General features: G+C 41.4%; 75 protein-coding genes and 5 pseudogenes (1 of these 80 cut by a window edge). 24 read left to right on the top strand and 56 right to left on the bottom strand.

What is annotated here, in order from left to right:
• Positions 1–48: 48 nt before the first annotated feature.
• Positions 49–2409, top strand: coding sequence for a Lon protease family protein (locus OOK74_RS12160; RefSeq protein WP_278183472.1), 2361 nt, complete (start codon positions 49–51; stop codon positions 2407–2409).
• A gap of 76 nt (positions 2410–2485) precedes the next feature.
• On the opposite strand, the gene OOK74_RS12165 is transcribed toward OOK74_RS12160, so the two are convergent.
• Positions 2486–2923 (bottom strand): DUF2850 domain-containing protein, encoded by a 438-nt coding sequence (locus OOK74_RS12165; RefSeq protein ID WP_277206983.1) that lies wholly within the window; start codon positions 2921–2923, stop codon positions 2486–2488.
• A gap of 327 nt (positions 2924–3250) precedes the next feature.
• Here OOK74_RS12165 and ppnP point away from each other — a divergent pair, with 327 nt between their 5' ends.
• From ppnP to OOK74_RS12180, 3 genes and pseudogenes are all read left to right on the top strand, one after another.
• Positions 3251–3538, top strand: a complete 288-nt coding sequence (gene ppnP / locus OOK74_RS12170; protein WP_274722975.1) for a pyrimidine/purine nucleoside phosphorylase — start codon at positions 3251–3253, stop codon at positions 3536–3538.
• Between the two features lie 210 nt (positions 3539–3748).
• Positions 3749–3907, top strand: a pseudogene (locus OOK74_RS12175) (sensor domain-containing diguanylate cyclase); the annotation flags it as partial.
• A 150-nt stretch (positions 3908–4057) separates the two neighbouring features.
• Positions 4058–4447: a hypothetical protein gene (locus tag OOK74_RS12180; RefSeq protein ID WP_278183473.1), complete on the top strand. Its 390-nt coding sequence runs from the start codon at positions 4058–4060 to the stop codon at positions 4445–4447.
• Here OOK74_RS12180 and OOK74_RS12185 read toward each other — a convergent pair.
• The gene (locus tag OOK74_RS12185) at positions 4409–5683 is read right to left on the bottom strand and encodes an ABC transporter substrate-binding protein (RefSeq protein WP_274722974.1); all 1275 of its coding nucleotides are present in this window, start codon (positions 5681–5683) and stop codon (positions 4409–4411) included. The genes OOK74_RS12180 and OOK74_RS12185 overlap by 39 nt on opposite strands.
• A 332-nt stretch (positions 5684–6015) precedes the next feature.
• Between OOK74_RS12185 and OOK74_RS12190 the strand changes: the two genes are divergently transcribed.
• Complete coding sequence (locus OOK74_RS12190) at positions 6016–8022, top strand: cellulase family glycosylhydrolase (RefSeq protein ID WP_278183474.1); 2007 nt, start codon at positions 6016–6018, stop codon at positions 8020–8022.
• A 101-nt stretch (positions 8023–8123) separates the two neighbouring features.
• Here the strand turns inward: OOK74_RS12190 and OOK74_RS12195 are convergent, their stop codons facing one another.
• Together OOK74_RS12195 and OOK74_RS12200 are read right to left on the bottom strand one after the other, a co-directional pair.
• Positions 8124–8327 carry a hypothetical protein gene (locus tag OOK74_RS12195; RefSeq protein ID WP_278183475.1) on the bottom strand — a complete coding sequence of 68 codons (204 nt, stop codon included), beginning with the start codon at positions 8325–8327 and terminating at the stop codon, positions 8124–8126.
• An 85-nt stretch (positions 8328–8412) separates the two neighbouring features.
• Positions 8413–8619 (bottom strand): annotated as a pseudogene (locus tag OOK74_RS12200) (IS3 family transposase); the annotation flags it as partial.
• A 375-nt stretch (positions 8620–8994) separates the two neighbouring features.
• On the opposite strand from OOK74_RS12200, the gene OOK74_RS12205 reads away from it, so the two are divergent.
• The gene (locus OOK74_RS12205; RefSeq protein WP_278183476.1) at positions 8995–9330 is read left to right on the top strand and encodes a helix-turn-helix domain-containing protein; all 336 of its coding nucleotides are present in this window, start codon (positions 8995–8997) and stop codon (positions 9328–9330) included.
• Between the two features lie 85 nt (positions 9331–9415).
• On the opposite strand, the gene OOK74_RS12210 is transcribed toward OOK74_RS12205, so the two are convergent.
• Positions 9416–10593 (bottom strand): IS3 family transposase gene (locus OOK74_RS12210; RefSeq protein ID WP_274723735.1). Its coding sequence is split into 2 segments (ribosomal slippage): positions 9416–10335 and positions 10335–10593, totalling 1179 coding nucleotides; the frame shifts between segments, so codons are not numbered across the junction.
• Positions 10594–10664: 71 nt separating this feature from the next.
• Between OOK74_RS12210 and OOK74_RS12215 the strand changes: the two are divergent.
• The 3 genes and pseudogenes from OOK74_RS12215 to OOK74_RS12225 form a co-directional block, all read left to right on the top strand.
• Positions 10665–11990: pseudogene (locus tag OOK74_RS12215) on the top strand (HipA domain-containing protein); the annotation flags it as partial.
• A gap of 337 nt (positions 11991–12327) precedes the next feature.
• Positions 12328–12891 (top strand): phospholipase D-like domain-containing protein, encoded by a 564-nt coding sequence (locus tag OOK74_RS12220; RefSeq protein ID WP_278183477.1) that lies wholly within the window; start codon positions 12328–12330, stop codon positions 12889–12891.
• Between the two features lie 67 nt (positions 12892–12958).
• Positions 12959–14136 (top strand): IS3 family transposase gene (locus OOK74_RS12225; protein WP_274723735.1). Its coding sequence is split into 2 segments (ribosomal slippage): positions 12959–13217 and positions 13217–14136, totalling 1179 coding nucleotides; the frame shifts between segments, so codons are not numbered across the junction.
• Here the strand turns inward: OOK74_RS12225 and OOK74_RS12230 are convergent.
• From OOK74_RS12230 to OOK74_RS12250, 4 genes are all read right to left on the bottom strand, one after another.
• Positions 14129–14632 (bottom strand): Arm DNA-binding domain-containing protein, encoded by a 504-nt coding sequence (locus OOK74_RS12230; protein WP_278183478.1) that lies wholly within the window; start codon positions 14630–14632, stop codon positions 14129–14131. The genes OOK74_RS12225 and OOK74_RS12230 overlap by 8 nt on opposite strands.
• Before the next feature lie 149 nt (positions 14633–14781).
• Positions 14782–15528 (bottom strand): IS3 family transposase, encoded by a 747-nt coding sequence (locus tag OOK74_RS12235; protein WP_278183479.1) that lies wholly within the window; start codon positions 15526–15528, stop codon positions 14782–14784.
• The gene (locus OOK74_RS12240) at positions 15525–15833 is read right to left on the bottom strand and encodes a transposase (RefSeq protein ID WP_274722970.1); all 309 of its coding nucleotides are present in this window, start codon (positions 15831–15833) and stop codon (positions 15525–15527) included. Before OOK74_RS12240 ends, OOK74_RS12235 begins: the two co-directional genes overlap by 4 nt.
• 197 nt (positions 15834–16030) lie before the next feature.
• Positions 16031–16396 (bottom strand): hypothetical protein, encoded by a 366-nt coding sequence (locus tag OOK74_RS12250; RefSeq protein ID WP_217520006.1) that lies wholly within the window; start codon positions 16394–16396, stop codon positions 16031–16033.
• Positions 16397–16675: 279 nt separating this feature from the next.
• On the opposite strand from OOK74_RS12250, the gene OOK74_RS12255 reads away from it, so the two are divergent.
• Together OOK74_RS12255 and OOK74_RS12260 are read left to right on the top strand one after the other, a co-directional pair.
• Positions 16676–16924: a type II toxin-antitoxin system Phd/YefM family antitoxin gene (locus tag OOK74_RS12255; protein WP_278183480.1), complete on the top strand. Its 249-nt coding sequence runs from the start codon at positions 16676–16678 to the stop codon at positions 16922–16924.
• A complete protein-coding gene (locus OOK74_RS12260) occupies positions 16914–17204 on the top strand; it encodes a type II toxin-antitoxin system RelE family toxin (RefSeq protein ID WP_274723680.1) in 291 nt (96 codons plus the stop codon). The genes OOK74_RS12255 and OOK74_RS12260 overlap by 11 nt, the downstream gene beginning before the upstream one ends.
• A gap of 183 nt (positions 17205–17387) precedes the next feature.
• Here the strand turns inward: OOK74_RS12260 and OOK74_RS12270 are convergent, their stop codons facing one another.
• Positions 17388–17540 (bottom strand): DUF645 family protein, encoded by a 153-nt coding sequence (locus OOK74_RS12270; protein WP_278183481.1) that lies wholly within the window; start codon positions 17538–17540, stop codon positions 17388–17390.
• Between the two features lie 335 nt (positions 17541–17875).
• Positions 17876–18223 carry a DUF3024 domain-containing protein gene (locus OOK74_RS12280; protein WP_000885699.1) on the bottom strand — a complete coding sequence of 116 codons (348 nt, stop codon included), beginning with the start codon at positions 18221–18223 and terminating at the stop codon, positions 17876–17878.
• A gap of 291 nt (positions 18224–18514) precedes the next feature.
• Between OOK74_RS12280 and OOK74_RS12285 the strand changes: the two genes are divergently transcribed.
• From OOK74_RS12285 to OOK74_RS12300, 4 genes are all read left to right on the top strand, one after another.
• Positions 18515–18787 carry a type II toxin-antitoxin system TacA family antitoxin gene (locus OOK74_RS12285; protein ID WP_274723737.1) on the top strand — a complete coding sequence of 91 codons (273 nt, stop codon included), beginning with the start codon at positions 18515–18517 and terminating at the stop codon, positions 18785–18787.
• The gene (locus OOK74_RS12290) at positions 18784–19281 is read left to right on the top strand and encodes a GNAT family N-acetyltransferase (RefSeq protein ID WP_278183482.1); all 498 of its coding nucleotides are present in this window, start codon (positions 18784–18786) and stop codon (positions 19279–19281) included. The genes OOK74_RS12285 and OOK74_RS12290 overlap by 4 nt, the downstream gene beginning before the upstream one ends.
• A 211-nt stretch (positions 19282–19492) precedes the next feature.
• Entirely contained in the window at positions 19493–19714 is a 222-nt protein-coding gene (locus OOK74_RS12295; protein WP_274723744.1) for a TA system antitoxin ParD family protein, read from the top strand.
• On the top strand, positions 19707–19997 hold the full coding sequence (locus OOK74_RS12300; protein WP_166015494.1) for a type II toxin-antitoxin system RelE/ParE family toxin: 291 nt from the start codon (positions 19707–19709) through the stop codon (positions 19995–19997). Before OOK74_RS12295 ends, OOK74_RS12300 begins: the two co-directional genes overlap by 8 nt.
• Before the next feature lie 142 nt (positions 19998–20139).
• On the opposite strand, the gene OOK74_RS12310 is transcribed toward OOK74_RS12300, so the two are convergent.
• Positions 20140–20553 carry a VOC family protein gene (locus OOK74_RS12310; RefSeq protein WP_278183483.1) on the bottom strand — a complete coding sequence of 138 codons (414 nt, stop codon included), beginning with the start codon at positions 20551–20553 and terminating at the stop codon, positions 20140–20142.
• Between the two features lie 265 nt (positions 20554–20818).
• On the opposite strand from OOK74_RS12310, the gene parS reads away from it, so the two are divergent.
• Both parS and OOK74_RS12325 read left to right on the top strand, forming a co-directional pair.
• The gene (parS, locus tag OOK74_RS12320; protein ID WP_278183484.1) at positions 20819–21271 is read left to right on the top strand and encodes a type II RES/Xre toxin-antitoxin system antitoxin; all 453 of its coding nucleotides are present in this window, start codon (positions 20819–20821) and stop codon (positions 21269–21271) included.
• Positions 21271–21741 carry an RES family NAD+ phosphorylase gene (locus OOK74_RS12325; RefSeq protein ID WP_278183485.1) on the top strand — a complete coding sequence of 157 codons (471 nt, stop codon included), beginning with the start codon at positions 21271–21273 and terminating at the stop codon, positions 21739–21741. The genes parS and OOK74_RS12325 overlap by 1 nt, the downstream gene beginning before the upstream one ends.
• Before the next feature lie 187 nt (positions 21742–21928).
• On the opposite strand, the pseudogene OOK74_RS15040 reads toward OOK74_RS12325, so the two are convergent.
• Positions 21929–22109 (bottom strand): annotated as a pseudogene (locus OOK74_RS15040) (DUF645 family protein).
• Between the two features lie 348 nt (positions 22110–22457).
• Between OOK74_RS15040 and OOK74_RS12335 the strand changes: the two are divergent.
• Together OOK74_RS12335 and OOK74_RS12340 are read left to right on the top strand one after the other, a co-directional pair.
• Positions 22458–22742 carry a type II toxin-antitoxin system TacA family antitoxin gene (locus OOK74_RS12335; RefSeq protein WP_278183486.1) on the top strand — a complete coding sequence of 95 codons (285 nt, stop codon included), beginning with the start codon at positions 22458–22460 and terminating at the stop codon, positions 22740–22742.
• Positions 22739–23017 (top strand): type II toxin-antitoxin system RelE/ParE family toxin, encoded by a 279-nt coding sequence (locus tag OOK74_RS12340; RefSeq protein WP_278183487.1) that lies wholly within the window; start codon positions 22739–22741, stop codon positions 23015–23017. Before OOK74_RS12335 ends, OOK74_RS12340 begins: the two co-directional genes overlap by 4 nt.
• Before the next feature lie 195 nt (positions 23018–23212).
• Here the strand turns inward: OOK74_RS12340 and OOK74_RS12350 are convergent, their stop codons facing one another.
• The 10 genes from OOK74_RS12350 to OOK74_RS12410 all read right to left on the bottom strand — a co-directional run bounded on the left by OOK74_RS12350 (position 23213) and on the right by OOK74_RS12410 (position 29115).
• The gene (locus tag OOK74_RS12350; RefSeq protein WP_278183579.1) at positions 23213–23350 is read right to left on the bottom strand and encodes a DUF645 family protein; all 138 of its coding nucleotides are present in this window, start codon (positions 23348–23350) and stop codon (positions 23213–23215) included.
• Positions 23351–23690: 340 nt separating this feature from the next.
• Entirely contained in the window at positions 23691–23936 is a 246-nt protein-coding gene (gene brnA, locus OOK74_RS12355; RefSeq protein WP_274722969.1) for a type II toxin-antitoxin system BrnA family antitoxin, read from the bottom strand.
• Complete coding sequence (locus OOK74_RS12360; protein ID WP_277208558.1) at positions 23923–24189, bottom strand: BrnT family toxin; 267 nt, start codon at positions 24187–24189, stop codon at positions 23923–23925. Before OOK74_RS12360 ends, brnA (OOK74_RS12355) begins: the two co-directional genes overlap by 14 nt.
• Before the next feature lie 564 nt (positions 24190–24753).
• A complete protein-coding gene (locus OOK74_RS12370) occupies positions 24754–25467 on the bottom strand; it encodes a hypothetical protein (RefSeq protein WP_278183488.1) in 714 nt (237 codons plus the stop codon).
• Between the two features lie 202 nt (positions 25468–25669).
• Entirely contained in the window at positions 25670–25858 is a 189-nt protein-coding gene (locus OOK74_RS12375; RefSeq protein WP_430741987.1) for a DUF645 family protein, read from the bottom strand.
• Positions 25859–26146: 288 nt separating this feature from the next.
• Positions 26147–26524, bottom strand: coding sequence for a DUF6979 family protein (locus tag OOK74_RS12380; protein WP_278183489.1), 378 nt, complete (start codon positions 26522–26524; stop codon positions 26147–26149).
• A 190-nt stretch (positions 26525–26714) separates the two neighbouring features.
• Complete coding sequence (locus OOK74_RS12390) at positions 26715–26867, bottom strand: DUF645 family protein (RefSeq protein WP_278183491.1); 153 nt, start codon at positions 26865–26867, stop codon at positions 26715–26717.
• A gap of 316 nt (positions 26868–27183) precedes the next feature.
• Positions 27184–27570, bottom strand: coding sequence for a VOC family protein (locus OOK74_RS12395; protein ID WP_278183493.1), 387 nt, complete (start codon positions 27568–27570; stop codon positions 27184–27186).
• 543 nt (positions 27571–28113) lie between these two features.
• On the bottom strand, positions 28114–28629 hold the full coding sequence (locus OOK74_RS12405) for a ClbS/DfsB family four-helix bundle protein (RefSeq protein ID WP_278183494.1): 516 nt from the start codon (positions 28627–28629) through the stop codon (positions 28114–28116).
• 105 nt (positions 28630–28734) lie between these two features.
• Positions 28735–29115, bottom strand: a complete 381-nt coding sequence (locus OOK74_RS12410) for a toxin-antitoxin system TumE family protein (RefSeq protein ID WP_278183495.1) — start codon at positions 29113–29115, stop codon at positions 28735–28737.
• Between the two features lie 133 nt (positions 29116–29248).
• Between OOK74_RS12410 and OOK74_RS12415 the strand changes: the two genes are divergently transcribed.
• A protein-coding gene (locus tag OOK74_RS12415) for an IS3 family transposase (protein ID WP_274723735.1) occupies positions 29249–30426 on the top strand; the annotation gives its coding sequence in 2 pieces (ribosomal slippage) (positions 29249–29507 and positions 29507–30426; 1179 coding nt in all).
• 53 nt (positions 30427–30479) lie between these two features.
• Here OOK74_RS12415 and OOK74_RS12420 read toward each other — a convergent pair.
• The 27 genes from OOK74_RS12420 to OOK74_RS12600 all read right to left on the bottom strand — a co-directional run bounded on the left by OOK74_RS12420 (position 30480) and on the right by OOK74_RS12600 (position 48487).
• The gene (locus OOK74_RS12420) at positions 30480–31403 is read right to left on the bottom strand and encodes a hypothetical protein (protein ID WP_278183496.1); all 924 of its coding nucleotides are present in this window, start codon (positions 31401–31403) and stop codon (positions 30480–30482) included.
• A gap of 146 nt (positions 31404–31549) precedes the next feature.
• A complete protein-coding gene (locus tag OOK74_RS12430) occupies positions 31550–32011 on the bottom strand; it encodes a GNAT family protein (RefSeq protein WP_278183497.1) in 462 nt (153 codons plus the stop codon).
• Between the two features lie 41 nt (positions 32012–32052).
• A protein-coding gene (locus OOK74_RS12435) for an IS3 family transposase (protein WP_274723735.1) occupies positions 32053–33230 on the bottom strand; the annotation gives its coding sequence in 2 pieces (ribosomal slippage) (positions 32053–32972 and positions 32972–33230; 1179 coding nt in all).
• A 42-nt stretch (positions 33231–33272) separates the two neighbouring features.
• Positions 33273–33599 carry a hypothetical protein gene (locus tag OOK74_RS12440; protein WP_278183498.1) on the bottom strand — a complete coding sequence of 109 codons (327 nt, stop codon included), beginning with the start codon at positions 33597–33599 and terminating at the stop codon, positions 33273–33275.
• Between the two features lie 1304 nt (positions 33600–34903).
• Entirely contained in the window at positions 34904–35506 is a 603-nt protein-coding gene (locus OOK74_RS12450; RefSeq protein WP_278183500.1) for a cold shock and DUF1294 domain-containing protein, read from the bottom strand.
• Between the two features lie 185 nt (positions 35507–35691).
• A complete protein-coding gene (locus tag OOK74_RS12460; RefSeq protein WP_278183501.1) occupies positions 35692–35874 on the bottom strand; it encodes a hypothetical protein in 183 nt (60 codons plus the stop codon).
• Between the two features lie 185 nt (positions 35875–36059).
• On the bottom strand, positions 36060–36329 hold the full coding sequence (locus tag OOK74_RS12470) for a hypothetical protein (protein WP_278183503.1): 270 nt from the start codon (positions 36327–36329) through the stop codon (positions 36060–36062).
• Between the two features lie 198 nt (positions 36330–36527).
• The gene (locus tag OOK74_RS12480) at positions 36528–36896 is read right to left on the bottom strand and encodes a hypothetical protein (protein WP_278183504.1); all 369 of its coding nucleotides are present in this window, start codon (positions 36894–36896) and stop codon (positions 36528–36530) included.
• A 1-nt stretch (position 36897) separates the two neighbouring features.
• Complete coding sequence (locus OOK74_RS12485; RefSeq protein WP_219602343.1) at positions 36898–37218, bottom strand: hypothetical protein; 321 nt, start codon at positions 37216–37218, stop codon at positions 36898–36900.
• Between the two features lie 307 nt (positions 37219–37525).
• Entirely contained in the window at positions 37526–37921 is a 396-nt protein-coding gene (locus tag OOK74_RS12495) for a DUF3465 domain-containing protein (RefSeq protein ID WP_278183505.1), read from the bottom strand.
• Between the two features lie 160 nt (positions 37922–38081).
• Positions 38082–38327 (bottom strand): type II toxin-antitoxin system BrnA family antitoxin, encoded by a 246-nt coding sequence (gene brnA / locus OOK74_RS12500; protein WP_274722969.1) that lies wholly within the window; start codon positions 38325–38327, stop codon positions 38082–38084.
• Positions 38314–38580 carry a BrnT family toxin gene (locus OOK74_RS12505; protein ID WP_274722968.1) on the bottom strand — a complete coding sequence of 89 codons (267 nt, stop codon included), beginning with the start codon at positions 38578–38580 and terminating at the stop codon, positions 38314–38316. The genes brnA (OOK74_RS12500) and OOK74_RS12505 overlap by 14 nt, the downstream gene beginning before the upstream one ends.
• 247 nt (positions 38581–38827) lie before the next feature.
• Positions 38828–39412, bottom strand: a complete 585-nt coding sequence (locus OOK74_RS12510; RefSeq protein WP_278183506.1) for a hypothetical protein — start codon at positions 39410–39412, stop codon at positions 38828–38830.
• Between the two features lie 281 nt (positions 39413–39693).
• Entirely contained in the window at positions 39694–39846 is a 153-nt protein-coding gene (locus OOK74_RS12520; RefSeq protein WP_278183584.1) for a DUF645 family protein, read from the bottom strand.
• A 326-nt stretch (positions 39847–40172) separates the two neighbouring features.
• Positions 40173–40568, bottom strand: a complete 396-nt coding sequence (locus OOK74_RS12530) for a DUF3465 domain-containing protein (RefSeq protein ID WP_278183507.1) — start codon at positions 40566–40568, stop codon at positions 40173–40175.
• A 172-nt stretch (positions 40569–40740) separates the two neighbouring features.
• A complete protein-coding gene (locus OOK74_RS12535) occupies positions 40741–41043 on the bottom strand; it encodes a type II toxin-antitoxin system RelE/ParE family toxin (RefSeq protein WP_278183508.1) in 303 nt (100 codons plus the stop codon).
• Positions 41031–41288 carry a type II toxin-antitoxin system Phd/YefM family antitoxin gene (locus OOK74_RS12540; RefSeq protein ID WP_278183509.1) on the bottom strand — a complete coding sequence of 86 codons (258 nt, stop codon included), beginning with the start codon at positions 41286–41288 and terminating at the stop codon, positions 41031–41033. Before OOK74_RS12540 ends, OOK74_RS12535 begins: the two co-directional genes overlap by 13 nt.
• Positions 41289–41535: 247 nt before the next feature.
• The gene (locus tag OOK74_RS12545; protein ID WP_278183586.1) at positions 41536–41730 is read right to left on the bottom strand and encodes a DUF645 family protein; all 195 of its coding nucleotides are present in this window, start codon (positions 41728–41730) and stop codon (positions 41536–41538) included.
• Positions 41731–42453: 723 nt separating this feature from the next.
• Positions 42454–42606, bottom strand: coding sequence for a DUF645 family protein (locus OOK74_RS12550; protein WP_278183587.1), 153 nt, complete (start codon positions 42604–42606; stop codon positions 42454–42456).
• Between the two features lie 374 nt (positions 42607–42980).
• The gene (locus OOK74_RS12560; RefSeq protein WP_278183588.1) at positions 42981–43133 is read right to left on the bottom strand and encodes a DUF645 family protein; all 153 of its coding nucleotides are present in this window, start codon (positions 43131–43133) and stop codon (positions 42981–42983) included.
• A 376-nt stretch (positions 43134–43509) separates the two neighbouring features.
• Positions 43510–43698 carry a DUF645 family protein gene (locus OOK74_RS12565; protein ID WP_278183511.1) on the bottom strand — a complete coding sequence of 63 codons (189 nt, stop codon included), beginning with the start codon at positions 43696–43698 and terminating at the stop codon, positions 43510–43512.
• A 674-nt stretch (positions 43699–44372) separates the two neighbouring features.
• Complete coding sequence (locus tag OOK74_RS12575) at positions 44373–44729, bottom strand: DUF6404 family protein (protein ID WP_274723709.1); 357 nt, start codon at positions 44727–44729, stop codon at positions 44373–44375.
• A 203-nt stretch (positions 44730–44932) separates the two neighbouring features.
• Positions 44933–45121, bottom strand: coding sequence for a DUF645 family protein (locus OOK74_RS12580; RefSeq protein WP_430741988.1), 189 nt, complete (start codon positions 45119–45121; stop codon positions 44933–44935).
• Positions 45054–45347 carry a hypothetical protein gene (locus tag OOK74_RS12585; RefSeq protein WP_278183622.1) on the bottom strand — a complete coding sequence of 98 codons (294 nt, stop codon included), beginning with the start codon at positions 45345–45347 and terminating at the stop codon, positions 45054–45056. Before OOK74_RS12585 ends, OOK74_RS12580 begins: the two co-directional genes overlap by 68 nt.
• Positions 45348–45403: 56 nt before the next feature.
• Complete coding sequence (locus OOK74_RS12590; protein ID WP_221887097.1) at positions 45404–46636, bottom strand: hypothetical protein; 1233 nt, start codon at positions 46634–46636, stop codon at positions 45404–45406.
• Positions 46637–46795: 159 nt separating this feature from the next.
• A complete protein-coding gene (locus tag OOK74_RS12595; RefSeq protein ID WP_278183512.1) occupies positions 46796–47704 on the bottom strand; it encodes a BstA C-terminal domain-containing protein in 909 nt (302 codons plus the stop codon).
• Between the two features lie 201 nt (positions 47705–47905).
• Positions 47906–48487 (bottom strand): hypothetical protein, encoded by a 582-nt coding sequence (locus OOK74_RS12600; RefSeq protein WP_278183513.1) that lies wholly within the window; start codon positions 48485–48487, stop codon positions 47906–47908.
• A 210-nt stretch (positions 48488–48697) separates the two neighbouring features.
• Here OOK74_RS12600 and OOK74_RS12610 point away from each other — a divergent pair, with 210 nt between their 5' ends.
• Positions 48698–48940: a type II toxin-antitoxin system ParD family antitoxin gene (locus tag OOK74_RS12610; protein WP_277206988.1), complete on the top strand. Its 243-nt coding sequence runs from the start codon at positions 48698–48700 to the stop codon at positions 48938–48940.
• Positions 48937–49236: a type II toxin-antitoxin system RelE/ParE family toxin gene (locus OOK74_RS12615; RefSeq protein ID WP_278183514.1), complete on the top strand. Its 300-nt coding sequence runs from the start codon at positions 48937–48939 to the stop codon at positions 49234–49236. The genes OOK74_RS12610 and OOK74_RS12615 overlap by 4 nt, the downstream gene beginning before the upstream one ends.
• 114 nt (positions 49237–49350) lie before the next feature.
• Here the strand turns inward: OOK74_RS12615 and OOK74_RS12625 are convergent, their stop codons facing one another.
• Together OOK74_RS12625 and OOK74_RS15120 are read right to left on the bottom strand one after the other, a co-directional pair.
• Positions 49351–49875: a DUF4476 domain-containing protein gene (locus tag OOK74_RS12625; protein ID WP_278183515.1), complete on the bottom strand. Its 525-nt coding sequence runs from the start codon at positions 49873–49875 to the stop codon at positions 49351–49353.
• Between the two features lie 264 nt (positions 49876–50139).
• Positions 50140–50320: pseudogene (locus OOK74_RS15120) on the bottom strand (DUF645 family protein).
• A gap of 384 nt (positions 50321–50704) precedes the next feature.
• On the opposite strand from OOK74_RS15120, the gene OOK74_RS12630 reads away from it, so the two are divergent.
• The gene (locus tag OOK74_RS12630; RefSeq protein ID WP_274723737.1) at positions 50705–50977 is read left to right on the top strand and encodes a type II toxin-antitoxin system TacA family antitoxin; all 273 of its coding nucleotides are present in this window, start codon (positions 50705–50707) and stop codon (positions 50975–50977) included.
• Positions 50974–51471 (top strand): GNAT family N-acetyltransferase, encoded by a 498-nt coding sequence (locus OOK74_RS12635; protein ID WP_278183482.1) that lies wholly within the window; start codon positions 50974–50976, stop codon positions 51469–51471. Before OOK74_RS12630 ends, OOK74_RS12635 begins: the two co-directional genes overlap by 4 nt.
• 93 nt (positions 51472–51564) lie before the next feature.
• Here OOK74_RS12635 and OOK74_RS12640 read toward each other — a convergent pair whose 3' ends face one another.
• The 4 genes from OOK74_RS12640 to OOK74_RS12665 all read right to left on the bottom strand — a co-directional run.
• Positions 51565–52173, bottom strand: coding sequence for a hypothetical protein (locus OOK74_RS12640; protein WP_278183516.1), 609 nt, complete (start codon positions 52171–52173; stop codon positions 51565–51567).
• Between the two features lie 172 nt (positions 52174–52345).
• Entirely contained in the window at positions 52346–52900 is a 555-nt protein-coding gene (locus tag OOK74_RS12650) for a hypothetical protein (protein ID WP_278183518.1), read from the bottom strand.
• A gap of 209 nt (positions 52901–53109) precedes the next feature.
• A complete protein-coding gene (locus OOK74_RS12655; RefSeq protein WP_278183519.1) occupies positions 53110–53298 on the bottom strand; it encodes a DUF645 family protein in 189 nt (62 codons plus the stop codon).
• Between the two features lie 281 nt (positions 53299–53579).
• Positions 53580–53863: the final stretch of an HNH endonuclease gene (locus OOK74_RS12665; RefSeq protein WP_278183520.1), read on the bottom strand. The gene runs 628 nt beyond the window's last position; the window shows 284 of its 912 coding nt (coding positions 629–912); its start codon lies off the right edge, out of view; the stop codon is at positions 53580–53582.

Consider the following 53863-nt stretch of genomic DNA (forward strand, 5'->3'; position numbering starts at 1 on the left):
ACTTAAGTGAGATATTCCCAACCCCACCTCGACAACAGGAGTGCATTGATGGCGATTCAGCATCTGAGTTTTGAGCAACTCTACCAAGTAGCAAAACTAGAAAATTTAGCCTGTAAGTCAACTAAGGAACTGGCTCCGATTGATCAAATCGTTGGGCAACAACGCGCACAAAAAGCCGTCGAATTTGCCATGTCGATTAAAGAAAAGGGCTATAACATCTACGCAATTGGTCACAATGGATTGGGTAAGCGCACCATGATTTTACGCTATCTCAGTCGCCATCAACATGATGCAAGTCAGCTGTATGATTGGTGTTATGTAGCCAATTTTGATGATATCCGCGTCCCCAATGTACTCAAACTGCCCTGCGGGATCGGCCTTAAATTTCGCCAAGATATTGAAAAATTGATGAGTAAATTGGTAACCGCGATTCCCTTAGCCTTTGATAACGAAATCTATTTTAGTCGTACCGAAAAGCTCAAAAACCAACTGACCCAAAAACAAGAAAGTGAACTGGCAAACATTACCCGTAGTGCCAAAGATCGTGGTGTCAGTTTAACTTTGACTGCGCAAGGAGAGTATCAATTTGTTGCTTTAAATGGTGAGGAGATGCACACCGAAGCGACATTTGATGCACTCTCCAAACGAGAGCAGGAGCATTTTTGTCATACCATCGATGAACTCGAGGTGAGCCTGCGTAATATGGTCCGTCAACTTACGGAATGGGAAGAGTCATACAGCGAAAAAATCAAAAAATTGAATGATGAAGTAACGCTGGATGTGATTACCCATTTTATCAAGCAGTTGAAATTGGACTATTCAAAACTCCCTGAAATCAAAGCCTATTTGACCGACTTACAGAAAGATATTGTAGAAAATGTCGATATTTTCTTAGATGAAACCAACGATCAAGGTGAAATCGCCAACGCCTCTTTGGATAAAAAACTTCCTCGCCGTTATAAAGTGAATCTATTAGTAAGCCGTAATGCCGATGAATTCCCAATAGTGGTTGAAGAGAGCCCTAGCTATCATTCACTGTTTGGTTATGTGGAAACCGCGACCTACAAAGGGACCGTCTTCACCGATTTTTCCTTGATTCGCCCGGGTAGTTTGCATAAAGCCAATGGTGGTGTGCTGTTAATGGATGCGGTAAAAGTGCTTGAACAGCCCTATGTTTGGGATGGTTTAAAGCGCGCTCTGCGCTCACGTCAGCTCAGCTTCACCTCATTAGAAAAAGAAGTCACTCTAACTGGAACGGTATCACTTGATCCTGAGCCGATCCCGCTCGATGTCAAAATTATTTTGTTTGGTGATTATCGGACCTATGAATTACTTACTCATTATGATCCTGAATTTAGCGAACTATTTCGGGTAACTGCCGATTTTGCTGATGAAATGCCACGTAATGCCGATTCAGAGCTGCACTATGCGCGTTTTATATCTAGCATAGTGCACGATGCCAATATGCTGCATTGCGATCGTAAAGCGATCGCCCGCATCATCGAACACAGCTCGCGCACTACCGGCGATCAAACGAAATTGTCGTTACATTCGGCACATATTGCCAATTTGCTACGCGAATCTAACTATGTCGCCAAGCAAGCCAACGCCAATCTAATCCGCCAAAGCCATGTTGAAGAAGCGTTACGCAACCAAGAATTGCGGGTCAATCGTCTGCAACAAACAATGATGGAGAGCTTCGTCAATGGAACTACGCTGATTCAAACCGAAGGCAGTGCAGTGGGCCAAGTCAACGCATTATCCGTGTTAGCCACTTGCGATCATGTGTTTGGCATGCCCAATCGGATCACCGCGACGACTTCCTATGGTGAAGGCGAAATTATTGATATTGAACGTAATGTGGATCTTGGCGGCAGCATCCATTCCAAGGGGGTAATGATTTTATCGGCTTATCTTAGTTCTGTCTTTGGTCGTACCGCACATATTCCGTTAACTACCACAATTACCTTTGAACAATCCTATGGCGGAGTTGATGGTGACAGTGCCAGTATGGCAGAGTTTTGTGCGATTGTTTCGGCATTCTCCAAACAACCGAATCGGCAAGATATCGCGATTACTGGCTCAATGAACCAATTTGGTGAATCACAACCGATTGGTGGGTTAAACGAGAAAATTGAAGGTTTCTTTGATGTCTGCGCGATTAAACGTCGCCATAATAGCCAAGGAGTGATTATTCCTCGCTCTAATATGCATAACTTAATGTTGCGTGCCGATATTGTTAAAGCGGTGGAAAAAGGTGAATTCCATATTTGGGCAATTGAACATGTGACAGAAGCGATCGAGATTTTTACAGGAAAACCCGCAGGTTTACCGACCGAAGATGGTAGCTATCCCGTCGATACGGTGTTTGGTCTTGCTCAAGCTAAACTGAATGCATTGCGTAAATAACCAATAAGTAAACTGACCAAGAGCGGTTATTGCACGTCAATTCTAGGCTCAGTGATTGATGGTTAAGTAAGACATATTATTCATTAAAATGGTCGTATAATGCCGCGCGCCTAACCTGCGCGGCATGAGTGCCCTGATCATTAACGGTATGCTCATAGCCAGCTCGGATAAAGCGTTGTAACGGGTTGACAGGCACGAGACGTTTGAGCTGTGGAGAATTGACGTTTCCGGTCAACTCATAAATGAAGGTGCCGCTACCAGTATCAATCGTGATCTTCACACCATCAAATTTAAACTGAGTACTGATCAAACGATCATTACGAAACACACCTTGCTCATTAAAACGCAAGACCTCGGTTTGATAGCTGGGAGCCCCGATCTCAATCCAAGTTCCAAACACATGTTTGGGATTAACGTAATCTTGGTAGCTCACATACAGCAAAGTAGCAAATATGCTGCCTAAGATGACCAGAGAAGACCAAAATACCGTTTTAACGACCCATTTTTTTGCCATAAATTCACTTGGTTGAATAATAAACATAATGAAAAATAAACTGTTATCGTTTAATGCAGAATAAACGATAACGACCTTCGCATTGATAATGTTGCCTCACCTCTCCCATCGCAAAAGCCATACGGTAAAAGCGTGATCTAAAGCGCAAAGATATCGGTTAGTTTGGAATTAAATGCGCTTAATTGATCAGTGAGTGATGCCATAAAAGCGATTTAATTATGACCAGAGCATGGTCAGGGGTTGAACAACTGATCAGCATAGGTTAAAAATCGGGTTCCACTAATGCAGTGGTATCACTTAACGCTCAACACTCAACAGGAAAATGGCATGATTAAGGAAAATGTATATTTTGATGGCCAAGTGAAGTCATTGGGATTTAAGCAGCAAGATGGTGAAAGTACGATTGGTGTTATGGCTCCAGGCCACTACACCTTTGGAACAGGTGCGCCAGAGCGTATGACGGTGGTAAAAGGTAGACTGATAGTTAAACGTGTCAATGACCCAGATTGGATCACCTTCAATAACGGTGAACGCTTTGAAGTAGCGGGAAATTCCTCTTTTGATCTACAAGTAGAGGTCGCAACTGCTTATTTGTGTGAATTTTTACCAGACTAACAGTACAAATATGATGAGTTGAATGGTGAGAAACCGCTAAACTCTTCATAACAAAACTGCAGAGTCGACATTCTCATGGCTATTTTAGCTAAGCATACTGATCAATATGTTCATAATGATCTTCGCCAAGATCTGACTCAACAGCAGCGACAACCTCCACCCAAACCGCTACTAGTACTCTACAGAAAGCATGTTAAGCCACATCTCTCAACCCTGATTGTTTATGAAGATAAACGGATTTTACTGCAACCAAGCATTGACTACGCATTATATGACCCGTCTTTCGTCAATCCTGATGGTATGTTTAAGCTTGCAGATCAGCGAATGTATGCCGCTAACCGGCGACAGCTCATGCCCAAACATGTTTGATTTGCATTTTAAAAACCACCCTTTCGCAAAATGCAAAAGATTTCGCATTCTGTCACTCGATTATGTGCTTAGTTGTAATTAAACTGCCTGCAATTTGCCCTATCACTCTATTTTTAGGCCAATTTAAAAGTTGGCACACAAAGTGCATATATGAGTCCGACCCTTGTAAACCCAGGGTCACCTAGCCAACTGACGTTGTTAGTGAACAGTTTTGTTCGCACTTATAAACGGCCAATCACGCCTTTTGTGGTTGGTCTTTTTTTTTGTCTGCCTTCGGTGGAAGCAACCAAAGAAATCCAAGATGAAATTGGAGCAATTCAAAACACAAACTGCTTTAGTTCGCCAATTTCGCCGTTTGTAATACACGAGCTGAGCATCTTCAGTCAACGATACGGACTCTACTTTCCACCAAACAATATCACAGCTAAAAAACGTGGTTTAGTGATGACAAAAAAAAAGGCCGTTCCCCCCGAACGGCCTTGGCAACTTGCCAATATTATTTTATTTAACGATGCGTTGTTTGGCTCGATCCCAACGTGAATCTAATCTCTCAAGCGCTTCATTGAAATTTTTCGCAGTGATCACATCTTGAATATAACCACCTGAATAAAAATCGATTTTTGAACGGTTGGTCACTTCAATAAAGGTTGATGAGTTAACTGGTGTTTGGATCACCTTTGGCTCATAGCTCATAAACTCATTAAGCTGTTCCAATGAAGGACTTTTACTTTTCAGGGTAGGAATAAAGCCCGCAATTTTTTCAAAATCAGAATTTTCAATCAAAAATTTCAAATACGCTTTGGCAGTTTCTTTATTGTTTGAAAACTTACTAACGGCATAACCCCAGTCATGATTCATCTGTGCCTTAAGAACACCCGTTTCATCTGATGGAATCGGCATAAAGCCAATATTGTCTGAAGCGGCGCCACGTTCAATCACTTGCGGAATAACCCAGTTGCCGAGGTAATACATCGCTGCATCACCTTTAGCAATCGCATTTTTTGAGTCTTCCCATGAGTTGGTCATCAAATCGCGCTCGGTTAACCCTTGGTCAATCAGTCTCTTCAATACCGTCAATGACTTGTTATATGCTGTATCTCCAGAAAATGGTTTATCTTGAGTGAGCATTTTTTCGTACACATCATTACTACCCTCGATCACCAATGGAAATTTATCCCACTGTTGGAGCGGCCATTGCGCACCAAAGTTAATGTAGAATGGGATTTGTCCATTGGTTTTAATCTTTTCAGCCGCAGCAAACAAACCCGACAAGGTTTTGATCGGCACTTCTACCCCAGCTTTTTTTAGCACCTCTTTATTATAAACCAGTCCCTCAACCGAGTTACCCATTGAGATACCGTATGCCTTGCCATTATTTTGCCAAGCATCGTAAAAATAGACATCGTCTTCCGCATATAACTCATTGAGCGGCTCATAAAAGTTGCCATATTGCTCGGAAGGAACCGATGGCAAAATTAACACTAGATCGCCATAGTCCCCAGTATTCATCCGTGGTCGTAAACCGCCTTGGTAATCAGCGAATCCAACCACTTTAACTTCCGTCACACTTGGGTAAAGCTGCTTAAATTCTTGCTCATAACGGCGATAGACACCCGCTTCAACCAAATCGGTTCGGTTGGTATAAAAGGTAATCGAACCTTTGACTAACTGTGGATTAATACCATTGGTGACTTCTGCACTAGCCACGCCTTGTACACCGAAGGCGACTGCACCAGCAAGTAATGTTTTGGTAATTGTAGGTACCAGTGATTTCATTCTCGTTCTCCATTCCCATCTCAGTACAAGATGTGTTGTTTATCTATCTGATGCAATATTAACGTTACGATTTTTGTTTACCAATGCGATTGTTTGGTTACGTGATAACCATCACCAACAGAATTCAGTTTTTTGGCAGGAAAATAAATAAAAACAATCAATAACATACATTTACAAATAAACAAACGCTAAGAAACAGGAAGAGAACAAGCTCACAATTTCTGGATTAAATTGAGCCACAACACAAAATCGAAACGTTACCATTAATATCTTGAACTGTTTTAGCGACAATGGCGACAGCATTAATGATTGTGCATTTTTAAGGACGAGAGATGAAAAACATCCACTATTCACTACCCTTACTCACATTACTCACTGCTTGTAATGGGGTCAGCCATACCGCGGATACCACAATCCCGCTGGATAACATGCAACATTTTGTGGTGCAACAGGGTAATACTTTGTTACTCGATGGCCAGCCATTTCGCTTCGCGGGAACCAATAACTACTATATGCATTATCGCTCCCACGAGATGATTGATGCGGTTTTAGACGATGCCAAAGCCATGGGCCTAAACTCGATTCGGGTGTGGGGCTTTATGGAAGGAATTAGCCATGAGCACACCATGCAGGCTGAACCTGGCGTATTTACCCCTCCAGCAGGAGTGCACAGTGCGTTAGAAAAATTAGATTATACCGTGGCTCAAGCCAAAGCTCGTGGCATCCGAGTAGTGATTGCTCTCACCAATAACTGGGGCGACTTTGGTGGTATGCAACAGTATGTGGATTGGTTTAATGGTAGCCGTCATGATGATTTTTATACACAACCTTCGATTAAACAGGCTTATAAAGAGTATGTAAAACATCTGGTTGAACATAAAAACCGCTACACTGGCGTGATGAACAAAGATGAACCTGCGATCATGACTTGGGAACTGGCTAATGAACCGCGCGCGCAATCCGATCCCAGTGGTGAACTCCTCTATAACTGGGCAAAGGAGATGAGCGATTATGTTAGAGACCTTGCTCCTCATCAGTTAATTGCGTTAGGCTCTGAAGGTTTCTTCAACCATAAAGGTGCTGATGATTGGACCTACAATGGCAATGAAGGTGTCGATTGGGATCGGATTATCACCTTACCGAATATCAACTATGGAACCTTCCACCTCTACCCCGAACATTGGGGAAAACACAATTCTGAACAATGGGGCACACAATGGATTATTGATCATGCCAACGCCGCAAAAAAAGCCAACAAACCGGCCGTACTAGAGGAATATGGCATTGGGCGCAATGAACCACAAAACCGAGACTTCATCTATCATAAATGGACCCAAACCGCTTATGAACAAGGTCTCGCTGGCAGCATGTTCTGGATCCTAACCAGCCTTGATTCTGATCAGCCTGACCGACTCTATCCCGATTATGATGGTTTCCGGATCCTCAATGACGGTGGCAGCACCGCAACGTTACTGACCAACCATTCAAAGCAGATGCGTGGCCTGCCCTACGAGCAAAAAAATAGTGTATACCTTACCTATCCAGTAGAGGGGATGAAAGTATCTGCAGCCACATTTACGGTTCGCAGTTACCCAATGCCAATCACTGGTAATAAAGTAGAACAAGTTCAATTGCGACTACCTGAGAGCGATCAGTTACTTGAAATGACCGATAATGATGGCGACGGATATTACGAAGTCGAACTCAAGGCAGACGACATTGGTTATGGCGATAAGACATTGATCACCATTGCGAGTTTTACTCAAGGAGAGCGACAAACTGATCGTGCCAAAATCGAAGTTGATCGCCCAATCATCGGTTACGAAGTTGGTACCCGCTATGATTTTAACGATGACACACTGCAAGGTTGGCAAAAAGAAGGCACCTGGCAAGCCAATTGGAAAAATCCCGCCCTACAGATCGCGACCGATTTGGGTAGCCCAATGTTACAGCTAAATCTCGAATGGTCCGGTAAGCATGACTGGGAAGAGCTAAAACTACGCAATTATGGCGTAGAAAGCTTTGGGCTGCATACTAAGATGCGTTACACCTTGTATGTTCCTGTCACCGCAGGAGATCAGGGTGGTGTGCGCCCTTACGCTGCACTCGGTGACGGTTGGGTAAAATTGGATGCGGATAAACATCGCTCTCCAGTTAACCAATTAGAGAAAGTACAGCTTAACGGCAAAACATTTTACAAACAGATAGTTGAAATTAATCTTGGCGATGTTTCAAAGAAACTCCCTGATATCTTCTTATGTATTGTCGGTGACAAACTTGCACTCGATGGTTCTGTATTTATTGATGATATTGAGTTTTTAAAACCTATCTACAATTAACCAATATAACTCAGAGGATGAGCTGTAGTGGTCAAGTAAAATTGGCCACTACACCTTATCCTTAAGTGACGTAAAGATAGATTTATAGCCTTCTATACCAATCATTTTTCCATTGTTCTCAAGTGGAAGGATTTGAACATACTTACAGCTAACTCAGGAGCACTTGTACCAAAGGCAACTACGGTCAAACCAATCACAAGACTCGGAATTCCAATTCTAGCCGCTAATCTGGCAGCTCCCTTAACTAATCCTTCAACCCCTACAATCAACAAAATCAGGCCAAACACTAAAAGAAGATAATCCATTTTCACCTCATAAATTTGGAGCTAAATTAAAAAGTGGTGTGCCCCACAAAAATGGTGTGCCCCACAAAAAGTAGACAGTACATAACTACATACTTTCGTACTCAACCGGGCTGACATACCCCAACGCTGAGTGTCTTCTTTTGCGATTGTAAAATACCTCGATGTATTCGAAGATGCCCATTCGGGCTTCTTCGACAGTTTGGTAGTCTTCTGCGTATATCAGTTCGACTTTCAGGCGACTGTAGAACGACTCCATCACCGCATTGTCCCAACAGTTGCCCTGTCGACTCATAATCGCTTGGTCCCCAGTTCAAGCCTGGGAGGGGCCACCAAATTCCATAAGGTTAGTAAGCGTAGTGCTTACTAACCTTTTTTTGTACCTGACGATTTTGGGTCAGGTAATGGGTCAGGTAAGCCCCGATCACGCACTCTTCTCTGTCTTCTCCCAATACTAATCCGAATACTACGCTGTTGCCAAATGTGTCCTTCTGGCTGATAAATATCTCTCATAGAGAACAAAGAGAGGTATTAAACTCGTAAACCAACCATAAGTAACTTAAATTACACTTATAGATAATTTCTTATACAGTCACGACAAAAGTGAGTTATAGTGAATTTATATATTAAGACGAACCCAATAGTGACAAAAGTACATTAAAAGGCACTTATGAAAAAAGGTAAGATGGTAAAGGCACAACCTATGCCAGATTTGAATACCGAGTTCAGTATGGAAACGCTGGGTAGCGCCATTCGCTCAAAGCGCACCGATAGAGGCTGGCGTATTGATGATCTCGCTTTAAAAGCCAACTTATCTCGTAGAACAGTAATGAAGGTAGAAAAAGGCGATACCAGTGTCACCTTTGCCAATGTACTCGTCCTCATGGATATCTTAGGGCTATCGTTACGCCTTATCGACTTAAACCTATTTGTTCGTCCACATAGCCCAATAACCTCCCAAGCTGAAAACAGCGTGAGAAGCAGTGAGGACGGTTGGTATGAGTAAGTTACAACAGTTAGACGTGTTTATCGGTACGAATACCAAAATTGGTCGTTTGATTCTTCCTGTCGGAACAGAAACAGTGTAGTGGTCAACTAAAATTGGCCACGGTTTTAGAGTTTTCCCAATACAATCGTTCTGACTCATTGGGTGTCAAGCCACCGTTATACTGATGCGGCCTGAGCTGGCTATAATATCCAATAATGTAGCGGATGATCTCTTGTTGAGCCTCTGCAAAGCTACGATAACCTACTGTTGGAACCCATTCCGTTTTCAAGCTTCTAAAGAAGCGCTCCATCGGCGCATTATCCCAGCAATTTCCTCGGCGAGATAAACTTTGTTTTATTTGAAAACGCCACAGTAATTGACGGTATTGACGACTCGTATAGTGACTGCCTTGATCACTGTGGAACATGACGCCTTTAGGCTTTCCACGAGACTCATAAGCCATCGAAAGCGCTTTGCCTGTTAATCGTGTATCAGGTGATACTGACATTGCCCAACCAATCACTTTTCGAGCAAAAAGGTCGATGACTACTGCTAAATACATCCAACGATTTCCCGTCCAAATATAGGTCACGTCACCCACCCAGACTTCATTTGGTGCCGTGACAGCAAACTGACGATCTAAGTGATTCGGGATTTCAATATGCTCTTGTGAGGCTTTACGGTAACGATGTTTTGGGACTTGGCAACTCACTAATCCCAGCGTTTTCATCAGCTTTGCTGCTCGGTAACGACTCAGACTCACGCCTTGGTTTGTTACAATATCAGCAATGGTTCTTGCTCCTGCAGAACCATTGCTTGCCGTATAAGCTTCGCTAATCAAACTACGAAGTTTTACGGTTTCCGCCTTTATTTCTGTTGGCCGTTTCAGCCAATAGTTATAACTGCTTCGATGAACATTGAAGACTTCGCATAATGTTTTTATGCTGTGGCTCTGCTTGAGTTTCTTGATCATCAAGAATTGTTCAGTGAGTCCGACATCAAGAGAGCCGTGGCTTTTTTTAATATTTCATTATGCTCTTCAAGACGAGCGAGCTTCTTTTTTAATTCACGAATTTCAATTTGCTCAGGCGTCATTGGTGACGCTTTGGGTGCTTTGCCTTGGCGCTCTTGTTTTAATTGGCGAACCCACTTATCCATCGTAGATTTACCTACATTCATGGCTTGAGCCGCTTCAGTCACTGAGTAGTTTTGATCAAGCACTAATTGTGCCGCTTCCAGTTTGAATTCGGCACTAAATAGCCGTCTTGTACGTTTTGTCATAATGTCACCTATTAACTTATGAGATGATAATATCACCTCTAATTAAGTGACCAAATTCACCGTACCACTACACAGAGTTCTCATTCATCTATGAAGATGAATGGAAACACACTGGTTTCCCAATTTCGCCACACATCCCTTTCGATGGTCAGGCTTCGCCACGTAGTATCGAGAACTATCTCAGAAATCTCCTTCCTGAAGGAGAAGCCTTTGAGGAGATGATACAAAACACCACTATCTCCAAAAGCAACACGTTCGGGCTGATTCGTAAGCTTGGTGCGGAAACATCTGGCGCATTGTCTTTTCGAGTTCCAGACTCAGAACCTGGGGAAACCAGCTTTAGACCTGTACCTGATGATGAACTAATAGAACGACTAGAGCGAAATCTAGCGCCATTAGTGTATTGGGACGGTAAGGTTCGCCTTTCGGTTGCTGGTGTTCAAAACAAGTTAAACTTACTTAAGTGCGGTGATGAATGGGGGTTTGGTGAAGGCAAATTAAGTTCGAACTACATTCTGAAGTTTGAAAGCGGTAAAGCACCATGTATTGCTGTTAATGAGTTCTTTTGTATGACATTAGCCAAGCTAGCAGGTTTGGACGTCGCTAATGTTGAGTTAACTCGCATTGGGAAGACTAGGACACTGCTCATAGAGCGGTTCGATCGTGCCTATATCGAGGCTCGTGATGTCGTTCAACGAAGACATGTGATTGATGGCTGTCAGGCAACTGACTTACCTCCAGGTTACAAATACGAGCGTCAGAATGGGGATGAAGGTGATGGCGTATATATGCGTGATGGCGTTTCTTTCCCACGCCTACTGTGCGTCAAAACCATAGACACGGTCATCACTAACCTAAAGCTCACCCAATGGATGCTCTTTAATCTAGCAACGCTAAACTACGATGCCCATGGTAAAAATATTAGCTTCTTCGTCATCCCTAAAGGCCTGGAACTGACCCCTTTTTATGATTTAGTAAACATAGAAGCAATCGCTCAAGAGGGAACAAAACGCAACTCACGAAGCGGTAAGTTGTCTGCTGATGAGGGGCGTGCCGCCAGTATCCCTCAATATTTTGCAATGTCGATTGGAGATTGGGAAAGTGAAGACTTTCAAAATCCGCCGAAAGGTAACTTCAAACGCCCTATCACCAGCTATGATCTCGCTGAATTCGGCGCTCTGCTGGGTTATTCAGGCACCAAAATGGCTTCCATAATGGTAGAAACCGTTGGTGCTATAAAAAACACCCTGAAGGAAGCGATTGAACTTACCGAAGCTCAAGGAATCGAGGATCGAGAACGTGAACACATAGAACTATGTGTCTCACTCATCCAAACAGAGTGTGAATACTTGCTATCGCAAGCCGACGGTGTGCCAGAAATGAGTGAGCTTCTTTAATGGCTAATGCAGGGGCTATAGTAAGCAGTTTACAAATTATTATTGAACATTTCCGAGTTGCATCTTTGCTAATTTAGCAAAGAATAAACTATCTGAAGTATGGCAAGTTTCGCTTAGATGATTGTTCAGTATTGCTGGAGTGTATCAATGAGGACAGCCCCTTGGTGTAGGTCTAATTTACAGCCAAGTGGTCACTTTGCACTCACGTCTATTTAACTCTGAATTACTGGGCCTCCAATCTGTAATGTGGGCAACATAACAACGACTTACGTTTGCTCACTCTTTACTGAGTGATGCATGTTTAATGCAGTGAGTCGTAGCTAAGGCAATGAGTAAGATGAAACTAGTAGCAAACAATTTGAACCGTGAGTATTTCAGGTCTCTACTTCCACCAACAGGAACAGAGATTGATGGTGTGGTAGCAGCTATCGCATACGGAGACGATAGAACCCAACTATTACAGCACTGTCTCAACAACAAGTATCGACTAGATATCTGGATGCGCTATGACCAAACAGTACCAGTTGCACCTAGTTTCCTTAGCAAGCTACTTGCGAATGCTAAGAACAATATATTCTGTAAATTGATTCCCGACTGTCTACACAGCAAGGTAATCTGGTGGAAAGGATACGGTGCTTATGTTGGCTCAGCTAACCTCACTGATCGAGCATGGAACGGCAACATAGAAGCTGGGGTATTCTTTAGTGAGAGCGACCTAAACGAGTCAGGTATGCTAGAGCAATTGGAAGAGTTTTTTGATGGTTTGGAACAATTGGACGTAGCCTTTGAGCTAACCCAAGAGATCATTGATGAACAGAAGTTGCTGCTCAAACAAAAGCGAGAAAAAGAGAAAGAAGAGAGAGCTAGAGCACCCAAACGTAAAGTACCACTCTGGGTGTAGTGGTACGGTGAATTTGGTCACTTAATTAGAGGTGATATTATCATCTCATAAGTTAATAGGTGACATTATGACAAAACGTACAAGACGGCTATTTAGTGCCGAATTCAAACTGGAAGCGGCACAATTAGTGCTTGATCAAAACTACTCAGTGACTGAAGCGGCTCAAGCCATGAATGTAGGTAAATCTACGATGGATAAGTGGGTTCGCCAATTAAAACAAGAGCGCCAAGGCAAAGCACCCAAAGCGTCACCAATGACGCCTGAGCAAATTGAAATTCGTGAATTAAAAAAGAAGCTCGCTCGTCTTGAAGAGCATAATGAAATATTAAAAAAAGCCACGGCTCTCTTGATGTCGGACTCACTGAACAATTCTTGATGATCAAGAAACTCAAGCAGAGCCACAGCATAAAAACATTATGCGAAGTCTTCAATGTTCATCGAAGCAGTTATAACTATTGGCTGAAACGGCCAACAGAAATAAAGGCGGAAACCGTAAAACTTCGTAGTTTGATTAGCGAAGCTTATACGGCAAGCAATGGTTCTGCAGGAGCAAGAACCATTGCTGATATTGTAACAAACCAAGGCGTGAGTCTGAGTCGTTACCGAGCAGCAAAGCTGATGAAAACGCTGGGATTAGTGAGTTGCCAAGTCCCAAAACATCGTTACCGTAAAGCCTCACAAGAGCATATTGAAATCCCGAATCACTTAGATCGTCAGTTTGCTGTCACGGCACCAAATGAAGTCTGGGTGGGTGACGTGACCTATATTTGGACGGGAAATCGTTGGATGTATTTAGCAGTAGTCATCGACCTTTTTGCTCGAAAAGTGATTGGTTGGGCAATGTCAGTATCACCTGATACACGATTAACAGGCAAAGCGCTTTCGATGGCTTATGAGTCTCGTGGAAAGCCTAAAGGCGTCATGTTCCACAGTGATCAAGGCAGTCACTATACGAGTCGTCAATACCGTCAATTACTGTGGCGTTTTCAAATAAAACAAAGTTTATCTCGCCGAGGAAATTGCTGGGATAATGCGCCGATGGAGCGCTTCTTTAGAAGCTTGAAAACGGAATGGGTTCCAACAGTAGGTTATCGTAGCTTTGCAGAGGCTCAACAAGAGATCATCCGCTACATTATTGGATATTATAGCCAGCTCAGGCCGCATCAGTATAACGGTGGCTTGACACCCAATGAGTCAGAACGATTGTATTGGGAAAACTCTAAAACCGTGGCCAATTTTAGTTGACCACTACATTAATATCATCTGTCGTTACATCACACGCTTTGGTGTTTTTGTCTATATATGGATAGAATTCTCGTACCAGCGCATTTCGCACGTCTTCATACGTTCTCTTTCCATCTATTTTCATGCGCTCCGTATAGCTATGAAATAGCTCATCAATGGTTCCTAAGCTTTTACTCTCTGCATCAATTTTTTTCTGCTCGCTCTCTTGTTGTTCAAGGTGCAATTTAGGATCTTTTCCGCCGAGCAACAGTTGTGAGAAGACCTGGGCTTTCTCGCGAGCTTCTGTAAGAGTCATACTGCCAACACGTGTACTGAATAAACCGATTGAGATAAATTTTTCTTTCTGTTGCTGGTAATAGCGAAACACGAACTGCTTTTTCCCACTAGTGAAAATTTTTACTCCCAAACGCCCTGTACCTCGTTGACCTGATTGATCCCAGAGATAATAGGAATTTTTACTACTGGTCGCGGATTGAATTTTAGTAACAGTTAACATTCTGATTTTCTCTTGTCTTTTTTGGCGAAGTTAACTTTCTAGGCCAATATACATAACCTAAAAGCAGCCAAAAATGATATTGACAGATTTCCTGCCTAAGCAAAGCTAGGTCAGGTAATGGGTCAGACAAGAGAAAAGTGACATGAAAATCAATGCAAACTAACGCAACAAAGACAAACAGATAAACATTTGAATTTAATAGAAATTACCAAGCATTGCATACTCGTAAAAATGAACCTGGTAGGACTCATGCTCGGTACACCTCCATGCTTGCGCATGAAGTCTTGATATTTATAGGCTCTGTATTGTACACCACGATCCGAGTGAATAATGATGCCCTTAGGCGGCTTACGTGACTCAAACGCCATTTTTAGAGCATTGATGATGAGCTCGACGGTCATCGTTGTCCCTAACGACCAACCCACAATACGCCTTGAATGCAAGTCCATCACTGTCGCTAAGAAGAGCCAACGGCTCTTCACCCAGATATACGTGATGTCTGTGACCCATTTCTGATTTGGAATCTCAGACTCAAAGTCTCTACGCAGTAAATTGTCGGCAACATTCGTCATCGCGGCCACATCCTTGCTGTATTTAAACCCCTTGCCATTACGTGCCCTGATACCTTTTTCCTTCATGATATCAGCCACATAATTCACGCAGCAGGCATAGCCTGCTTCGTTTAGCTCTTCTGCTATTCGCACTGAACCGTAACGTGCCCGATATTGGGCAAAGGTACACATGACTAGCTGCTCAAAGCGCTCTCGCCGCTTTGAACGCTCACTCGGCGTATGATGACACCACTTGTAGTAACCGCCTCGACTCACTTCTAAAACGCGACACATTAAGCTAATCGAGTACTCACCGGTATAGCTTTCAATGAACTCGTACTTCACTCTTGCTGCTTCGCGAAGTACGCCGAGACCTTCTTTAGGAATTCCATTTCAGCTTTGAGCTGCTTGTTCTCGCGCCTTAGCGCTCGAAGCTCTTCCGACTCTTTCTTCGAATAATCGACACCGTCTAAGGTATTAAACTGTTTATCAGATAGCCGTGTGAACTGGCGCTTCCAGTTCCGGATTTGCTGGGCGCTGATGCCCAGCTCCTTGGCAACAGAGACCGCTGTTCGGCCAGGAAGACTGGCCAGACGGACGGCTTCCTTGCGGAACTCTTCGGTGTACGCTGGATTACGATGTTTAGCCATAAATCACCTCTCAATTAGACCCTAGATCTAACTTAGTAAAGTGTCTACTAAACGTGGGGTACTCGGACACATAACGCCGCATTAAGGGGCAGCCAACGCTAATAACAACTCACCGCATAACAGCGTAATCACAAAAACTAACGCATAATAAAAATGCCACGCGTTGGCTGTTCCTCTTAAATGCTTTGTTAGATGCGCTAGTCAAGCTCGGTTTCGTTATCTATTGACACTTCCTCACCTGTTAGCTCCCCACCACGAGAAATTTTGACGTTAAATCTTTTGAAAGAAGAAAAGAAGTTTTCAAATGACATATTCACTCTTATCTTTCTAATTGATTCCTCGTTTTCGTCCTCTAGCAATACGCTAACCCATACAGGCTCATCATCATTGCCTACAGCTGTGTCACTGACAAACATTTCAACACCAACAAGATATTCAGAATCCTTTGCATGCCCCTCATCTCTCAACCATGATATTAGGCTTTCATCATCTGAGTCATCAGCGGCAGCCGTACCTATATGGTCATCATATTGAACTGTTGCGGTAAATGTTTCTTTATACATTTTTATCTCTTTACTTCATATTCTTAGGTCTAACAACAAAATACATCAGACACCAATACTCAACAAGATGCATTGCTCACAATTTTGTAATCATCGAGCATCTAACGCCCGCCTAAGGGGCTGGTAACGCACAACCAAACTTAACGCATACTAAATTAATCACAAAGCCCAAAGTATTACAAAAACGCCGAGCGTTAACAGTCCCTCTTGAGGCGTTTGTTAAACTGCTGTTCCATGGCTATAATGACCTCATTAAAGACCAATTAAAGGATCTATATAATGACCACTAGAATCTTGGCTGATGTGGCTGCAAGTATTACTGAATTTAAAGCAAATCCCATGAAAGTTGCAACAAGTGCTTATGGCGCTCCAGTTGCTGTGCTTAATCGAAATGAGCCTGCTTTCTACTGCGTTCCTGCAACTACGTATGAAATCATGATGGATAAACTCGACGATCTTGAGTTACTTGCTATTACTAAAGAACGTTTAACTGAAGAAAGCGTACAGGTCAACATCGATGACTTATAAACTTGAATTCAAAAAGACCGCATTGAAGGAATGGAAAAAGTTAGCCGTACCTCTTCAGCAACAATTCAAAAGAAAACTACTCGAACGTCTTGAAAATCCACACGTTCTGTCAGCCAAGCTGTCTGGCGCAGAAAACATTTATAAAATAAAGCTACGCCAATCTGGTTATCGCTTAGTCTACCAAGTCGAAAACGACATCATCGTTGTCACCGTATTGGCCGTTGGTAAGCGAGAACGTAGCGAAGTTTACAACAAAGCGTTGCAACGATTGGATGACTGATTGCAGTTTAACGCTCGCCTAAGGGGCTGACAACGCACAAACCAACTTAACGCATAGCAAAGTCACCACAAAAATCACCGCATAACGAAAATGCTACGCGTTGACAGTCCCTCTTGAGGCGCTTGTTAGTTTCGTAGCCGATTGTTTAACAATGATTTTTCACCAAAATATTTGAACCACATTTTATGGAAAATAATCGAGCAAACACACATCCAGCATCAAACGTTGTGAAATTGGCTGCCAAAATTCAAAGCGATCAAGGTTGAGTTGGCCAATAACCGAATTTCCAACAAAGAAAACGCACTCACAGCAATCTTGCAGCTTTTGTGAAACCAAATTTGCCGTGTGGACGCTTCCACAAAATGGATGCATCGAGGTTTATTGGCTTTAGCGATCTTGTGCCAACGACATTTTCAACACTTTCTACCTAGTCAGCATCAAGTAAAGCACCAAAGCCAATTCGTGAACATTGAGCATCAAAAGCCGAATAATCGGAACAATTATCACCAATATTTACGAATTATCTTGATAGAAACTAACGCCCGCCTAAGGGGCTGGCAACGCACAAACCAATTTAACGCATACCAAATTAATCACAAAAATCACCGCATAACGAAAATGCTGCGCGTTGACAGTCCCACTTGAGGCGCTTGTTATGTACGTGGTTGAGATTATCCCCAGAAACAGCCATAAGCATCGTCTTGTAATATCTCAAAGAAAACCTCTAGAAATTTCACTTCAGGGATCGGTTCGTATGCATGCCATTTTAAATCTGATTTCATCCAGTAAATTTTCCATTCGTTCCGCGATTTGTAGTATTTGACTCTCGCTACTGGATGTTCAAGTTTTTCTGATGGGTCATCCCATCTGGGACGAATTTCGAAAATTTCGATTGCCTGCCCATCTAGACGATAGCCAATATCAAGTTGATCTCGAATTTCTACTGGTGGTCGGCAATTTTCGAGATACTTTTCCACTGCCTTTTCGTAACGCTTTTGTTCAATTTCTGAGAATGCCATATCTATTACCCCAAGAATTCAAATCCGAAGTTTACGACCAGCTCCATCTGCTGACTAGGATATTTTCAGAAAAAGTACATAACGCTCGCCTAAGGGGCTGGCAACGCACCAACCAACTTAACGCATACCAAATTAATCACAAAAATCACCGCATACAAAAACTGCTACGCGTTGACAGTCCCGCTTGAGGCGCTTGTTAGTTTGCGTGCCAAAGTGACACAGGCATTGACCCGCGAACACTTTAACACCATAATACCCATGTGACAATTTGACACAATAGGAAATAAAAATATGGCAACAACCTTACCTCGCATCACCGCCAGAGTTGATGTCGACACTCAATATTTACTCACAAAAGCTGCCGCGCTCGCCGGCATGTCTAGCATTAATTCATTTGTTTTAAATGCGGCAATCGAAAAAGCAAAACAAGTGATTGAACGTGAACAAGCTCTAAAGCTTAGCCAAGCTGATGCCCTATTGTTAATGGAAGCGCTCGATAATCCAGCAACAATAAACACCAAACTCAAATTAGCATCTGAACGCTATGAGAGTAAAACTCAATGATGAATACGGTTCTTCTCGACAAAGACAAACACGACCGCAACCGTTTCAATTGTGGCATTGAAGCCTTAAATAATTACTTAAAAGTAATGTCGAGCCAGCAAGCCAAAAAAGACAATACGAGAACGTTCGTTTTGGAAGATGATAACAACAATACGCATATCATCGGCTTTTACACACTCACTATGACACCTATTGATTTAAAAGCCTTGCCTGACAAGTTACAGAAGAAACACCAATTATCAACATCAGGCGGTCTCATCGCTCGTTTAGCTGTCGATGACCGATACAAAGGTAAAGGTTTTGGCGAATGGCTGCTTATTGATGCCCTCAGAAAATTACTCGCAGCCAGTGACAGTGTAGCGTTTCCCGTGGTTATCGTTGATGCCAAAGACGGAGCCAAACACTTCTATGAACGTTATGGATTTCAAGCATTTCAAGACGCTGAGAACAAGCTCTTCATAACCATTGCAGATATCCGAGCAAATCTAGGCTAGTTAACCACTAGCCTTGAGCAAACTAACGCTCGCCTAAGGGGCTAGCAACGCACCAACCAGCTTAACGCATAGCAAATTAATCACAAAAACCTGCCGCATAACAAAAATGCCACGCGTTGACAGTCCCTCTTGAGGCGCTTGTTATGATTCACCTTGCCACTCACGTGGCGTATCACTACAATAATGAAAACTTTAAATGAAGGAATACATTATGTCTACCGCTAGCATACGCCTTGACCAAAGCCTCGTCGATAAAGCAGCTATTATGGCTAAAGCATTGAATCGCACTACACCTAAACAAATCGAACATTGGGCTAAAATTGGAGAAATGATGGAAGATAATCCTGATTTACCCTATGAATTCGTTCGACAAGCCATCATTGCTAAAGCAGAAAAAGAAGCCGGAAAACTTGAGGCATATCATTTTGGCTAATATCGTACAGGTTCTTCAAACTCCAACATTTAAGAAAACGGTTAAAAAGCTCCACCAAAACCAAAAAGTAGATCTCGACAATGCGGTAAAAGCTCTTATTGATAACCCTTTTTTAGGTGAGCAGAAAAAAGGTGATTTGTCCTTTCTTCGTGTTTATAAATTCAAAATGGTTAAGCAGCTCACTCTGCTTGGTTACAGTTATCAAGATGGCACAGTAACACTTGAGCTTATCGCACTTGGATCACATGAAAATTTTTACCGTGATATCAAGGTGTTTTACTAAATTTAGGTGAATAATAACGCCCGCCTAAGGGGCTGGCAACGCACAACCCAACTTAACGCATAACAAATTAATCACAAAGCCCAAAGTATTACAAAAACGCCGAGTGTTGACAGTCCCTCTTGAGGCGTTTGTTATGTGCGTGCTATTGGGGAACCTTGTTCAGTTGCAATAAATCCCATTTGTTTCCATAAAGATCTTGGAACACAGCAACCGTCCCATATTCTTCAACTCGTGGTTCTTCATTGAAGACAACACCATTGGCCTTCATTAACTCATAATCTCGCCAGAAGTCATTCGTTTGTAGAAACAGAAAAACACGACCTCCAGTCTGATTACCTATAAACTGAGCTTGCTCTTCAGTACTTGCTTGAGCAAGAAGCAGGTTCGTTCCATTCGAGTTTGGCGGCGAAACTTGAACCCAACGTTTACCACCACCCAAATCGGTATCTTCAATCAAACTGAACTGAAGTTTTTTTGTATAGAACTCAATGGCATCATCGTAATTTTCTACGACAAGTGCGATATTGCCGATTTGCTGTTGAACGACTTTAGGCATACTAACTTCTCAAGATTTCAAAAGCCGGATTCTACACTACTTCGAGATTTTCCGAGAAAGCACATAACGCCCGCCTAAGGGGCTGGCAACGCATAACCCGACTTAACGCATAGTAAAGTCACCACAAAAATCACCGCATAACGAAAATGCTGCGCGTTGACAGTCCCGCTTGAGGCGCTTGTTAGGGCTAAAATTTTTTAAAGTTGACCAAAAAGACCAAGTGAGCCAAAATACTTGGACCATATGAACCAAAAGGATCACTCTTATGGCTAATACTATACTCAAAAGCTTTAAACCTAAGCCATCTTACCAGCCGAATTTTTGGTATACACTTGGTATTGAAGACGAAGATACATCAAAGAATACCGCTATACACCAAGGCTTTAAACCCATTGTCTATCGCAATATTGTTGAGAAAGCCAAATTATCTCAGAATGAGTTTCATAACGTCACTCTTATTCCAATTAGTACAATAAAGCGTAGACTTAAAAACCAAGAACGATTTAGCACTCAAGAAAGTGATGTCATGTATCGGCTTGCCATGCTGATAAAACTTGCGACCGATCTTTTTGGTAATGAACAGCGTGCATTAGAATGGGTACGTGAAAGTGTTTATGGCCTCAACGGGAAACGTCCACTAGATATGATTGCAACGACTGTCGACTTTGAAACAATTAAAGATCTCATCGGTCGTGTTGAGCATGGAGTCTTCTCTTAATGAAGATGTACAGACTCACACAGAAAAAATTTGCCGATACTCCGTTTAATCCACTAGGAGCAAAGCTATTTGGTGGACGCTGGAATTCAAAAGGAACTGAAGCTCTTTATTTTGCCGAATCAGAATCGTTGTGTGTTCTGGAAGTATTTGTTCACATTAACAACGATCCAGAACTTATCAATAAATATGACCTTTATCGAATTGATGTTCCTGATGAGCTGATTGTTCAACTGGACAATGAGGATCTCCCAAACAACTGGAGATCAATACCAACGAGTGAGCAAACCCAAGAGATTGGAGATCAGTTCCTCAAGGTAGAAAATCCTGAATTTGCAGTACTACAAGTGCCATCAACGATCTCCCCCAGAGATCGAAACTATGTCGTAAATCCAAATCACTCACTTATGCCTGAGATATTTAACAAAGCAGAGAAACTTGATTTCAGCTTTGATCAACGGATCTTCAAGTAGGAGATTTTAGCCCTAACGCTCGCCTAAGGGGCTGGCAACGCACAACTTAACTTAACGCATACCAAATTAACCACAAAAATCACCGCATACAAAAACTGCTACGCGTTGGCAGTCCCGCTTGAGGCGCTTGTTAGTTTCGTAGCCCATTGTTTAACAATGATTTTCATCAAAATATTTGAACAACATTTTATGCAAAATCATCGAGAAAACACACGTCCAACATCAAATGCTGTGAGGTTGGCTGCCAAAATTCAAAGCGATCAAGGTTGAGTTAGCCAATAACCGAATTTCCAACAAAGAAAACGCACTCACAGCAATGTTGACGCTTTTGTGAAACCAAACTTGCCGTGTGGACGCTTCCACAAAATGGATGCATCAAGGTTTGCTGACTTTAGCGATCTTGTGCCAGTGACATTTTCAACGCTTTCTACCTAATCAGCATCAAGTAAAATACCAAAGCCAATTCGTAAACTTTGAGCGCAAAAAGCCGAATTATCGAAACCATTAACGCAAATTTTATGAATTTTCTTGATAGAAACTAACGCTCGCCTAAGGGGCTGGCAACGCACAAACTAACTTAACGCATAATAAATTGACCACAAAAATCACCGCATAACAAAAATGCCGCGCGTTGACAGTCCCGCTTGAGGCGTTTGTTAGTTGCCCTTACCCCAACCATAGTGCTAACATTCGTACGCACAACAAAGGAGCTCACCATGGATACTAGAATTCAATTTCGTGTGAACGAAGAAACAAAACGTTTAGCTCAACAAATGGCTGAAAGCCAAGGTCGTACCCTTAGTGATGCTTGCCGTGAGCTCACTAAACAGTTGGCAGAACAACAACGCAAGGCATTATCTCACGATGCATGGCTAACTGAACAAGTAAATCAAGCATTTGAGACGTTTGACTCAGGAAAATCGGTATTCGTTGAACATGACATCACCAAAGCACGAATGGCTGAACGTAAAGCTAAAATCCGAAGTCGAGGCCGCGCATGATTTTCTGGGAAGAAACCTCTCTCAATGATCGTGAGAAAATTTTCGAATTTCTTTACGACTTTAACCCAGCAGCCGCTGAAAAAACGGATGAGCTCATAGAAACCAAAGTCGAAAATTTGCTTGAGCAACCACTAATGGGTGTTCAGCGTGACGGTATTCGAGGCAGATTGCTTATTATCCCTGAGATATCAATGATTGTTTCGTATTGGGTTGATGGTTCAAACATTCGGATAATGCGTGTACTACATCAGAAACAAAAATTTCCAAACGATTGATTTGTTGCCGATTGGCAACTAACGCTCGCCTAAGGGGCTGGCAACGCACAACCCAACTCACCGCATAGCAAATTCATCACAAAAATCACCGCATACAAAAAATGCCACGCGTTGACAGTCCCACTTGAGGCTCTTGTTAGTTTCGTAGCCGATTGTTTAACAATGATTTTTTCACCAAAATATTTGAACCACATTTTATGCAAAATCATCGAGCAAACACACGTCCAGCATCAAACGCTGTGAAGTTGGTTGCCAAAACTCAAAACGTTCAAGGTTGAGTTGGCCAATAATCGGCTTTCCAACAAAGAAAACGCACTCACAGCGATGTTGCAGCTTTTATGGAATCAAACTTGCCGTGTGGACGCTTCCACAAAATGGATGCATCGAGGTTTGCTTACTTTAGCGATCTTGTGCCAACGACATTTTCAACGCTTTCTACCTAATCAGCATCAAGCAAAACACCAAAGCCAACTCGTAAATTTTGAGCACCAAAATCCAATTTTTCGAAACATTTAGCACTAATATTTATAATTTTTCTTGATAGAAACTAACGCCGCATTAAGGGGCGAACAACGCACAAAAATACTTAATGCATAACTCCTTAATCACAAAAAGAAACGCATGACAAAAATGCCACGCGTTGTGAGTCCCTCTTAAATGCTTTGTTAGCCGTTTATCTCACACTTGCATGATGAGAAACACTTTCTAGCCTTTCTGCTAGCCAAATTTTAATGATTGATTGGCGTGTTACACCTACACGATTGGCTTCTCGGTCTAAAGACTCAAGCATCCACGCTGGAAAATCGACATTGACTCGTTTTTGCTTATGCATTGGCCTTTTTACTTGCGACAAATCCAAATCCATTAAGATGTCATCGTCGTCACTTTCAAACTTAGCATCAAATTCATGCGCTTTCATAAAGGTCTATCTCCGCTTTCCGTGAACGCCGAACTGAGATGAGCCTGATATTCATGCCTCGGTAGGTAATGACACCTGACCAATGCTTACCGTTTAGTAAGCCGACAACCAAATATCTTGGTTCATCACTCGTATTAGCAGGGATCTCGATAAGATCTGAATCATTCCACAATCCTTGAGCGGTATGAAAATCGATACCATGTTTTTCGAGATTACTTCTGCTTTTGTTTTCATCAAATTCAAATTTAATCATGAGTAAAAATTACACCCTTTTTACTCGTTAGGCAAATTTTGTTGATTGATGACGGCTAACGCCCGCCTAAGGGGCTGGTAACGCACAATCCAACTTAACGCATACCAAATTAAACACAAAGCTCAAAGCATTACAAAAATGCTGCGCGTTAACAGTCCCTCTTGAGGCGTTTGTTAACTGGCCAGAGCTGAGGATTTCCACCGAACATTTCACCTATGCAAATCATCACTTTACGCTTCGTTTGAAGTTTTCGGATCTCGCACCAATTTTCTGAGTGTGAAAAATCCGCAAGCTTCACGCGTTGCTATCGTTGGCTGATCCCAAGCTCCGCACAAATCTTTGAGATTGTTTTTTGCTCGCTCAAAATGCCTGCATTGACCACAACGAAACATTCATAAATTCCTTTTCTCAAATGTTAATGGATTTTCCGCTTTGCCAGTTAACGCCGCGTTAAGGGGCGCAGGCACGCACTACAAAAGTGACCGCATCACACCTTAACCACTAAACTTACCGCAAACTGAAAATGCCACGCGTGCCAAGTCCCTCTTGAACGCTTTGTTATATTTATGATGGCAAAGATTGTTTTATCATATGAACTATAAGATCTCGCCCCTCCGGAGTTTTAAAGAATTTGGTCGCTATTTCTACCAACCTATTTTTAGCAACTTTCGCCCAGATACCTTTCGGAATTTTTTGTGAAGAGAATTTTAGCCCATCGATTTCTGTTTTAATTTTAGACATTTCATCTGATGCAAATTGAACTTTTTCATTCAATTCTTCTAAACGTTGATACAAACGGTCAAGTTTATCAGCAACATCTTCTTGCTCTTGACGACTTGCCACTTGTTCAGCATTTTCAATATTTTCAATTGCAAATACCTGCTCTAGGTCATCTCTGATCTTCTCAAACAGTTCTTCATCATTTTCCGTTACTACCAAATCATTTGATATATATGTACTCCAGTCCTGTATTGTTCCTGATAAATCAGAAAAAGAAATTTTAATCTTATCGGTAGCTTTGTATTTTCCGGGGCTATAAATTGCATAAAGAACAGTTCTCGTGGACGTACGCGTAATATTATTAGCCCAAAGTATACGAGAAGCTTCAGTGAATTCGTCAGTTTCCTCAACTTCTACTAGTTTAAAATCATAATCAGCATACTTAAAAAGTATATGCACAAGAGATGAACTAGATTCTTTTATATCAAAATCCGAGGATGTAAAATAATTTGTATTCAATAATTTCTTTATCTCTTCAAAAAAACTCTTATTTAACATTATGTCTCCAGAATTAAAAAATAAATATAACGCTCACCTAAGGGGCTGGCAACGCACAACCCAAATTAACGCATACCAAATTAATCACAAAACCGGCCGCATAACAAAAATGCCGCGCGTTGATAGTCCCGCTTGAGGCGCTTGTTAGTTTCGTAGCCGGTTGTTTAACAATGATTTTTCACCAAAATATTTGAACCACATTTTATGAAAAATCATCGAGCAAAAACACATCCCGCATCAAACGCTGTGAAGTTGGCTGCCAAAACTCCAAACGATCAAGGTTGAGTTGGCCAATAAGCGGATTTCCAACAAAGAAAACGCACATAAAGCGATGTTGCAGTTTTTGCGAAACTAAACTTGCCGCGTGGACATTTCCACAAAATGGATGCATCAAAGTTTGTTGGCTTTAGCGATCTTATGCCAACGACATTTTCAACGCTTTCTACCTAATCAGCATCAAACAAAGCACCAAAGCCAATTTGTAAACTTTGAGCGCCAAAAGCCAAATTATCGGAACAATTTGCGCAAATTTTATGATTTTTCTCGATAGAAACTAACGCCCTGTTAAGGGGTGAGCAACGCAATACCTAAGCCGCCGCATACCACCTTAATCACTTAAACCAACGCAAAGTAAAAATGCCACGCGTTGCGAATCCCTCTTGAACAGTTTGTTATGTGCTTATTTCAGCAGCCCTCGAGACCACAACGACACAACAACATCCATTTGGCTATTATGCACCTTAGACTCAGATCCACATGACTGAACCCAGAGTGTTTTGGGGTCATTTTGCATGCCTGGATTTTCGTTTAACAACCTAACTGCCTCTAAAGCATACTGTTTATTTAAAACTGATTTTGTATAGCTTCCTTTGGGCACACCAGCGACAAAGCCACTTTCAGCTAAACCTAGAAATGCGTTTTTTGGACAACATTTTTTGATGGAAGCGGCATTATTCTTGAACTCTTTTTCTGCAGCTGTATTCCAAGCTTCAACTGGACAGACTCCAGTTTGAGCGATGTGAGTAGCTTCTATAGCAACATCACCATATCTGTTCATTTGACCTCCTGCACATAACGCCCGCCTAAGGGGCTGGCAACGCACAAACCAACTTAACGCATACCAAATTAATCACAAAACCTGCCGCATAACGAAAATGCCGCGCGTTGGCAGTCCCTCTTGAGGCGTTTGTTAGTTTCGTAGCCGATTGTTTCAAAATGATTTTTCACCAAAATACTTGAACCATATTTTATGCAGAATCATCGAGCAAACAAACGTCCAACATCAAACGCTGTGAAGTTGGCTGCCAAAACTCAAAGCGATCAAGGTTGAGTTGGCCAATGACCGGCTTTCCAACAAAGAAAGCGCACTCGCAGCGATGTTGCAGTTTTTGCGAAACCAAACTTGCCGTGTGGACGCTTCCACAACATGGATGCGTCGAGGTTTGCTTACTTTAGCGATCTTGTGCCAACGACATTTTCAACGCTTTCTACCCAATCAGTATTAAACAAAGCACCAAAGCCGATTCGTAAATTTTGAGCACCAAAATCCAATTTTCGGAACATTTAACACTAATATTTATGACTTTTCTTGATAGAAACTAACGCTCGCCTAAGGGGCTGGCAACGCACAACCCAACTTAACGCATACCAAATTAACCACAAAAATCACCGAATGCCAAAAATGCTACGCGTTGACAGTCCCTCTTGAGGCGTTTGTTATGTGTTTGAATACCTTGATACTTCTATGAGATTACCATCCGGATCTCTGAAATAGAATGATGTGATCACACCTTGCGCACCTGTACGTTTTACAGGCCCTTCCATGATAACCACACCTTGATTTTCCACATGCTTCATTGCATCAGACACATCTATGTCGGTGATAAAGCATAAATCTGCACTCCCAGATCTGACATTCTGAGCTTTAGGCTCAAATTCGTTACCAAGTTGATGAAGATTGATTTTCTGGTGGCCAAACTCTAAAGCAATCCGACCTGAGCCAAAACTAACGGCTTTCATGCCCAACACTTTTTCATAAAAGCTCACTGTTGTTGGAATATCTGCAACAGTCAAAACTAAATGATCTAGGTGACTAATTTTCATCAGAAGCTCCACTTTCTAAGAAAACACATAACGCCCGCCTAAGGGGCTGGTAACGCACCAACCAACTTAACGCATACCAAATTAATCACAAAGTTCAAAGCATTACAAAAATGCTGCGCGTTAACAGTCCCTCTTGAGGCGTTTGTTAACTGGCCAGAGCTGAGGATTTCCACCGAACATTTCACCAATGCAAATCATCACTTTACGCTTCGTTTGAAGTTTTCGGATCTCGCACCAATTTTTTGAGTGTGAAAAATCCGCAAGCTTCACGCGTTGCTATCGTTGGTTGATCCCAAGCGCCACACAAATCTTTGAGATTGTTTTTCGCTCGCTCAAAATGCCTACATTGACCACAACGAAACATTCGCAAATTCCTTTTCTCAAATGTTGATTGATTTTCCGCTTAGCCAGTTAACGCCCGCCTAAGGGGCTGGTAACGCTACAATTAAACTTAACGCATACCAAATTAATCACAAAAATCACAGCACACCAAAAATGCTGCGCGTTAACAGTCCCTCTTTAGGCGTTTGTTATGTGAATTACCTACCGAAGCCTGTTGTTTTTGTTAAAGCGCCTAACTTTTGCTCGCATATTCTTCATTGGTGATGACGTGTTGAACTGGATCATTCGACCAAATGTCCATTGTTCATACCATGTCGTTTCATACAATTCTTCATTGCTTAAACTTGCGACTAACAAGATAAGCTTGTTTATTGTTGAGTCTAACTCCTTAAGCAAGTCCTCGTATTGCCAATCACGGTACTGATCGTGAAAACTGACCGCCAACAATCCAAGCTGATTCCATTTATAACCCGTGTCAGGAAAATCGACTGGCAAACCTTGTGACTTCAAACTGTGCCATTTCAAGACCAAGTTTCCCCAACCAATAAGATAAGCGACAGTGTCACAAACGCTAATTTGTGTTCCTTTTACGTTACCTTCAATTTCACACTGACGTGCCATTGATGCAGGAACACTCCGATAATCGACCATAAGTTTCGGGAATATAGAATTTATAGCCGTGAGCAACTCATCTTTTGATTCTGGAACTGAAGACATTATTTTCTCCATTCACATAACGCCGCATTAAGGTGTGAGCAGCGCTTGGCTATACTTGAGCGAAGCGAAACTGCCAAGCGTTGCGAATCACTCTTAAATGCTTTGTTATAGCGAAGTTTGATGCATTTTCTTAGTCTTATGCAACAAAGGAAAATCGAAAATTGGAATACCATAGGTGAAACTTGGTTCAACTTTATGATTATTTTTATTTGGAAATATATGTTGGTGAGCAGGTCCAAAAGGAACATCTGGATGATCAGGTGCCGAGTCAATTCTATGAACTTGCTCTCCAGATTTATTAAAAAGCATATATGCATAGCTTTTTAAGTTGTTTAAACGCAGTAGCCAGAACCAACCATCTTTCATTACAAAACGTGATTCCCAACCATTATTCCCCTTTTTAGGAGGTGTAAAACTAGCATCCAAATTTAAGGAAATTATTGAAAAAATAGGCTCTATAAGTTCGTCTGGCACATGATCGAGCATGATAAGATCTGGAATATCTATATTTAAGAAAAATAGTGTTCCAAAAAATGAGAGAACACATTGTAGTGGTACGGTGAATTTGGTCACTTAATTAGAGGTGATATTATCATCTCATAAGTTAATAGGTGACATTATGACAAAACGTACAAGACGGCTATTTAGTGCCGAATTCAAACTGGAAGCGGCACAATTAGTGCTTGATCAAAACTACTCAGTGACTGAAGCGGCTCAAGCCATGAATGTAGGTAAATCTACGATGGATAAGTGGGTTCGCCAATTAAAACAAGAGCGCCAAGGCAAAGCACCCAAAGCGTCACCAATGACGCCTGAGCAAATTGAAATTCGTGAATTAAAAAAGAAGCTCGCTCGTCTTGAAGAGCATAATGAAATATTAAAAAAAGCCACGGCTCTCTTGATGTCGGACTCACTGAACAATTCTTGATGATCAAGAAACTCAAGCAGAGCCACAGCATAAAAACATTATGCGAAGTCTTCAATGTTCATCGAAGCAGTTATAACTATTGGCTGAAACGGCCAACAGAAATAAAGGCGGAAACCGTAAAACTTCGTAGTTTGATTAGCGAAGCTTATACGGCAAGCAATGGTTCTGCAGGAGCAAGAACCATTGCTGATATTGTAACAAACCAAGGCGTGAGTCTGAGTCGTTACCGAGCAGCAAAGCTGATGAAAACGCTGGGATTAGTGAGTTGCCAAGTCCCAAAACATCGTTACCGTAAAGCCTCACAAGAGCATATTGAAATCCCGAATCACTTAGATCGTCAGTTTGCTGTCACGGCACCAAATGAAGTCTGGGTGGGTGACGTGACCTATATTTGGACGGGAAATCGTTGGATGTATTTAGCAGTAGTCATCGACCTTTTTGCTCGAAAAGTGATTGGTTGGGCAATGTCAGTATCACCTGATACACGATTAACAGGCAAAGCGCTTTCGATGGCTTATGAGTCTCGTGGAAAGCCTAAAGGCGTCATGTTCCACAGTGATCAAGGCAGTCACTATACGAGTCGTCAATACCGTCAATTACTGTGGCGTTTTCAAATAAAACAAAGTTTATCTCGCCGAGGAAATTGCTGGGATAATGCGCCGATGGAGCGCTTCTTTAGAAGCTTGAAAACGGAATGGGTTCCAACAGTAGGTTATCGTAGCTTTGCAGAGGCTCAACAAGAGATCATCCGCTACATTATTGGATATTATAGCCAGCTCAGGCCGCATCAGTATAACGGTGGCTTGACACCCAATGAGTCAGAACGATTGTATTGGGAAAACTCTAAAACCGTGGCCAATTTTAGTTGACCACTACACATACCAAAAATGCCACGCGGCATGAATCCCTCTTGAACGCTTTGTTATATTTTTTTTATTTCGAATAAGTCTAAGTTAAACGGACTAAAATTCAGATATAGATGATCGTTAATTATCAACTTGGGAACTCCATAAACATAGGCAACTAACTGGTTTTTATCGATACCTATTGAGCCCTCAATACTTTCTACAATAGGCCGCTTGAAGCGATAATTTTTTAAAATCGAGCTTCTAATAACGACACTAACTTTAGTTCGTGCGGTTTTAAAACGAGCAGACTCAGAAAATTGAACTTTAACATCCCCATTTTTTAGTCGCACGACACTCTCGACAAGCCCCCAGTAAACACGAGCTCTTTGCTCAATCACTTCAGAATTTACAAAATCTTGATCTTTAATTCGTTTAAATAATTCACTATATGCGTATGAATTTTCACCAATTTTGATTGCTCTCTTTTTGAGTAAACCCAATTTTTGGTATTTGTAGTACTTACCAACCAATGAGCCCAAGTGATAGATATTCGAAGGAGATAGGTGCTTAATATAACCTACAGGTTTACCCATAATTTTAGTTACAGTCTCCACGCCTTCAACTCCCGGATTTACCCTTGTTTCAATAAAGTGGCTCTTAGGGCGTTCCATGAAAAACAAGTCAGGCTCATTTTCACTTTTCTTCTGCTCATCAGGGACATGAGCCATATCACCAAGATCTGTTGTGTTCAGATAATTGGTCTCGTAAATATTGCAGGAGTCAGAGTGAAGATCCACAGTTCGAAAATATGGGTCTACTTTACGTTTTGATAATGGCTTGTCGATATTTACACAAGTAATTAAACAGCCACAGCCATCCCCAACACAGATGAATTTTCGCTTATCCGTAATTTTTCCCTGCTGAAAATATAGGTCTGCTGTTTCCGGAGTTACTATTTCCCCACATTCTAAGCTTTGAGCTTTACTGAGTGATGTCACTATACCTCCTAAAAAATATAACGCCCTGTTAAGGGGTGAGCAACGCAATACAAAAGCCGCCGCATACCACCTTAAACACCAAAACCAACGCATAGTAAAAATGCCACGCGTTGCGAATCCCTCTTGAACAGTTTGTTATGTAACCTCTACACGAGTCTTGTCATGGGGATGCTCGAACCATGAGCCATGCCCAGCTTCCCTGTTGGAGTGTCGTCCACAACAAAACCATATTTTTCAAAAAATGGAACAAGTGAAATATGTGCTGCTGTTAGACAGATTCTGTCTAAATTGTGCTCTTTAGAATATGTAACGCAACGGTCGACCAACTCCCCAAATAAATTGAGTCCACGAAATGCTTGAAATTCAGACTGCCTCTCTGATGGTTTCATAGGCTCAAGTGGGTTTGAGAACTTAACATCGGATATATGCAGAATATTTTGATGTAATACTGCAATTAACAGCTCACTAAAATCTTTGCAATCTACGCTGCTATCACCCGTATTAGTATGGATATATAGAATATCTTTAATTACGTCAGTACCTACAAAATTACTAACTTCTTTGTATAAGCTTGGGTTACCAGTTTGGAAGTGAATTGCAAGTGACATTGGATCAACATCTGGGTGAGTTTGTATATACTTTGTAGTGGTCAACTAAAATTGGCCACGGTTTTAGAGTTTTCCCAATACAATCGTTCTGACTCATTGGGTGTCAAGCCACCGTTATACTGATGCGGCCTGAGCTGGCTATAATATCCAATAATGTAGCGGATGATCTCTTGTTGAGCCTCTGCAAAGCTACGATAACCTACTGTTGGAACCCATTCCGTTTTCAAGCTTCTAAAGAAGCGCTCCATCGGCGCATTATCCCAGCAATTTCCTCGGCGAGATAAACTTTGTTTTATTTGAAAACGCCACAGTAATTGACGGTATTGACGACTCGTATAGTGACTGCCTTGATCACTGTGGAACATGACGCCTTTAGGCTTTCCACGAGACTCATAAGCCATCGAAAGCGCTTTGCCTGTTAATCGTGTATCAGGTGATACTGACATTGCCCAACCAATCACTTTTCGAGCAAAAAGGTCGATGACTACTGCTAAATACATCCAACGATTTCCCGTCCAAATATAGGTCACGTCACCCACCCAGACTTCATTTGGTGCCGTGACAGCAAACTGACGATCTAAGTGATTCGGGATTTCAATATGCTCTTGTGAGGCTTTACGGTAACGATGTTTTGGGACTTGGCAACTCACTAATCCCAGCGTTTTCATCAGCTTTGCTGCTCGGTAACGACTCAGACTCACGCCTTGGTTTGTTACAATATCAGCAATGGTTCTTGCTCCTGCAGAACCATTGCTTGCCGTATAAGCTTCGCTAATCAAACTACGAAGTTTTACGGTTTCCGCCTTTATTTCTGTTGGCCGTTTCAGCCAATAGTTATAACTGCTTCGATGAACATTGAAGACTTCGCATAATGTTTTTATGCTGTGGCTCTGCTTGAGTTTCTTGATCATCAAGAATTGTTCAGTGAGTCCGACATCAAGAGAGCCGTGGCTTTTTTTAATATTTCATTATGCTCTTCAAGACGAGCGAGCTTCTTTTTTAATTCACGAATTTCAATTTGCTCAGGCGTCATTGGTGACGCTTTGGGTGCTTTGCCTTGGCGCTCTTGTTTTAATTGGCGAACCCACTTATCCATCGTAGATTTACCTACATTCATGGCTTGAGCCGCTTCAGTCACTGAGTAGTTTTGATCAAGCACTAATTGTGCCGCTTCCAGTTTGAATTCGGCACTAAATAGCCGTCTTGTACGTTTTGTCATAATGTCACCTATTAACTTATGAGATGATAATATCACCTCTAATTAAGTGACCAAATTCACCGTACCACTACACAACCACTTTGAGTCCGAATAGAGCAGTTGAAGACCTTCTCTAAAATCTTTGTATGAGCTAATGCCTTGTAGTAGAAGCATTAATGTACCGATAACAGTTACTCGTGTTTTAATCGACCCTTCTTCAAACTCAATATTTATATCAAGCCCTTCAGATAAGAAAAACTCTGTACGACTTAACGCAAAAGCTCTTATGCTTTCTTTGAACGCTTCAAGCTGTTCTTCAGTTTCAATTCCCGCTGGCTCAACGTGAATATACGCCTGACTAAGAATGTTTTTATTTATGTAATCAGCCACGAAATTTCCTCAATACTGTTAACGCCCGCCTAAGGGGCTGGTAACGCTACAACCAAACTTAACGCATACTAAATTAATCACAAAGCCCAGAGTATTACGAAAACGCCGAGCGTTAACAGTCCCTCTTGAGGCGTTTGTTAACTGGCCAGGGCTGATGATTTTCACCGAACATTTCACCAATGCAAATCATCACTTTACGCTTCATTTGAAATTTTCGGATCTCGCACCAATTTTCTGAGTGTGAAAAATCCGCAAGCTTCACGTGTTGCTATCGTTGGCTGATCCCATGCTCCGCACAAATCTTTGAGATGATTTTTCGCTCGTTCAAAATATCGGCATTGACCACAACGAAATATTCGTGAATTCCTTTTCTAAAATGTTGATAGATTTTCCGCTTTGCCAGTTAACGCCCGCCTAAGGGGCTGGCAACGCACAAACCAACTCACCGCATAGCAAATTAATCACAAAAATCACCGCATACAAAAAATGCTACGCGTTGACAGTCCCGCTTGAGGCGCTTGTTAACTGGCCAGGGCTGAAGATTTCCACTGAAAATTTCATCAATACAAACCTTCACTTTACGCTTCGTTTGAAGTTTTCGGATCTCGCACCAATTTTCTGAGTGTGAAAAATCCGCAAGCTTCACGCGTTGCTATCGTTGGTTGATCCCAAGCTCCACACAAATCTTTGAGATGATTTTTCGCTCGTTCAAAATGTCGGCATTGGCCACAACGAAACATTCGTAAATTCCTTTTCTCAAATGTTGATAGATTTTCCGCTTTGCCAGTTAACGCCCGCCTAAGGGGCTGGCAACGCATTAACACTAAACTCAAACACAACAACTGTAACCACCGCGGCTCATTGGAACTGGAAACGCCACGCGTTGACAGTCCCTCTTGAGGCGTTTGTTAACTGGCCAGGGCTGAGGATTTCCACCGAACATTTCACCAATGCAAATCATCACTTTACGCTTCGTGTGAAGTTTTCGGATCTCGCACCAATTTTCTGAGTGTGAAAAATCCGCAAGCTTCACACATTGCTATCGTTGGTTGATCCCAAGCTCCACACAAATCTTTGAGATGATTTTTCGCTCGTTCAAAATGTCGGCATTGGCCACAACGAAACATTCGTAAATTCCTTTTCTCAAATGTTAATGGATTTTCCGCTTTGCCAGTTAACGCCCGCCTAAGGGGCTGACAACGCACAAACCAACTTAACGCATAACAAATTAACCACAAAAATCACCGCATACAACAAATGCCGCGCGTTGACAGTCCCGCTTGAGGCGTTTGTTAGCCCACATTTCACGGCATCCACTGTAGTATTTGGTTTATCAATTTTTGCACTAAAAATGAACCAGATGGAGTAAAACTCCAAACAAAAATGCCAATATTTGCAAATATTGTTAGCCATAATATGGTCTTAAATGGCTGCTTCTTAGACTTGTGACAAAATTGAGTCTGTGCACATAGCGCTCCTGGCCAACCACCGATTAATGATAAAAAATGCAATGTGCTTTCTGGTGTTCTCCATTTACGATTCTGAGCTGCATTTTTATCTTTTGCATACATAATATAAGTAAAAAATGACATCAGGATATATGCTGGTATAAATAATCTTTCACCACCGAACACAATAATCGCTAACATCGCTAAAACTAAGTAAATAAAGCCAAACAATATTGTGAATGGAATATTATCTCCCCCAAGAATCGTCACATTACTAGCATTGTAGCGCCCTTTATTATCTTCGCTGATCTCAAATTTAACCTCATCATCAATCTTTGGGCGTCGCGCTTTACTATTCACCGTTGATATATGAAGAAAAACTTTCAGATCTCCGTTCTGAGCTGAAATAAATCCATAGCCTTTTGAATCATTCCACTCTGTAACTCTACCTTTTATCATCTTGCTCTACTCTTACATTTTCTCGTGTGGGCTAACGCCCGCCTAAGGGGCTGGTAACGCACAACCCAACTTAACGCATACCAAATTAATCACAAAGCTCAAAGCATTACAAAAATGCTGCGCGTTAACAGTCCCTCTTGAGGCGTTTGTTAACTGGCCAGAGCTGAGGATTTCCACCGAACATTTCACCTATGCAAATCATCACGTTGCGCTTCGTTTGAAGTTTTCGGATCTCGCACCAATTTTCTGAGTGTGAAAAATCCGCAAGCTTCACGCGTTGCTATCATTGGTTGATCCCAAGCCCCACACAAATCTTTGAGATTGTTTTTTGCTCGCTCAAAATGTCGGCATTGACCACAGCGAAACATTCGTAAATTCCTTTTCTAAAATGTTGATTGATTTTCCGCTTTGCCAGTTAACGCCCGCCTAAGGGGCTGGCAACGCACAGCCCAAATTAACGCATACCAAACTAATCACAAAACCTGCCGCATAACGAAAATGTCGCGCGTTGACAGTCCCGCTTGAGGCGTTTGTTATGTGTATGAACACTAAGCTAAAGTTGGTTTGAACCAAATATGCTACGCGATATTTTATGCCCTACTGCAAAGCAAACCACCGCAATACCAACGAAAACTAGAATTGACAGTAAATATCCAACCGTCGCAGATACACCAAAGCCCCAAACAAACGAAAACACTAAGCCTTGATATGCTTCGTATGGCCATTGAATTACTGGAAAATGTGAACCTTCCATCATAGTAAAGATTAAAGCTGCTAATCCTGACAGTGAGGCCACAATCCCAAACATACTTGATCTATTCATGCTAAAAACCAAATTGGAAACAAATTGACCAATTTTATGTGCTTATTTCAATTGTGACTAGCTAGAAAACACATAACGCCCTGTTAAGGTGTGAGCAACGCAATACCGAAGCTTCCGCATACCACCTTAAACACAAAACGCAACGCATAGCAAAAACGCCACGCGTTGCGAATCACTCTTAAACAGTTTGTTAAGTTTCTAATCTAGCAAGTCGTCCAACAACCCATCAAGATCTGCGACTTGCTCGCGAACAGTTGCCATTAGATCACTAAGAGCTGGGGAGTTTTCCTCGAACTCAAGCAAGATGCGTTGTTGACGGTCAAGGACAGCGAATACTTGAGATTCACTCCAGTAGAACTCATGTTCATCGTAAAAGTACTTTGACTTTCTTTCGAATACAGCCACGTATTTGTCTTTGTATTTAGCCTCAAAGTACACAAAAACTTCGCTTTCAGTTGCTGTGGTTAGTGCCTTCGGTGGAGTTTCAGCACCCCACTTCACTTCACCTTTAGAAGTTTCTCGGTTTAGCTTAGTTATCAGCTTTATCGCTTTTTCATTGGCACTCATATTAATCCCACTTCGAATCTTTTTCTAACTGTATGAGCATTGTAGTTATTGCACTCAGCTCTGTATATAATTCCCACGCTTGATCTTCATCAACGGAGGATAAACTATCTTTTATTATCAACCACTTTCGTGGCTTCAATTGTTTAACAAATGCCTTACATTTTTTCTGTTCTTCATTTGGAAGTTTAGGTATTAAGTTTTCAAGTAAAGCTCTACTAATTGAAAGCTGGTTTCTTGCATCTTCCTTTTGAGTACCCCAACTCTTTAAGTGTGAAGATAACGTTTTGGACACCGCTTTTAGTTCTTTTGTTACTTGCGGCAACCTTGCTCGCCGCAAAAAAAGAGTTCCGAATATGCCTAGCTTCGTATAGAAGCCAAAGTGTAAGAAAAAAGCCAATGACTGTAGTAAATGTCGCTATATCTACAAACCATTGGGGGAAAACACTATTCAACCAACTATCTCCTTTTTTAACAATTATAACGAATGTCAATTTAGAAACTTAACGCCCGCCTAAGGGGCTGGTAACGCTACAAACAAACTTAACGCATAACAAATTAATCACAAAGCGCAAAGTATTACAAAAACGCCGAGCGTTAACAGTCCCTCTTGAGGCGTTTGTTAGGTGAATTTACTCGTACACCTGCCCATTGTGTTTCAACCAACCATGAGCATGACGATTTTGAGGATCTTTATGAGTCCAGTGAAGAACCCCACCCTTTTTGTTCCATTCGTATTCACCATAAAACTCAACACTATCGCCAACTTTCAAGTTCGGAATTCTCGGTGCTAAGTCGATGTTATGAGCAACCAGCAATGTTTGTCCGCTATTGAGCTTTAAGATGAATTTTTGATGCCTCGAACCATTATTGTCGTCGGGCAACACTTTTACTACTTGTCCAAGTCCTTGAACTTGCAAGTCACTTTGCTGCGATTGATAAGCTTGTTGTAAAACGGCGTCATTGGCATACAAGCTAACCGAAAAACAGCTTGTGAGAACGAGCCAAAAAGCTAAAAACCATTTCATAAAACTGTCCTTGTTCAATCCACTGACCATTCACCTAACGCCGCATTAAGGGGCGAACAACGCACAAAAATACTTAATGCATAACTCCTTAATCACAAAAAGAAACGCATGACAAAAATGCCACGCGTTGTGAGTCCCTCTTAAATGCTTTGTTAGCCGTTTATCTCACACTTGCATGATGAGAAACACTTTCTAGCCTTTCTGCTAGCCAAATTTTAATGATTGATTGACGTGTTACACCTACACGATTGGCTTCTCGGTCTAAAGACTCAAGCATCCACGCTGGAAAATCGACATTGACTCGTTTTTGCTTATGCATTGGCCTTTTTACTTGCGACAAATCCAAATCCATTAAGATGTCATCGTCGTCACTTTCAAACTTAGCATCAAATTCATGCGCTTTCATAAAGGTTTATCTCCGCTTTCCGTGAACGCCGAACTGAGATGAGCCTGATATTCATGCCTCGGTAGGTAATGACACCTGACCAATGCTTACCGTTTAGTAAGCCGACAACCAAATATCTTGGTTCATCACTCGTATTAGCAGGGATCTCGATAAGATCTGAATCATTCCACAATCCTTGAGCGGTATGAAAATCGATACCATGTTTTTCGAGATTACTTCTGCTTTTGTTTTCATCAAATTCAAATTTAATCATGAGTAAAAATTACACCCTTTTTACTCGTTAGGCAAATTTTGTTGATTGATGACGGCTAACGCTCGCCTAAGGGGCTGGCAACGCACAAACCAACTCACCGCATAGCAAATTAACCACAAAAACCTGCCGCATAAAAAAAATGCCGCGCGTTGACAGTCCCGCTTGAGGCGCTTGTTATGCTTGGCGTGACAATGTAACCTACATATTGGTAGTAATCACAAAGCAATGTACAACCAATACCTTTGCTCTACTCAAAACCACCATTAACACGCAATGCATTCGAAAAATCGCCGAAAGCTTTAACATGAGCCGTCGAATTATTTACCTCTGGCGAGCCCGTAGGTGAAAATCTTCCCACCCAGTATTTACTCATTGTAGAAATTTTCGTCTTTACCAAATGTGATTTAGATATTTTCCGGTATTGTTCAGCAGATAAACAAAACGTTCGATGTGACCAAGGCATTTCTACGAAAGACGCCTGTCCGAACATTGCAGTTGGACTGTAAATAGCACTGCTATAATTCGTTAAACTGCTGCATGGACGCACTTCAAATACATCACCGTCTGCATTAATTGTTAATTTACTAACATTATCAATAACTGGAACAATTGCATCAATTTGAATATGATTCTGATCAGAATTCCATCTAAGATTTAAAATGCTTGCGACATTATCACCATATCCGAATATCGATTCTACGCTGACAATTACTCTATTGGAATCAAAGGAATCTATCTTTACTTCAACAGGACTAGCAGGAATCTCATTTATAGATGAACAACCACTAACCAACAAAACAAATGATATAGCTAAAAAAAATGATGATTTCATTTATAATCCTTTTGAAACTATGAAATATATCCTATCAGAAGAACTGTACTCAACATCTATCGAAAGTAAGCACCATTTTACATCCTGAATTAAATCAAGCTAAGCATAACGCTCGCCTAAGGGGCTGGCAACGCACAAACCAACTCACCGCATAGCAAATTAATCACAAAAATCACCGCATACAAAAAATGCTGCGCGTTGACAGTCCCTCTTGAGGCGCTTGTTAGTTTCGTAGCCGATTGTTTAACAATGATTTTTCACCAAAATATTTGGACCACATTTTATGCAAAGTCATCGAGCGAACACACGTCCAGCATCAAACGCTGTGAAGTTGGCTGCCAAAACTCAAAGCGATCAAGGTTGAGTTGGCCAATAACCGAATTTCCAACAAAGAAAACGCACTCACAGCAATGTTGCAGCTTTTGTGAAACCAAACTTGCCGTGTGGACGCTTCCACAAAATGGATGCATCAAGGTTTGTTGGCTTTAGCGATCTTGTGCCAACGACATTTTCAACGCTTTCTACCTAATCAGCATCAAATAAAACACCAAAGCCAATTCGTAAACTTTGAGCGCAAAAAGCCGAATAATCGAAACCATTAACGCAAATTTTATGAATTTTCTTGATAGAAACTAACGCTCGCCTAAGGGGCTGGCAACGCACAAACCAACTTAACGCATACCAAATTAATCACAAAAATTACAGCACACCAAAAATGCCGCGCGTTGACAGTCCCGCTTAAGGCGCTTGTTAGGTGAATTTATTCGTACACCTGTCTATTGTGTTTTAACCAACCATGAGCATGACGATTTTTAGGATCTTTGTGAGTCCAATGAAGAACTCCACCTTTTTTATTCCATTCGTATTCACCGTAAAACTCAACACTATCCCCGACCTTCAAATTCGGAATTCTCGGCGCTAAATCAATATTGTGAGCAACAAGTAATGTTTGTCCGCTATTGAGTTTTAAAATAAATCTTTGGTGCTTTGAACCGTCATTATCATCAGGCAGTACTTTCACAACCTGTCCAATGCCTCGAACCTGAAGGTCGCTTTGTTGCGATTTATAAGCTTTTTGTAAAATGACATCATTTGCATGCAAACTAATCGAAAAGCAGCTTGCGATTGCAATCCAAAAAATTAAAAACCATTTCATAAAACTGTCCCTGTTAAAATCCACTGACCTTCACCTAACGCCCGCCTAAGGGGCTGGTAACGCTACAAACAAACTTAACGCATATCAAATTAATCACAAAAACTAAAGTATTACGAAAACGCCGAGCGTTAACAGTCCCTCTTGAGGCGTTTGTTAGCCGTTTTTACCAAACCTACTGTTTAGTCAGCATTAATCGACGCAAATCCCTTTCCGCACGCATAACAAAAAGAATACAAACCTGTTTATCATCATAGCTGTAGAAAATACGACACGGATTAACAACCACTTCACGATAGTTGAGATGCTCTAGCTCTGAGGGAATACGTCCAGACTCTGGAAAATCAGCTAAGCGCTCAACCTTTGCGAAGACCGTTTGTACCAAGAGTTTAGCTGCTATGACATTTTCAAGGGCTATATATTCCGCAATATCATTCAGATCGGATAGAGCCGGTTCCGTCCAAATTATTTCAGCCATTTTAACATTCTGTCCTTAGCATTTTGATGCGTAACAACTCTGCTATCGGCTAACGCTCGCTCACCACGAGCAATACCTTCAAGGATCGCTAAACGATTTTGCATAAACTCATAATCATCCACGTCGATAAGATACGCTGACGGCTTTCCATGCTCTGTGATTAATACTGGCTCTTTTGTATGATGAAGATCAGCAAGGATCTTCGTTGCTTGACGTTTCAATGACGTCACAAGTTCTACTTTCATTCCTGCCGCTCCAAAGAAAAACAAAAGTGATACTATTCTATCACTATGAGCATAGCAAGCTTTCAGACGGCTAACGCCCGCCTAAGGGGCTGACAACGCACAGCCCAACTTAACGCATACCAAATTCACCACGAAAACCTGCCGCATAACAAAAATGCCGCGCGTTGACAGTCCCTCTTGAGGCGCTTGTTAGTTTCGTAGCCGACTGTTTAACAATGATTTTTCACCAAAATATTTGAACCACATTTTATGCAAAGTCATAGCGCAAAAACACATCCAGCATCAAACGCTGTGAAGTTAGCGGCCAAAACTCAAAACGATCAAGGTTGAGTTGGCCAATAACCAGCTTTCCAACAAAGAAAACGCATTCACAGCGATGTTGCAGCTTTTCCGAAACTAAACTTGCCGTGTGGACGCTTCCACAAAATGGATGCGTCGAAATTTATTGGCTTTAGCGATCTTGTGCCAGCGACATTTTCAACACTTTCTACCCAATCAGTATCAAGCGAAGCTAAAAAGCCAATTCGTGAACTTTGAGCATCAAAAGCCGAATAATCGGAACAATTATCACCAATATTTACGAATTATCTTGATAGAAACTAACGCCCGCCTAAGGGGCTGACAACGCATTACCACTAAACTCAATCACAACAACCGTAACCCCCGCGGCTCATTGGGACTGGAAACGCCACGCGTTGACAGTCCCGCTTGAGGCGTTTGTTAACTGGCCAGTGCTTATGATTTTCACTGCACTTTCAACCAACACAAAGAAAATTACTCTATTCTTCGTTTGGTGTTTTCACATCTCGGGCTGGTTTTCTGAGCATGAAAAATCCGCAAGCTTCACGCGTTGCAGTCGTAGGTTGTTCCCAAGCACCACAAAGATCCTTGAGATTATTTTTAGCTCTTTCGAAATGACGGCATTGCCCACAACGAAACATTTGCAAACTCCTTTTGCTCAGGTGCTTTTGGCATTTCCATTTTGCCAGTTAACGCCCGCCTAAGGGGCTGGCAACGCACAACCCAACTTAACGCATACCAAATTAATCACAAAAATCACCGCATAACGAAAATGCTACGCGTTGACAGTCCCTCTTGAGGCGCTTGTTAGTTTCGTAGCCGATTGTTTCACAATGATTTTTTACCAAAATATTTCAGCAACATTTTATGCAAAATCATCGAGCAAACACACGTCCAACATCAAACGCGGTGAAGTTCGCTGCCAAAATTCAAAACGTTCAAGGTTGAGTTGGCCAATCAGCAGATTTCCAACAAAGAAAACGCACTCACAGCAATGTTGCTGCTTTTGTGAAATCAAACTTGCCGTGTGGACGCTTCCACAAAATGGATGCATCGAGGTTTATTGGCTTTAGCGATCTTGTGCCAACGACATTTTCAACACTTTCTACCTAGTCAGCATCAAGTAAAGCACCAAAGCCAATTCGTAAACTTTGAGCACCAAAATCCGAATTATCGAAACCATTAACGCAAATTTTATGCATTTTCTTGATAGAAACTAACGCCCGCCTAAGGGGCTGGCAACGCACAACCCAACTTAACGCATAACAAATTAATCACAAAACTTTCCGCATAACAAAAATGCCGCGCGTTGACAGTCCCGCTTGAGGCGCTTGTTAGTTTCGTAGCCGATTGTTTCACAATGATTTTTCACCAAAATATTTGAACCACATTTTATGCAAAGTCATCGAGCAAAAACACGTCCCGCATCAAACGCTGTGAAGTTGGCAGAGGAAACTCAAAACGATCAAGGTTGAGTTGGCCAATGACCGGCTTTCCAACAAAGAAAGCGCACTCACAGCAATGTTGCAGCTTTTGTGAAACCAAACTTGCCGTGTGGACGCTTCCACAAAATGGATGCATCAAGGTTTGTTGGCTTTAGCGATCTTGTGCCAACGACATTTTCAACGCTTTCTACCTAATCAGTATCAAGCGAAGCTAAAAAGCCAATTCGTAAACTTTGAGCGCCAAAAGCCAAATTATCGGAACAATTATCACCAATATTTACGAATTATCTTGATAGAAACTAACGCCCACCTAAGGGGCTGGCAACGCACAACCCAACTTAACGCATACCAAATTAACCACAAAAACCTGCCGCATAACAAAAATGCCGCGCGTTGACAGTCCCGCTTGAGGCGCTTGTTAGTTTCGTAGCCGATTGTTTCACAATGATTTTTTACCAAAATATTTCAGCAACATTTTATGCAAAATCATCGAGCAAACACACGTCCAACATCAAACGCTGTGACGTTAGCGGCCAAAACTCCAAACGCTCAAGGTTGAGTTGGCCGATGCCCGGCTTTCCAACAAAGAAAGCGCGCCTAAAGCGATGTTGTCGCTTTTGTGAAACCAACCTTGCCGTGTGGACGCTTCCACAAAATGGATGCATCGAGATTTTCTGACTTCAGCGATCTTGTGCCAACGAAATTTTCAACGCTTTCTACCCAATCAGTATCAAGCGAAGCTAAAAAGCCAATTCGTGAACTTTGAGCATCAAAATCCGAATAATCGGAACAATTAGCGCAAATTTTATGAATTTTCTTGATAGAAACTAACGCCCGCCTAAGGGGCTGGTAACGCACAACCCAACTTAACGCATACCAAATTAATCACAAAGCTCAAAGCATTACAAAAATGCTGCGCGTTAACAGTCCCTCTTGAGGCGTTTGTTAACTGGCCAGAGCTGAGGATTTCCACTGAACATTTCACCAATGCAAATCATCACTTTACGCTTCGTTTGAAGTTTTCGGATCTCGCACCAATTTTCTGAGTGTGAAAAATCCGCAAGCTTCACGCGTTGCTATCGTTGGTTGATCCCAAGCCCCACACAAATCTTTGAGATTGTTTTTTGCTCGCTCAAAATGTCGGCATTGACCACAGCGAAACATTCGTAAATTCCTTTTCTAAAATGTTGATTGATTTTCCGCTTTGCCAGTTAACGCTCGCCTAAGGGGCTGGCAACGCACACCACAAAACTCAAACACAGCAACCGAAACCACCGCGGCTCAATGGGACTGGAAACGCCACGCGTTGACAGTCCCTCTTGAGGCGTTTGTTATGGCGCTATTCCAAACCATTTGCCTTAAGCCAACTATCAAAATCAGTGAGTCCATGCTTCCTACGAACTCTTACAACTTCAACAGCAAGGAATAGACCAGTCAACAGGCCAAAAAGCAAAGAACCATAAACCTGAGAAATCATAAATCCTTGAAACTGCCATACAAATAACCACATAAATCCACCCCAAAAACCTGCGCCGATTACAGATTGGAGAGCAAATAGCTTTAGTGGGTTTTCAAATATCCTCGGCTTCATATCCAAACGAGCCAACTTATGAAATAGATATGGGTATGGTTTAATTAAACGAGCACTAATGCCCTTTTCAATCAATAGTGTTCGAACAAATTCCATTTTATCCATGATCGCTCCTATATGATGCTTTGCGCCATAACGCTCGCCTAAGGGGCTGGCAACGCACAACCCAACTCACCGCATAGCAAATTCATCACAAAAATCACCGCATAACGAAAATGCCGCGCGTTGACAGTCCCTCTTGAGGCGCTTGTTAGTTTTGTAGCTCATTGTTTAATGATGACTTTTTATAAAAATACTCGAATCAAATTTTATGCAAAATCATCGAGCAAAAATACATCCAGCATCAAACGCTGTGAAGTTGGCAGCCGAAACTCAAAACGATCAAGGTTGATTTGGCCAATGACCGGATTTCCAACAAAGAAAGCGCACTCACAGCGATGTTGCTGTTTTTGTGAAACCAAACTTGCCGTGTGGACGCTTCCACAAAATGGATGCATCGAGGTTTATTGGCTTTAGCGATCTTGTGCCAACGACATTTTCAACGTTTTCTACCCAATCAGTATCAATCAAAATACAAAAGCCAATTCGTGAACTTTGAGCACCAAAAGCTGAATCATCCAAACAATTAGCGCAAATTTTATCAACTTTCCTGATAAAAACTAACGCCAGCCTAAGGGGCTGGCAACGCATAACACCAAACTCAACCACAACAACCGTAACCACTTCGGCTCATTGGGACTGGAAACGCCGCGCGTTGACAGTCCCTCTTGAGGCGTTTGTTAAGCAGCTTTTTTACGCATCAAATACTCATAGTTAAACATGCATTTGATTAACTGATGTAGCCGGTGCATTTCACGGTATGAAATAAGAATTTTCCTCATAAAATCAATAAAGTACATTGACTCCGCTTTTTCTTGCTTTATGCCTTCTTTCTTAGGGTAATAAGTAATAATTTGAGAAACATCATCATACTCTGCTTTGACATGAGCAATTGAGTTACGGAGCTGATTGTTGATAGCATCTTCACCAATTTCATACCAACACTCATCTAAATGAGCTACTTTAAAACCATACGGTAAGTCTGCAAAATCATTCAGCGACTTAGGTGTTGTTTTGCCAATATCTTTAAACTTATTGTGATCTTTACGATGAATAATGTTATTGATCCCAGCAACAAGAATAAGCTGACGAGATAGAACTTCAGAAATATCTTTATATAAATCTTTATACTTTTGAAAGTCGTCTGTGGATACTCTAAAAGCAACTAACTCTTTATCATAATCAGGATCAAAATCTAAAAATAATGCAGGTCTAAATGCTAACTCTCCCGCCAAAATTTGCGGGTAAATTTCTAAACAATCATGCTGTGTATTTTTTAGAAAACCAGTCTCGATAATTTCCTCAAAGAATACATCTAATGCCTTGGCATCAGAGGATAACGCATCCTTAATTCCTTTCATATGCATAGCAACAGACTCAGCATTCTCAGTTGGCATTGAGAATGGAGCAAAAACTTTTGCAATTACACAGTACAAGGCGAGATTCACATCTTGTGGCTTCTCAGATTTTAAAGTTTCTCCGAACTCTTTTTCACACAACCTTCCAAACAAATTCACGTTTTTCGAGTACAGACGTAGAACACGCTCTAACTCTTGTGTTTTTGAATGCAGAAAGTTCAAACCATTTAATCTAGCATTATGAATAGCGAAATTTTCATGTCCAATTCTACCTATTGCTTTTAGAAATGGGGTATGCCCCATTTGGTATTTACCAAAAGTGACAGGGAAGTCTAGATGTAAATCGACAAATGGATACTCATTAGTAAAAGGGCCATCAAACTTAATAGCTTTAGCACCTTTTACTTTCACGCCTTTCCCAATTTCAATATAAATAGCCTCTCCACAACTCGGACAGCAAAATCTTATAGGCTGAAAATCTCTGTTGGACATACCTATTCTGCAGTCAACTAAACACTCACAAGTTGTACATTCAAATCTTTGATTAAAGTTCATTTATTATTACCAAATTACCTAGCTGCTTAACGCCCGCCTAAGGGGCTGGCAACGCATTACAACTAAACTCAAACACAACAACCGAAACCACCGCGGTTCAATGGGACTGGAAACGCCACGCGTTGACAGTCCCTCTTGAGGCATTTGTTATAGCGCAGTTTAGCACGCAATACGTTGCGACACTTCTGGAGGCATTACTGCAGATAGAAGCAAAGGAATAGAAGTCAAAGCAATTTTTCCATCCCGATTCTTTTTCTGGATATATGCTGGGTATTTTTCAGGAAGATATATTTCTTGAAACCAAGTCCTGAACTCTGAAAGTGCGTTGATTGGATAAGCATTAATTTCAGGATCAAGTTGTCTATATGACTCTGGGTATTTATGAATAATTTTTATTCGTTCACCATGTACCATAGCTAGATTTTTAGCTTTCCAGTACTTCGCCCAATGAATACCCAAGCTACCATCTGGCATTATAGAATCATCAACTACTATATTATTACGAATTAATGAAGCGATAATAGTTGTCGCTTCATCAAACATAGTGAAATACCCTTTGGGACATTCATTGTTCAAGATACGTTCTTGGAATAATTTCCAACTTTCTCCAATTAGATCTTGTTCGTTATAATTTAAACGATCATAAATATATTTTCTTAAACCAAGCTTAGCTGCTCTACGGTAATTCTGAATTGCTTCTGGTTTTGTTACTTGCGCATAGTGAGCATAATAATCGGTGATAGCCATTACGATTTGTTCAGGTACAGCATGTATAACACCTGTTATCGAGTTTTTACTATCAATTTCTACATATAGGCTATCTGGAATAGTTTCTGATTCAGTCCATTCTTTAATCAATTCTGTTAGTTGTTGTCCACGAACCTTGCCTTGTGCATCACCAGCAGACCAATCTTGAGCTAACTGAATAACAGAGCTAGGTGCTAAACCACAAAATCGAGCTAAACCTTGAAGTGAAAGAAATGTTTCACCATTTGGCAAAACGCCCATGCTGATACTATCCACTTCCTGTAGTTTCACAGGTACTAAATCAAATGTTTGCTGCTTCACGTAATTCTCCACACGATTACCAAATTCAAAAAATATGCCACCAGTAGCTTAAATATCAATAATAATCTTCTGGATTTGCGCTATAACGCCCGCCTAAGGGGCTGGCAACGCCACAACTAAACTCAAACATAACAATCGTAACCACCTCAGCTCAATGTGACTGAAAACGCTACGCGTTGACAGTCCCTCTTGAGGCGTTTGTTAGTGTGATGAGGTTAAGTGCTCCAGAACCGATTGATACCAACTTTCTAAAAAGTCGAAAGCAACAACTGTAAGCTTGACACAAGCATCATGGCTAAGAGTTATATACCCATTCTCTATACCTATTCCATCGTACCGTGAAGTTAATTGTTTTATTACAGTTGCTTTAGAAAAACCCTCAATACAGGAGTCATTGTGAACGATGCAATTTCGTAGTTCGATTAATCCTTTAATATCTTGGATATTTATCGAGTTTGCTGGTGAAGATATACCACAGACTATCGAGCAATACTTAATAAACCTTTCAATAGCGCTACCTTTTAGGTCATTCCATTTGAGTAACTGACCAGTTGCTAATTTAAGCTGGTCGCAAAATGTAGAGAACTCTCGCTCGAGAACAATAAGCACAGTAACAATATGACTTTTTCGAGTTACATCGGGAAAACAGTCATGAACAAGTCCGCAAAAACTACTATCGAGCTCAATATGCTCTGTTTTCTCAAGTATCAATAACAAGTCTTGTACGTAGCAATCAAGATCTACCAAATTACCAAAAAATTGAGTTTCATGAGATATATTCAAGCGCTTTCCTCTCATCACACTAACGCCCGCCTAAGGGGCTGGCAACGCACCAACCAGCTTAACGCATAGCAAAGTAACCACAAAATCTTCCGCATACAAAAAATGCCACGCGTTGACAGTCCCACTTGAGGCGTTTGTTATGCGCATCTTGCCTCAAATACCATTTCATACCATAATTAGGTACTTCTTGGTATTTCTGGAGAAAAGCCCATGGCTAAAAACACAAGTATCACTCTTGGTGACCACTTCGATGGCTTTATTGCAAGCCAAATACAACGTGGACGTTACGGCTCAGCAAGTGAAGTCATTCGCTCTGCTCTGCGTCTACTCGAAAACCAAGAAACCAAACTACAGTCACTCCGTCAATTACTTGTTGAAGGTGAGCAAAGTGGTGACGTTGATTATGACCTTGATAGCTTCATCAATGAACTCGATAGTGAAAACATTCGATGAAACCATTTAATCTTACTGTCGCCGCGAAAGCCGACTTACGGGATATTGCTTTATTCACTCAACGCCGATGGGGAAAAGAGCAGCGAAATATTTATTTAAAGCAGTTCGATGACTCATTTTGGCTTTTAGCGGAAAATCCTGACATCGGTAAATCATGCGATGAAATCCGAGAGGGCTACAGAAAATTCCCCCAAGGTAGTCACGTCATCTTTTATCAGCAAACCGGCAGCCAACAAATCCGGGTAATTCGAATTCTTCATAAGAGCATGGATGTAAACCCAATATTCGGCGCATAACGCCCTGTTAAGGTGTGAGCAACGCAATACCGATGCTTCCGCATACCACCTTAAACACAAAACGCAACGCATAGCAAAAATGCCAAGCGTTGCGAATCACTCTTAAACAGATTGTTAGGTTTTTGTCATTGATTCAAGTAACTGTTTGTTAGCCTCATCCCTATCACTTGAAAAAGACAGCTCTCCAATTACCTCTTTGGCAAAATCAAACTCTTTAAGGTCTAAAGCTTTTTTATAGATAAGCTTATAGTTTGCATCCCTATCTGAGGAGAAAGATAACTCATTTGCTGCGCTGTAGGCTTCATTAACGCACTCTTTAGTTAATAAGTTTGGTACTAATTTTTTATACGCTGCATCTTTATCCGAACTGAAAGAGAGGGTTCTAATCGGAGCTTTTAAAGATTGATAGTAATCATCGCACACAAATACCAATTGATCTGTTTTTTCCTCTAGGGTTGATTGAGGAATTGGATGCTGCTCCTTGGCATTACCCTGATTGGTAACATTAGTATCTTTTGGGGCAATCTGATCTGCTGATACCTTAGTACTGCCAGGAGAGTTTGTGTATTGTAGCACTGCGACAACTGCCATAACGATTGTTCCGGCAGCGATAATACCGTTAGTTAATTTATTGCTCATAACTTAATTGACTGAAAATTTTGATTTATTTTACCATAAACATGAATAAGAAACTAAGCTCATTAAGAGTGATGTTCCAACGAAAAACCTAACGCCCGCCTAAGGGGCTGGCAACGCACAACCCAACTCACCGCATAGCAAATTCATCACAAAAATCACCGCATAACGAAAATGCCGCGCGTTGACAGTCCCTCTTGAGGCGCTTGTTAGTTTCGTAGCCTATTGTTTCAAAATGATTTTTCACCAAAATACTTGAACCATATTTTATGAAAAATCATCGAGCAAACACACGTCCAGCATCCAACGCTGTGAAGTTGGCTGCCAAAACTCAAAGCGATCAAGGTTGAGTTAGCCAATGAACGAACTTCCTACAAAGAAAGCGTACATAAAGCGATATTGCAGCTTTTGTGAAACCAAACTTGCCGTGTGGACGCTTCCACAAAATGGATGTATCAAGGTTTGCCAGCTTTAGCGATCTTGTACCAACAAGATTTTCAACGCTTTCTACCCAATCAGCATCAAACAAAGCACCAAAGCCAACTCGTAAACTTTGAACACCAAAAGCTAGTTTTTCGGAATATTTAGCACCAATTTTGATGAATTTTCTCGATAGAAACTAACGCTCGCCTAAGGGGCTGGCAACGCACCAACCAACTTAACGCATACCAAATTAATCACAAAAATCACCGCATACAAAAACTGCTACGCGTTGACAGTCCCGCTTGAGGCGCTTGTTAGTTTGCGTGCCAAAGTGACACAGGCATTGACCCGCGAACACTTTAACACCATAATACCCATGTGACAATTTGACACAATAGGAAATAAAAATATGGCAACAACCTTACCTCGCATCACCGCCAGAGTTGATGTCGACACTCAATATTTACTCACAAAAGCTGCCGCGCTCGCCGGCATGTCTAGCATTAATTCATTTGTTTTAAATGCGGCAATCGAAAAAGCAAAACAAGTGATTGAACGTGAACAAGCTCTAAAGCTTAGCCAAGCTGATGCCCTATTGTTAATGGAAGCGCTCGATAATCCAGCAACAATAAACACCAAACTCAAATTAGCATCTGAACGCTATGAGAGTAAAACTCAATGATGAATACGGTTCTTCTCGACAAAGACAAACACGACCGCAACCGTTTCAATTGTGGCATTGAAGCCTTAAATAATTACTTAAAAGTAATGTCGAGCCAGCAAGCCAAAAAAGACAATACGAGAACGTTCGTTTTGGAAGATGATAACAACAATACGCATATCATCGGCTTTTACACACTCACTATGACACCTATTGATTTAAAAGCCTTGCCTGACAAGTTACAGAAGAAACACCAATTATCAACATCAGGCGGTCTCATCGCTCGTTTAGCTGTCGATGACCGATACAAAGGTAAAGGTTTTGGCGAATGGCTGCTTATTGATGCCCTCAGAAAATTACTCGCAGCCAGTGACAGTGTAGCGTTTCCCGTGGTTATCGTTGATGCCAAAGACGGAGCCAAACACTTCTATGAACGTTATGGATTTCAAGCATTTCAAGACGCTGAGAACAAGCTCTTCATAACCATTGCAGATATCCGAGCAAATCTAGGCTAGTTAACCACTAGCCTTGAGCAAACTAACGCCCGCTTAAGTGGTGAGCAACGCTACCACGAAACTAAATTATTGTACTGTAACCACAAAAGCCAATTAAAACCAAAACTGCCGTGCGTTGCGAATCCGCCTTAAAGCGTTTGTTAGAATTATTTTTTCTGTAGGTAAGTCTTTCCACTCTGAAAAAACCGTTTTCCCGTTATTTGTTGAACCATGCCTCCATCGCACTTTCTTATCTATTGGAACTGATAAAATAGTTGATGTATCAGTAAGGCATAAGCCGTTATGAGATTGCCACACACCATTATCAAGTTTTTGTATTTCTAGTTCATAACCTACACTTCCATCGGGCTCCCAACTAAATTTTACATTCTTTTCCACATTACTTAACTCATTAAACAATGAAAGTAAAAAACGACTTTGCTCAAGTTCCTTTTCCGCCTCAGGAGTAAACTTTACTTCAGAATAATGGTTAATAAGTTTGATAGCCCATTTTCTAACTTCAGAGTTATTTTCATTTGGCTCCTTGGCTAAAAGACCAACTCCCATTTTTATATATTCACTTCTGACTTGGCTTTCGACTTGAGCTTCTGTGTAGGATTGACCTACGAAAAATATAACAACTGGTATTATAATTGTTGCTATAAGCTTACTAATAGTCTCCGTAACATCTATCCAATCCCTTTTCTTTTTATCTTCTGACATCTCAACTCCTTCAATAATTCTAACGCCCTGTTAAGGTGTGAGCAACGCAATACCGAAGCTCCCGCATACCACCTTAAACACTAAAAACAACGCATAGTAAAAATGCCACGTGTTGCGAATCACTCTTAAACAGATTGTTAGTTGCCTTGAACAACAAATACATATGCTCAAACTATACTGAATTATTTTTATCAGAAGCAGACACTGTTGCTACCACTTCACTTAACTCATATGTCACAGATTGTAATCTTATAAAGTTGTCTTGATCAGCTATACTGCAGTTCTCTCTATATTCATCAAGTACTTCTAGTAACTCGCTTACAGAATCTGTTAACTTCTTTTTTGCATTGATAAGAGATGACAAGTTTTCATACTCATAATCTCTAATGTAAGCTGTTTCAGAACGGACTTGAGCAACAGTTTTCTTTCTAGAAAGCTCTAACCTTTTAGGAATTAGCCAGCCACTATTAAAGCGATCGTATAACAAGTTGAGCATAGGTAATACAACAAGGTAAGCAAGTGACAGAAACAAAGGGTAAATCACATCATCCAGAAGTAACCAGTCTTTATTACGCAGTATCTCTATTTTCATTTGTGTATCAACAAGGAGAAATATACTGACTCCTTTGATATGTAGTGATATCCACGCAAAAATAAAAGCACCAATAAACGGATTTGTAAGCCTTGAGTTTATATTATCTTTAAGCGAGGAAATCATACTATCCATTAAAACTCCTAAATTTAACTATTGCTTTGGCAACTAACGCCCGCCTAAGGGGCTGGCAACGCACAACCCAACTTAACGCATAACAAATTAACCACAAAACCTGCCGCATACCAAAAATGCTGCGCGTTGACAGTCCCGCTTGAGGCGCTTGTTAGTTTCGTAGCCGATTGTTTAACAATGATTTTTCACCAAAAAATTTGAACCACATTTTATGCAAAATCATCGTGCAAACACACGTCCAACATCAAACGCTGTGAAGTTAGCGGCCAAAACTCAAAACGTTCAAGGTTGAGTTGGCCAGTAACCGAATTTCCAGCAAAGAAAGCGCACCTAAAGCGATGTTGCCGCTTTTGTGAAACCAAACTTGCCGTGTGGACGCTTCCACAAAATGGGTGCATCTAAGTTTGTTTACTTTAGCGATCTTGTGTCAACAAGATTTTCAACGCTTTCTACCTAATCAGCATCAAACAAAGCACCAAAGCCAATACGTAAACTTTGAGCACCAAAACTCAATTTTTCGGAACATTTGGAATCAATATTTATGACTTTTCTCGATAGAAACTAACGCCCTGTTAAGGGGTGAGCAACGCAATGCAGAAGTCGCCGCAAACCACCTTAAACACAAAAACCAACGCATAGTGAAAATGCCACGCGTTGCGAATCCCTCTTGAACAGTTTGTTATGCGAATTTTGACTGTGGCAATGAATCTTTTTCGGCTTGTGTATACTGATAAAGGTTCGTTTTATGTCCTAAAATATCACCCTCTACTACAATAAACCGTCCATGCTCTGCAAAAAACATAGGGTTAATGTCTCTCCTTACAACATCAGCAAACCAGTTTGCTGCTTTGGTAGAGTCTATTAGGTACTCCCAGCATAATTTAGCCCAAGCATCATATTTTTTTACATCAGCATCATAATTTTCATTCCACCCATTAGCTTTGTAAAATTTATGAGGAAATA

The organism is Vibrio misgurnus (assembly GCF_029635775.1).
Classification (GTDB): Bacteria; Pseudomonadota; Gammaproteobacteria; order Enterobacterales; family Vibrionaceae; genus Vibrio; species Vibrio chanodichtyis.

Excerpts from the sequence above, each read along its gene's own strand:
- OOK74_RS12240 (WP_274722970.1), bottom strand. The coding sequence starts at position 15,833 with ATGGCTAAACATCGTAATCCAGCGTACACCGAAGAGTTCCGCAAGGAA.
- parS (WP_278183484.1), top strand. The coding sequence starts at position 20,819 with ATGGCTAATACTATACTCAAAAGCTTTAAACCTAAGCCATCTTACCAG.
- OOK74_RS12255 (WP_278183480.1), top strand. The coding sequence starts at position 16,676 with ATGACCACTAGAATCTTGGCTGATGTGGCTGCAAGTATTACTGAATTT.
- OOK74_RS12290 (WP_278183482.1), top strand. The coding sequence starts at position 18,784 with ATGATGAATACGGTTCTTCTCGACAAAGACAAACACGACCGCAACCGT.
- OOK74_RS12470 (WP_278183503.1), bottom strand. The coding sequence starts at position 36,329 with ATGAATAGATCAAGTATGTTTGGGATTGTGGCCTCACTGTCAGGATTA.
- OOK74_RS12565 (WP_278183511.1), bottom strand. The coding sequence starts at position 43,698 with ATGCATCCATTTTGTGGAAGCGTCCACACGGCAAGGTTGGTTTCACAA.
- OOK74_RS12205 (WP_278183476.1), top strand. The coding sequence starts at position 8,995 with ATGAAAAAAGGTAAGATGGTAAAGGCACAACCTATGCCAGATTTGAAT.
- OOK74_RS12280 (WP_000885699.1), bottom strand. The coding sequence starts at position 18,223 with ATGGCATTCTCAGAAATTGAACAAAAGCGTTACGAAAAGGCAGTGGAA.
- OOK74_RS12450 (WP_278183500.1), bottom strand. The coding sequence starts at position 35,506 with ATGATAAAAGGTAGAGTTACAGAGTGGAATGATTCAAAAGGCTATGGA.
- OOK74_RS12325 (WP_278183485.1), top strand. The coding sequence starts at position 21,271 with ATGAAGATGTACAGACTCACACAGAAAAAATTTGCCGATACTCCGTTT.
- OOK74_RS12295 (WP_274723744.1), top strand. The coding sequence starts at position 19,493 with ATGTCTACCGCTAGCATACGCCTTGACCAAAGCCTCGTCGATAAAGCA.
- OOK74_RS12410 (WP_278183495.1), bottom strand. The coding sequence starts at position 29,115 with ATGCTCGATCATGTGCCAGACGAACTTATAGAGCCTATTTTTTCAATA.
- OOK74_RS12640 (WP_278183516.1), bottom strand. The coding sequence starts at position 52,173 with ATGTCAGAAGATAAAAAGAAAAGGGATTGGATAGATGTTACGGAGACT.
- OOK74_RS12540 (WP_278183509.1), bottom strand. The coding sequence starts at position 41,288 with ATGAAAGTAGAACTTGTGACGTCATTGAAACGTCAAGCAACGAAGATC.
- OOK74_RS12610 (WP_277206988.1), top strand. The coding sequence starts at position 48,698 with ATGGCTAAAAACACAAGTATCACTCTTGGTGACCACTTCGATGGCTTT.
- OOK74_RS12575 (WP_274723709.1), bottom strand. The coding sequence starts at position 44,729 with ATGGATAAAATGGAATTTGTTCGAACACTATTGATTGAAAAGGGCATT.
- OOK74_RS12380 (WP_278183489.1), bottom strand. The coding sequence starts at position 26,524 with ATGAACAGATATGGTGATGTTGCTATAGAAGCTACTCACATCGCTCAA.
- OOK74_RS12340 (WP_278183487.1), top strand. The coding sequence starts at position 22,739 with ATGATTTTCTGGGAAGAAACCTCTCTCAATGATCGTGAGAAAATTTTC.
- OOK74_RS12535 (WP_278183508.1), bottom strand. The coding sequence starts at position 41,043 with ATGGCTGAAATAATTTGGACGGAACCGGCTCTATCCGATCTGAATGAT.
- OOK74_RS12580 (WP_430741988.1), bottom strand. The coding sequence starts at position 45,121 with ATGCATCCATTTTGTGGAAGCGTCCACACGGCAAGTTTGGTTTCACAA.
- OOK74_RS12370 (WP_278183488.1), bottom strand. The coding sequence starts at position 25,467 with ATGTTAAATAAGAGTTTTTTTGAAGAGATAAAGAAATTATTGAATACA.
- OOK74_RS12195 (WP_278183475.1), bottom strand. The coding sequence starts at position 8,327 with ATGGATTATCTTCTTTTAGTGTTTGGCCTGATTTTGTTGATTGTAGGG.
- OOK74_RS12185 (WP_274722974.1), bottom strand. The coding sequence starts at position 5,683 with ATGAAATCACTGGTACCTACAATTACCAAAACATTACTTGCTGGTGCA.
- OOK74_RS12165 (WP_277206983.1), bottom strand. The coding sequence starts at position 2,923 with ATGGCAAAAAAATGGGTCGTTAAAACGGTATTTTGGTCTTCTCTGGTC.
- OOK74_RS12250 (WP_217520006.1), bottom strand. The coding sequence starts at position 16,396 with ATGTATAAAGAAACATTTACCGCAACAGTTCAATATGATGACCATATA.
- OOK74_RS12190 (WP_278183474.1), top strand. The coding sequence starts at position 6,016 with ATGAAAAACATCCACTATTCACTACCCTTACTCACATTACTCACTGCT.
- OOK74_RS12505 (WP_274722968.1), bottom strand. The coding sequence starts at position 38,580 with ATGATTAAATTTGAATTTGATGAAAACAAAAGCAGAAGTAATCTCGAA.
- OOK74_RS12230 (WP_278183478.1), bottom strand. The coding sequence starts at position 14,632 with ATGTTAACTGTTACTAAAATTCAATCCGCGACCAGTAGTAAAAATTCC.
- OOK74_RS12460 (WP_278183501.1), bottom strand. The coding sequence starts at position 35,874 with ATGTTTCGCTGTGGTCAATGCCGACATTTTGAGCGAGCAAAAAACAAT.
- OOK74_RS12480 (WP_278183504.1), bottom strand. The coding sequence starts at position 36,896 with ATGAGTGCCAATGAAAAAGCGATAAAGCTGATAACTAAGCTAAACCGA.
- OOK74_RS12615 (WP_278183514.1), top strand. The coding sequence starts at position 48,937 with ATGAAACCATTTAATCTTACTGTCGCCGCGAAAGCCGACTTACGGGAT.
- OOK74_RS12650 (WP_278183518.1), bottom strand. The coding sequence starts at position 52,900 with ATGGATAGTATGATTTCCTCGCTTAAAGATAATATAAACTCAAGGCTT.
- OOK74_RS12530 (WP_278183507.1), bottom strand. The coding sequence starts at position 40,568 with ATGAAATGGTTTTTAATTTTTTGGATTGCAATCGCAAGCTGCTTTTCG.
- OOK74_RS12360 (WP_277208558.1), bottom strand. The coding sequence starts at position 24,189 with ATGATTAAATTTGAATTTGATGAAAACAAAAGCAGAAGTAATCTCGAA.
- OOK74_RS12655 (WP_278183519.1), bottom strand. The coding sequence starts at position 53,298 with ATGCACCCATTTTGTGGAAGCGTCCACACGGCAAGTTTGGTTTCACAA.
- brnA (WP_274722969.1), bottom strand. The coding sequence starts at position 23,936 with ATGAAAGCGCATGAATTTGATGCTAAGTTTGAAAGTGACGACGATGAC.
- OOK74_RS12405 (WP_278183494.1), bottom strand. The coding sequence starts at position 28,629 with ATGTCTTCAGTTCCAGAATCAAAAGATGAGTTGCTCACGGCTATAAAT.
- OOK74_RS12630 (WP_274723737.1), top strand. The coding sequence starts at position 50,705 with ATGGCAACAACCTTACCTCGCATCACCGCCAGAGTTGATGTCGACACT.
- OOK74_RS12625 (WP_278183515.1), bottom strand. The coding sequence starts at position 49,875 with ATGAGCAATAAATTAACTAACGGTATTATCGCTGCCGGAACAATCGTT.
- OOK74_RS12335 (WP_278183486.1), top strand. The coding sequence starts at position 22,458 with ATGGATACTAGAATTCAATTTCGTGTGAACGAAGAAACAAAACGTTTA.
- OOK74_RS12430 (WP_278183497.1), bottom strand. The coding sequence starts at position 32,011 with ATGTCACTTGCAATTCACTTCCAAACTGGTAACCCAAGCTTATACAAA.
- brnA (WP_274722969.1), bottom strand. The coding sequence starts at position 38,327 with ATGAAAGCGCATGAATTTGATGCTAAGTTTGAAAGTGACGACGATGAC.
- OOK74_RS12310 (WP_278183483.1), bottom strand. The coding sequence starts at position 20,553 with ATGCCTAAAGTCGTTCAACAGCAAATCGGCAATATCGCACTTGTCGTA.
- OOK74_RS12590 (WP_221887097.1), bottom strand. The coding sequence starts at position 46,636 with ATGAACTTTAATCAAAGATTTGAATGTACAACTTGTGAGTGTTTAGTT.
- OOK74_RS12260 (WP_274723680.1), top strand. The coding sequence starts at position 16,914 with ATGACTTATAAACTTGAATTCAAAAAGACCGCATTGAAGGAATGGAAA.
- OOK74_RS12375 (WP_430741987.1), bottom strand. The coding sequence starts at position 25,858 with ATGCATCCATTTTGTGGAAATGTCCACGCGGCAAGTTTAGTTTCGCAA.
- OOK74_RS12220 (WP_278183477.1), top strand. The coding sequence starts at position 12,328 with ATGAAACTAGTAGCAAACAATTTGAACCGTGAGTATTTCAGGTCTCTA.
- OOK74_RS12395 (WP_278183493.1), bottom strand. The coding sequence starts at position 27,570 with ATGAAAATTAGTCACCTAGATCATTTAGTTTTGACTGTTGCAGATATT.
- OOK74_RS12635 (WP_278183482.1), top strand. The coding sequence starts at position 50,974 with ATGATGAATACGGTTCTTCTCGACAAAGACAAACACGACCGCAACCGT.
- OOK74_RS12495 (WP_278183505.1), bottom strand. The coding sequence starts at position 37,921 with ATGAAATGGTTTTTAGCTTTTTGGCTCGTTCTCACAAGCTGTTTTTCG.
- OOK74_RS12285 (WP_274723737.1), top strand. The coding sequence starts at position 18,515 with ATGGCAACAACCTTACCTCGCATCACCGCCAGAGTTGATGTCGACACT.
- OOK74_RS12510 (WP_278183506.1), bottom strand. The coding sequence starts at position 39,412 with ATGAAATCATCATTTTTTTTAGCTATATCATTTGTTTTGTTGGTTAGT.
- ppnP (WP_274722975.1), top strand. The coding sequence starts at position 3,251 with ATGATTAAGGAAAATGTATATTTTGATGGCCAAGTGAAGTCATTGGGA.
- OOK74_RS12180 (WP_278183473.1), top strand. The coding sequence starts at position 4,058 with ATGAGTCCGACCCTTGTAAACCCAGGGTCACCTAGCCAACTGACGTTG.
- OOK74_RS12160 (WP_278183472.1), top strand. The coding sequence starts at position 49 with ATGGCGATTCAGCATCTGAGTTTTGAGCAACTCTACCAAGTAGCAAAA.